We start from the raw sequence: 57378 nt of genomic DNA on the forward strand, positions 1-57378 counted from the left end.
CTATAGTGGACTGACGTACACCCTTACTAAGTTAAAAAGCAAGGCATTATCGGCCTTGCTTTTTAACTGTCGTAGCTGTTTTGACAGCCTCAACTTTTCAATCTCATCTGCTGCAAAGTCCTTTAAGACCTTTAAATTTTTTATTATAACATGCCCCATTGACTTTTTGAAAGCGTTTTGCTAAACTGATTTTATAATATCATTGGAGGTATGGTGCATTGAAAAACTAAAATTCTTCATATTGGATATACTTTATCTAGAAGAATTTTTTGTGTGCACCAAGATCCAAAAAATTGCAACCAATACTCAAATAAAATCAAAATGATGCTAGGTGACAAGCTGCAGCCGGTACTAAAAGTGACATCACCGACCTACGACCTACCATTTTTATTTTCAAAAAGTATAGACTGCTGCTGTTTTTGATAGCATAAAAAATGCCCTACTAGATAAAGTAGCGGCTTTTATTGTTTGAAAAAGAAAGGAGGACAGTCTATGCTGCAACTCCAGCATCTAACGATTACCCACCAGAAAGATTTGCAAACACTTATTCGAGATCTTAATCTTGTGGTCAACCCTGGCGACAAGCTGGCTCTTATCGGTGAAGAGGGAACTGGTAAGTCTACCCTGCTTAAAGCCCTTCTCAATCCTCGCTTGATTGCTGGCTATACCATCATGGAAGGAACAATCACCAACCGCTTTAGCCGTACAGGGTACCTCCCTCAGAATATAGCGCCAGTAGATTTAGACCGCAGCTTAAGCAACTATCTCTACCATGATATAGACTATGACAGCTTTGATTTTAATCTTTTTTATCAAATGGCAGAGCTCTTTCAATTTGATACTAATCGCTTTGATGACCATGAACAACTGGTCAGAAACCTCTCAGGCGGGGAAAAATTGAAATTGCAGCTGCTGAAAATCTTAGCCAGTGGCCCTGATCTCTTGCTCTTTGATGAACCTTCCAGTGATTTGGATCTAGAAAGTCTGCAATGGCTGGAAAAATTTGTCAAAAGGACAGATAAGACTGTTATCTTTATCTCACATGATGAAGAACTCTTAACAAACACTGCTACTGCTATACTTCATCTTGAATTATTGAAAAAACGTCAAGAAGCTCGCGCCAGCTATTTTCATGGAGACTACCGAAGCTATCGTCAGCAAAGACGTGAACGGTTTGAACGCCAACTGCAGCTGGCCAATAAGGAGCGCGAAGAACACGCTAAAAAATCTCAGAAATACCAGCGCATTCAGCAACGCATAGAACATGAACTGCGCAAGACTAAAAATGATGTTACAGGACGGCTTCTAGCCAAAAAAATGCATGCCCACCAAGCTCAAAAAGGCCGCCTAAACAAAGAGGCGGAGCAATTCACTGAAATTCCTCAGGATATGGATACGATTGACCTTTTCTTTTCAGATATTCAGGCTCTGCCTGCTAGCAAGGTCATTCTTAAATGGGAAGCAAGAGAATTAGTAAGCGGACAAAAAGTCGATTGGCAAATCCGTGGGCAGGACAAGCTGGTCATTACAGGGCAAAATGGCATTGGCAAAACACTTCTGCTCAAGCAGGTTTTGGAAGAATTGAGAACAAGAACAGACCTTTCCTTGGGCTACATGCCCCAAAATGACGAGGAGATTTTAGATGCCCACCAAACTGCTCTGAGCTTTCTATCGGATGTCGCAAGTCCAGAGAAGGCAAGAACTTTCCTTGCCAGCCTGCAATTCACACGCCAAGAAGTCGGGCACACCGTTCTTGACCTCTCCGGTGGGCAAAAAGCCAAGCTCTTTCTGGCTAAAATGGTCCTGGAAGGAAATAATGTTCTCATTCTAGATGAACCAACACGCCACTTCTCGCCAACCAGCCAGCCGCTGATCCGGCAACTTCTTAAGGATTACCCCGGCTGCATCATCAGTGTTTCCCATGACCGTAGTTTTATAAAAGAGATTGGTAACACTATCTATCAGCTCGACCAAAAGTACCTCCGAAAGATTCAATAACTAAAAGAGAGTGGAGAAAAATCGGTAAATCGTCATGAAATAGCGATTTCGATTTTGTTGTCCCACTCTCTTTTCATTCTTAGTTAAGCTCATTTTTAAAATTCTTTGGTTTTCATAATACCAATACTGATTTTTAAGGAAATCGCCAAAATCAGAAGGGCTGCAAGAATTAATAAAGCGACGAGTGCTTCTGCGCTGAGAACAGGCAGGTGATTGAGTAAATTTGCCAAATCAATGTCAAAAAACATGTTAGCAGTTTTAAGAAGAACAATACCTAGAACAACCAGTCCGGCAATGCTTGCAATTATTGCGATACGGCCTTTTTCTGCTCCAAACTTCAGCTGAATCGGGAGCATGATAGCCTGCATTATCACAACCAAAGGGAAAATAAAGCTGGCTGTCATCAAAATGTCTTTGACTGACATTCCCCTCAAACTTGCAGCTACTATTGCCAAAAGGAGAGCAGCTATCCAAGAGCTGAAACTCAGCAGAACAGCCAAAATATATTTCTCAAGAGCATAGTTACTGCGGGTGATAGGAAGGGTGAACAAAAAGGCACTTCCGTTGTCAAGTTCATCATAGCTGGTAGTTGTTAAAGCAAATAAGGAAACGGTAAACGTCATAAAATATAAGGGAAAAGCAATGTCATCTGAAAAGCCAACCAATCCAATCACAACAGCCAGCAGCAAATAAAAGAAGTTTTTTTGCTGCCCAATCAATTTAAAATCTTTTATCAAAAGCCCTTTCATAGTTTATCCCCCCTTATCATCAAGGCTGTCACCGTGTCAATAGTCCCCTTTTCAAGAGCAATCGCGGGATAGTTTTCCAAGTAAAATTGCTTTTGATTGGTCAGACAGCTATAGCCAAATCTTCCTTTTTTAAAGCGAAGAATAAACGATTTATCCAATTCAGCAAACTGTTCTTCTGTAGCTTTCAAGACAGCATAATCACTCAGTAAAACATCTGTTTCCTCGTGCAGAATAATCCGGCCTTCATCTATCATGTAGAGATCATCGCACAAACTTTCTAAGTCGCTTGAAATATGGGAGCTAATCAGAATAGAACGTCTGTCGTCCTGCTCCATATAATCTCTCAATAAGTCCAGCAATTCATCTCTGGTCATAACGTCCAGACCTGCTGTCGGCTCATCCAGTATGAGCAGTTCTGCCTGATGAGAAATAGCAACCAGGACTTTTAACTTGGCTTTCATACCTGTTGAGAAATCTTTTAAAAATTTTTCTTTGGGCAGCTGAAATCTATCCAGCTGTTTAAGAAAGAATGCCTTGTCAAAAGCCGGATACATAGCTTCTAAAATCGAAAGAATATCGATTATCCGTAAATAGCCGCTGAATCCAGAATCAGAAAGCACCACGCCCAGTTTTTCTTTGTCCTTAGCTGTCAAACGCTGACTGTCTTTTCCAAAAAGACTAATCTGCCCGCCGTCTGTTGAAATCAAACCTAAGATAGACTTAAACAGTGTCGTTTTGCCGGATCCATTTTGTCCAATCAAACCGGTAATCACCCCCTCTTTGATGTCTAACGAAGCCTTCAGAGAAAAGCGATCATATTGTTTCCTTAAATCGTTGATTTTTAACATGGCTTAATCCTCCAAAATCAAATCAAATAGACTCCTGATCTCCTTGTCAGAAAGGCCGTAACGCCTTCCTTTTTGAACGGCGCGCTCAAAATCAGTCTCTACTTCTTTTTTCTGCTCTTCCAATAAGAGTGCCGGGTTTACAGCGGCAACATAGCTGCCCTTGCCATGGACAGTGACTGTAAAACCATCGCTTTCTAAAACATCATAGGCCTTTTTTACGGTCAGTGCACTGATTTTTAAATCCTTGGATAAAGAACGAACGGACGGCAAGAGGTCATTTTCTTTTAACTGGCCTGTTCGGATGCCTTTCTTTACTTGCTCCACAATCTGCTCATAAATTGGAACCATAGAAGAGTTATTAATTATTATTTGCATCATCTGATTTCTTCCTTCTTGTTATAAACAGTATATAACAGTATACAACTCTTGTCAAGTGTTATATACTGTTTATAGAAAAATTTTTAAAAAAATACCAGCCGATATTCACATCAGACTGGTATTTTGCGTTATTCTGCTTTTTCTTTAGCAATTTTTTCGCGTTCCAAACGCAGCTTGCGATTGGGATTGAGCTTATTAAAAAGTTTTTCTAATTTCTCAGCATTCCAAACATCGGCTGCTGACACAAAATTGCCATCTTTATCTTTAAATGATATTGGCTTATCACCCATAATAAAACCTCCATCTTGATTAGGTTTAATATTTAGTTACTCGTAAAGGCCGGCTGAGCTTAACTAATTCTATAGTGGCTAGAATTCCTTTTGCCAGCCAAAAGCCTGGTGTTACGACAGGCAGGCCGCCAGCAGTTTCTCCTTTATTCATGAAAAAGTCACGACGTGAGAAAAACGATTCGAGACTAATCGTTTTTCGAGCTAGTAAGTCGCTTAGCCAAATATCCTAGCGATTCTCACTTTTCCACCGGATACCTTTGCCAGCTAAAAGCCTGGTGTTACGACAGGCAGACCGCCATAGCGGCTGCCGTTGTATATCTAAGTACTTTAGTACTTAGATATACTTCCAACATTAATCCACAAACTCAAATTCAAACTTACCAATACGGACAGTATCGCCATCCCTAGCACCGCGCTCACGCAGAGCCTCATCCACTCCCATGGCACGCAATTGCCGCGAGAATTTCATGATGGCTTCATCACGCTCAAGATTAGTCATGACAAAGAGTTTTTCAAGTTTTTCACCGGAGAGTACCCAGGCAGCATCATCAGCCCGGGAAATCTCAAAGGCTTTTTCTTCCTCATCAAAACCATAGTAAGCTTCTTCCTGCATTTCTGAAGCATCATAAAGAAGAAAGTCATCGGTCTTGTCTAATAGCTGTGCCGTTGCATCCAGCAAAGCATCGAGTCCTTGATGAGTAATTCCTGAAATTGGAAAAATCTGCGGCTGCTCATCAAACTCATCATAATTGGCTGCCAGCTTTTCTTTGAAGACCTTTAGGTTTTCTGAAGCTTCCGGCATATCCATTTTATTGGCAACAATAATCTGCGGCCGCTCCATCAAGCGGAGATTATAGGTTTCAAGCTCCTTATTGATCGCTAAATAGTCCTCATAAGGATCCCGGCCTTCCGCTGCTGACATATCAATCACATGTAAAATAACACGCGTACGCTCAATATGCCGCAGAAACTGTGTTCCCAAACCGACACCCTGACTGGCTCCTTCGATCAGCCCGGGTAAATCAGCTACAGCAAAGGAGTCGCCGGACTTGGTCCGAACCATGCCTAAATTAGGAACGATGGTGGTAAAATGATAGGCACCGATCTTTGGTTTAGCTGCCGTAATAACGCTGAGCAAGGTTGATTTCCCTACTGAAGGAAAACCGACTAAACCGACATCTGCCAAAATTTTCAGCTCCAAGGCTAATTCACGCTCTTCTCCCGGTTCCCCATTTTCAGAAATCTCAGGCGCCGGATTTCGAGGTGTTGCGAAACGAATATTCCCACGGCCGCCGCGGCCGCCGTGAGCAGCAATAAACTCCTGACCATTGGTCACTAAATCTGCCAGAACCTTACCCGTCTCCGCATCTCGAACTGTTGTTCCTTGCGGTACCCGCACATAGAGGTCCTCTGCGCCGCGGCCGTGCATTCCCTTGGTCATCCCGTTCTCACCGGCCTTGGCTTTAAAATTGCGGTTGTAGCGGAAATCCATCAGCGTACGGAGCCCTTCGTCAACCACAAAAATAACATTGCCCCCGCGGCCGCCGTCGCCTCCCCAAGGACCGCCGTTGGCAACATATTTTTCACGGCGGAAAGCAACCATCCCATCACCGCCGCGGCCAGCTTTGACTGAGACCTTAGCAGTATCTAAAAACATACTCATATCTTTTCTACCTTGTCTTGATTCGCTTAAAAAAACGCCCGTAAGCGTTTCTTTTTAAATAATGGCACTGAGTGCGCTGAGAACTACCGCTCCGACAGTGACCAAAACCATAATGATAACGACAATTAACGTCAGTTTTTCAAACGGTGTTTTCTTACGTGGTCCGTTTTCTCCAAAAGCCAATTTTTCTACCTCTTTCACTGCATTTTATCTCATTTATCTTACCACGAATCAAAGGAATAAGCAAATACCAAGCTAAAGAAAAATTCCTTAGGTAATTAGTTGTGATTTGCTTTTAAATATGCTAGAGTTAATTTGAAAAATGGCAGTAACTGCAGCTGCTTGAACAGCTCAAAATTTAATCGATCTTCGCTAACAAATCTGTCATACCAGCAAAAGGAGGCCGCTTATGTCCATTTACAGTAAATCTTACACCACTGCGCCCAAGCATTCAGCTATGCATTTGGGTTCCGGCTGCTTAAATGTATTATCAACTCCCAGCATGACTGCTTTTATTGAAAATACAGCCTTCCTCTACTGTGAAGAAAAGCTGGATGTTTCAGAAACGACTGTCGGAGCGCAGATTACGGTTCAGCACTTAACCCCGACCAAAATCGGCCAGGCCGTTGATGTCAGAATATTGGAAGCTGACAAAGACGGTCGGCGCTTCCATTTTAAGTTTGAAGTTTACGAAGGCGATAAGCTCATTGGTAAGGGAGAGCACACCCGTGTCACCGTCAATATCCAAAAATTTCTTGATAAATTAGATTAAAAAAATGAAAAAAGCGGAAAAATCTGTTTAGGCAAACACATGATTTCTCCGCTTTTGCTACTTCACGCTGCCTGACAGGCAGCTTTTTTTGTCAGGGAAAATTAGTTTGATTCAAATTGTTTCCAGTCCAATTGGCTAACTGTTTGGTACAAATCCCCAATCACTCCTTTGTAGCCAATGTCCTGCCCCTTATAAGTCAGCGACACAACTCGGTAATAATCCGGCAGGGTGAGACAGCCGCTCAGTGCCAGCATCAATTCTTCAATAGTGTTAAAGTGGTTTTCTTTTTTAGCTTGGTAAGCGTCTAAATAAGTTAATACAATCATAAATTTTTTCCTTTATTAATTAGCTGTTCATTTCAGTTCAGCTTTTGCCTAAGTAATTGTTCCAACGAAGCAGCCGGGCGTCCAAGGACACGCTCAATATCAGAAGAAACCCCTGCTTGTTCGCCCTCTTTAATAGCTGTGTAGGTGCTGACCCAGGCATCGTATTCCCATGCTTCCGCCGGCCAGGCCTTGCGCGATTGGTAGGCCTCTTCAATCGTTTCATCAATATAACAAACAGGCTTTTTACTTGCCTCAGCAACCGCCGTCACAATATCATCCATTGATAAATCTGCCGGTCCGGTCATATCTAAGATTTGATTTTTCCATTTATCGGGATTGACCAAAATGGCTGCTGCCACTTCAGATACATCCTGTCTGGCTACGGCAGATACTTTCCCCTTGCCAGCCGGTCCGCGAATCTCACCATTTTCTAAACAGAGATCCAAAAAGAAATCCAAATAAAAATTGTCCCGCAAAAAAGTGTAGTCAAATCCCTTTTCCTTGATATAATTTTCAGTCTTAGCATGATCACGCGCCAAAGTGAAGACAGCATCATCTGCAGCATGGTAAAAAGATGTGTAGATGATATGCTTGACACCCGCCTTGTCAGCTGCATCAATAAAATCAAAATGCTGCTGCAAACGATTAGGACTTTCTGAAGCAGACACCATCAGCAAGGTGTCAATGCCCTTTAAAGCTTCGATCGTTGCCGAAGAATTTTCAAAAGCAGCTTTAAGCACCTCAGCATTGTCATAATCAGCTGCCTTTTGCGGATTTCGAGCCAAGTGTCTGGCTGAAATACCCTTTTTTGCAATGAGTTCAGCAGTCACACCGCCCAGCTTGCCGGTTACACCTGTAATAGCAATTGTCATCACAACCTCCTTCAAAGTTTATAAACTTATTATACCATTAGGAGGTTAAAAAAGAATGAATTTAGTTTGCTGGGAAGTTACTTATCAGGACTGACTGAGTTCTGCTAATTTGCTGTAGAAATCAGGGTATTCTTTTTTAATATTGACAAAGCTGCCGCTTTGAGATAAGAAACTGTGTTCTGACTGAGCCCGACAGACCGTTTCCCCCTTTTGATTAGTCATTTCATAATGAAAGATCAATCGTGCGGCTTTAACGTTTTCTACAGTAATGACAATGGCAATCTCATCAGCAAAAGTTGATGTTGTCAGGTACTGACAGTTAACCGAAACGACCGGCGATATGATGCCTTCTTCTTCCAGGGTATCATAGGGCCAGCCGATTTCTGTCAAAAAATGAACACGCGCCTCTTCCATCCAGCGGATATAATTGGAATGATGGGTAATGCCCATGCGGTCCGTTTCATAATATTGAACCAAGTGATGATAAGTCGTCATGGTAACCTCATTTCTTCAAGAGTGTATCTTCTGTTACTTTCGTTCGCAGCAATCGTTCTGCTATTTCTGCCCAAGCCATTTTTAATCATGTCCGTAGCTGTAAAGCCGCCAAGGGCCGCCTTTTTTTCGGACTAAAATCCAATTCCAATGGCTGTAATGACTATTAGCACTAAAACCTGCATCAGGACAGCCGTCAGTGCTGAAGCTTGATTGGTAAACAATGCACTCATCATAGGTCTTAGAAGCGTCTTTTTTATCATACTTCTCCTTGTACCTGTCAGCATCCATATGTTTTTTTGATACTAACATTTCCTGAGACCTTTTATCTGAAGTATAGTCCAATGTTTCCAGGCGGCAGCCATTAAAGGCAATGAAATTTCTCCTTATCAGATTAGCAGCTGCTTTTCGATCCTTCAGGGTGTAGATTTTAGAGTGTCCGTAGCTGATTTTGGTATGCAGGACATTTCCCGGCATTCCCCACCCCACAATATAGATACCTCCAGCTAGAACAATGACAAGAAAAATAGCTGAAATCCAGATAATTATTTTTTTCATCAGATTATTCTCCCATTGGCATGCACTTTAGTGATTGCAAACTAAATGCTCATTCGTTTGCGCGCTCTCCTGTCACAAACATAGTAAAAGTAGCTTTGGCTACTTCCTGATCTAATTGATTGGTAACTGTAACGTCAACAACCTTAGTTGTCCGTCCATCGTGAACACAGCGGCCGTCAATCAATAAGGTATCTCCCAGCTTTCCGGATTTTAAGTAATTGATACTGGACTGAAGTGTCACCGCATCAAACCCGGTTGAAATAGAGACCAAGCCGCTGATTTGATCACACAAGGTAAAGATATAGCCGCCGTGCGCAAAACCATAATAATTTAAAGACTTGTCTACGACTTCTGTGGTTACGACTACATGGCCTTTCTCAAAAGAAACCATATCAAAATTTTCAAACACACGAATTTCGTGTAAATGATCTTTTTCCATTTTCTCTCCCCTAACAATTAGCAGTTCTTTGTTCATTATACCACTTTTGACACAGCTGAGAACAAAGAAAAGCCCTTATCATAGCTAAAACGATTTTAAAAAAACTTACGCAAGGGTAAGTTTTCATTCGCAAGGCTTCTTTTAAAATCCTTAATGCCATTTTTTTATTCCAATATTTAACCTAAATCGACAATATTTTTGACGTCTTCCAGCTGAACCTCCTCAATTGGAACAGTTAATTCGTACTCCGACTTCCCGACCGTTGAAAAGCTGAGCTCATCAGCTACCTCACCATCTATTGTATACAGTAAAATGGATTTCCGTTTATCTTTTTGACGTCTATTTACTGGGAATGTATGTCCCTTGTAGTGACAATAGGTGCGGATATTGTATACTTCTCCGAGTTCTTTTGGTTCAGCATAGCGGATATAAAATCTGCCGTATTTTTTAAAACCAGCATGAGGACCACTCAAAAAATAGTTCCCCTTCTTGTCGAGATAAACATCGCATTCTTTTTCCTCAAAAATAGTTCTTCCAATATATCTCGCCTGATACATGGGATGGTTTTCATCGATCTTTCCCGCATTTCTAGAAAGTATAGTTGCTAAGTCTATCCCTGAAACGCCGGTACTAAATACTGTACCCAGCAAAAAAAGCAATGTCAGTGGAATGAGGATAATAAGTCCGATAATTTGTGTTGCTGTCAAGTGCCCAAAGTCTCGAAGATTGTACCAAATCGTGTATAGGCCAACACTGGTCACTCCAAAATACAGACAAAATATAATTACTTTTTTATATTTTGATTCCAAAACTTTAAGCATCAATACATTCACTAGAAATCTTATAATTAATCGCATCTGTTACCCCTGCTTTAACTGCTGCTCACTAAATGAAGAATCTTCGCTTGTCTGTACAAGCTGAAGTTTATTTTGCTATGAAGTTCAAATATCCGTTCACTGTATGAATCATAAAAAACAGAGAAGCAGAGCCAACCAGCAGAACATTGCTCGTCCACAATCCGAAGAATAAATAATACAGCGGAACGGCTGCAAATTGAGTGATAACAATCAGCCATCCGTACTGATGTCCCAGATCATAAAATATCCAACCAACAAAATTGATCAGAATCATGAACATGGTCACAGCAAAGAACACCTTTTCTCTTATCGTTGCAATCGAAAAGGCCTTTGCATCGTCACGAACGATCAGCAGCAGCAAAATCACCGACAGCAGGCTCAATATGCCTTGTGTAATCTCAATCCATTTGATTTCCTTCTGCATATTCATAATTGGGTTCGACTTAAGATGAATGAACGGTATGATCATGTACGGAAGTTCCTGTATGATAAATGCTGCCAATCCAATCAGAGAAAATCCTAAATAGTAATGCTTAAACAAGTGCACAATCTTTATAATGATAATCACCTCCGCAAATTCCCATTTGCTTTTCTAACATCTGACCCAAACATTCAACTTTGCCGCTTTTCGAGCCAAACCAGCTTTGGATAAGTTAGCGCAGAGTGTTTTATCAGTCTTGATGCCAAATTTGTCTGATTGCTTGAAAGGCAGGCAAGCGATTTTTACGGCTCATTTAATGCTCTAATGCTTTTCTTTTCGTAAGCCATATCGTTATTCCTAAGATTTTTTAAGTATATTATACCATGAAACCACACAAAAACTGCAGCCTTTCGGTCACAGTTCCTTCAAAAAACTCCCTTCCCTAATCCTAATTACTTATTAAATAATTTTGCCCAGTTTTGCTTTGAATTCATGATACGAGAAATATAGACATTATAGTCCAGCTTTTGAGGATTGCGGCCGTGAAGAATGACTTCGTGTCCTTCTGTGGCCAGCCTTGTCGCCAGATGCTTACCGATACCATCAGTCGCACCTGTAATAAGAATAGTTTTAGCCATTCTATACTCCCAGGAAAGCTTCTAAATCTTTAGCGAATTGGTCAGCGTACTGAAAAAGTGAGCCATGACCAGCATTTGGATAGATGATGAGCTGGCTGTTATCAATCTTATCGTGCATGATGTAAGAATTTTCCGTCGGCACCATCATGTCCTTGTCACCATTGACAATCAAGGTCGGTTGGCTGATAAAGCTCAGGTCGTCCTCTGCTGACTTGCCCCAGCGTTTGATTGCTTTCAGTTGACGTAAGAAAGACGGCACAGCCATTGCCTTATCAGCATAAGCCTTTTTGCGACTGTCTAAACGACCGAGAACCTTATCAGCTTCTATTTTTCCCTCATCATCATGCCCGTAAAAAATGTAGCGTTTAGGGTCCACACGGTGGAAACCAGCACGCGCCATGTAACGAAAGGTCGTTGATGTTACCTTATCAATACCGACTCCGCCTCGGTGTCCCGTCCCTACTAAGATCAAACGATTCACTAAGTTTGGCGCAAGCCGAACGACTTCTTGAGCGACCATGCCGCCCATGGAAAGTCCCAGTAGATTGACGCTGGTATAACCCATGGCCTTGATAATGGCGATCACCTGCTCAGCCATGCCCGGAATAGTTGGAGCAACCTTGCCTCCGCTTGCCCCAACTCCCGGTAAGTCAAGCAGGATAACATGTTGTTTTTGGGTCAAAAGATCGATCAGCTTGGGATCCCAGTTATCCATGGTTGCTGCTAAATGGATCAGCAAGACCAAGGGCCGTTCTGACTTACCTTTACCGATTTCACGGTAGGCGATTTTGTAGTCATTAACAGTAATATATTGGTTTTTAGTTGTTAAATAGGCCATGTTTTACCCTTTCATGCTGAGAACAGTTTTACCACGTGAGCGACCGTTTGCTACCTTGTCCAGAGCCTTGTTGATATCTGAAAAGGCAAAGACCGTATCTAGGGACGGTTTAATATGGCGGTCTGTAAAGATATCTGCCACTTCCTGCAACTGTTTGCCATTACTTTCAACGAAGATAAAGTCATAATGAACCCCATATTTATCAGCCATTTTATCGAATTTACGGCCAGCTTGAGCAAAGAGAAGTTGTTTAGGTTTTGACAGGTTCATGCGTTTGGCAAAGCTGCCGTTTGGCATGGCACGAAGCGACACCAAGTGACCAGAAGGTTTTAAGATGGTCATCTGTTTCTCGGTTTCAGCACCGCCTAGTGTGTCTAAAACCAAATCTATATCTGACAAGAGCTCGGTATAATCTTCCGTTTTGTAATCAAGAAATTGATCCGCACCAAGCTCAAGGACACGCTCACGACTATCAGCTCCGCCATTAGTGATAACGGTCAATCCCTTAGCTTTAGCAAGAGGGATAGCCATAGCACCGACACCGCCGGTTCCACCAGAGATAAAAAGTGTCTGCCCCGCTTTGGCATCCATCAACGCTAAGGCCTGCATAATAGTTAGGGCAGTCAGTGGCACACCAGCGGCTTCTTCATCTGTCAAATAATCCGGAACGATCGCAAGAGCATCCGCATCCACCGCTATATATTCGGCAAAAGCACCAATACTATCTAGCGGCAGGCGACCAAAGACACGGTCACCAAGGTTAAAATCGCTCACCTTACTGCCGACCTCCTCGACAATACCGACCACTTCATTACCGGCGATGAGGGGTGTTTTGTAAGGGACAATCATCTTAACCTCACCACGAGTAATCATGTTGTCCAGCGGATTAACTCCAGCAGTCAAGACCTTGATGAGGACTTGATTGACCGCTGCGGTTGGTTTTGGGACATCAACTAAATCAAGGTTGAGGTTGGTTTTGCTATATGCGTTTAATTGTGCTGCTTTCATGGTTTTCTTCTTTCTATTTTTGGAAAATGGCAGAGCTGGGTCTGCTAGTGATTGATGTGAATGTTGGTTTTCTTGTTCTTATTTTCAATACAGATACAAGATGGTTTTAATAATTAGCCAAGCTTATCACTTGACTAAACTCACTTGTTTGTAGAGATTTGCAATGACATCTGCCAGACTTTGACCAGCCAGTTCCTGAGCCAGTTGATTCTCCGCCTGTTGGAAGACTGGGCTGATCGCCCCTTCGATATGCTTGCCAACAGGGCACTCCAGATTAGCATGTTGGTGAACTTGGAAAAGCTTGACCTGAGTCACTTCTTGTGTCGCATAGTAGATATCAAGCAGACTGATGTCCGACGGTTCCTTGGTTAGCTCATAGCCGACCTTGCCCTGATGCGATGTGATGAGATCTGCATTTTTCAGCAAGGCAATAACCTTTCTGATATAACTGGCATTGGTTCCGACACTTGTTGCCAAGGCCTGAGAAGAGAGGCTTTCTTTGCTCTCGCTAATCATTGTTAAGATATGCAAAGCAACTGAAAATTTTGTGTCCATGGTACTCCCTTTCTACAACAAAGAATATTCTTTTGGCAAAATCTTTGTTGTTCTTGTTTGTGATACAAGTATATGATGCCTTTTAAAAAAGGTCAAGCCCCACGCTTAACTTTTTTCAAAATTTTTATTTTAACTAATCACGCTTGAATTGTTGTCTTACCTGCTCCGCTTTGGCCACCTAATAAGATAGCTTGAGGATTTGCTGAAGAAGTTTTTCCTCGTGTCAGAGAACGAATACTCCGTTTCAAAGCTAGGTCAAAATCTGTCTGACTAAATGCTTCTAGTTCCATTCAGCCACCACCTGATGTTTAGCAAGATCTAACATGCGCTCAATACCATCCAAATAACCATTGTAACGTTCGATCTCATCAAAGGTATTAACAAGATAAATTTTAGTATTGATTAGATCCGACAAGTCAGCACTCATCAAAATCCAAGGATTGGTATCATCATCAAAAGCGATCTTTTGACTATCTTGATAACGATACAGTTGGGATAAAATAGCTGCGCCACGTTCTTTGATAACTTCAATTTTCAGAGTCAATTGATAGTCTTCTACTGGTGTTAGCATCTTTTCTTTTCCTACAATATCAACGTACGAAACATTAAATTTCTGACAAATACGGTCTATGAGTTCTGTCGAAACGGAACTCGTCCCATTTTCATAACGGCTAAGACTATTGCGTGAAATCCCAATCATTTCCGCAAATTCCGGTTGCGTCAAATCACAGTTTTTTCTCATTAAGACTTTCTCACAGAAAGCCTCTATTTTCAAGCCTTCCCGGCTATGACATCTAACCTGAACAGCCGACCCTATCACATTTCAGCCGCAAATCGTTTTCAGAAAGCTTTGGATAAATTACCACGAAGCGGTCATCCACTCGACCATCCTGAGACGGTCGAAACCCGGAAAGTGCCTTGTTTCAAGGGCTTTTGCACACCTTGCGACATCAAGACTACTGTCTCGATGTGATGCGTATGCGAGAGTGAAAGATCCACTAGACCTTTTTAGTAACTCACTCTGAGATAAGAAAGCATGCTGGACTCTTAATCTGCGGCTCTTTCTAATAATCCGACTGCCTCACAATGTGGTGATAGGAATTACCTATACTATAAAACGAAACGAAGTGGTTAAATTTAGGATTACACTTTTAAACGAAAGTATTTGATGTATGCATACTTCATTCTTGTATTGGAATGTAAAGTTAGTATAAAACTCAACATGCTAAAATAGAAGTATCCCAGATGGCTGGAAACAGATCGCCTACGATCATATTGCAGTTTATCAATCAGATCTTGACATTCCTGAAAACAAAGATATATAGAAAAAACTAGGTCCAAATGGAACCTATCCCTATATTAGATATTATTGTCTAACTTTAGGAGTGGTCCAAATTGGAACCTAGTTTTCTTTTTCTTTGACGAACTCAATGTACTTTTGTCCAAAGATATTGATTTGATCAAGGACGCTGGTAAATTCTTTCCCAAGGTCACTCAGGTTATACTCGACCTTAGGTGGGACTTGTGGATAGACTTTGCGCGTGATCAGTCCGTCTTCCTCTAATTGACGCAGTTGCTTGGTTAAGGTTGCTTGTGAAATGCCCTCAATCTGACGGTGGAGTTCGTTGAAGCGCACGTCGCCATCTTCCAATAAATGTAAGATAATAATAGACCACTTGCCTGAAAGAACTTTCTGAGTGGTCACATAAGGACAATCGGGAATAGTATGTTTTGTAAATGTTGCCATGATTCACCTTTCTATTGTAGTCTAGTATAGCAGATGTACTATCAAAATGTAAAGTATGCCTAAGAAATAGAGTACCGCAAAAAAATATCATTTTATTTTAGCCCGTAACTATACAATTCTATCTAAAAAAATAGTATCTATTCGAAAAAAACCTACTTTTCAAAAATATTGTATCCTGTATAATAAGAGCATAAACAAGAGAGGAGGACGACTATGAAACTTTATTATATCTGGGATGCCTACTGTGGTTGGTGCTACGGTTTTAACAGTATCTTTACGGATTTCCATGCCCAGCATCCTGAGCTTGAGCTAGAGACGATTTTCGGTGGACTATTTCTTGGTGACAATAGCAGAGCTATTGGAGAGTATGGCTTTTTTGAGTCAGGAAATGCCAAGATTGAAAGCCTGTATCCTGTGACCTTTGGCGAGGGCTATCAGCTTGCTCTTTCTGAAGGCAGCATGGCGCTGGATTCAACTGGTCCAGCAGCAGCTTTTGCCCTCTTGCGTGAGCACGTGCCAGTCTCTCGTCAGTCAGAGCTAGCTTTCGCTATGCAAAAAGCCTTTTTTGAAAATGGCAAGAGCTTAAGTGAGGTTGCTACCTATCTTCCCATTTTAAAGGCTTTCGACTTAGATGAAAAACTAGAAGAGCAACTCACCCTTGCATTAGAGAACGGTCAGCCTGCCCAGTTAGATTTTCAAAAGGCGAGAGCCATGGGCATCCAAAGCTATCCGACGGTCATCGCTCAAATCGGTGACAAATACTATGATTTCAGAGGGCAAGCCATGACAGCTAGTGACCTTGAGCAACAATACCAAACCTTATTAGATATGGAGAACTAAAATGAAACAAATCAATACTGCAAATTACACCATCACAACTTTCACAACCAATGACCAAAGCTTCTTAGTGACTGCAAGTTTGCTTGAGAAAGATGGGCATGCCTTTTTAATCAATACAGCCTTCACAAAGACTAGTGCCCTAGAAATCGTGGCTTATTTGAAAGCCAATCAGTTGGAACTTGATGAGGTCTTTCTCATTCACGGTGACCCAGATTATTACTTTGGAGCAGAGGTGATTAAGGCAGCCTTTCCTGAGGCGATTATCCGAGCGACCAAGGAAACTCAAGAACACATCGTTCAGAAAGTCTTAGGTAAATTGGCCGTTTGGTCAGGTCAGCTTGGGGCGGATGCTCCTGTCAATGTGGTCTTACCACAGGCTATTGAGGGAAATGTCATCAACTGGCAGGGTGTAACTCTTGAAATGGTTGGTGATAGTCACCGTATCAACCTTTATGACAAAGACCAGAAAGTGATGATTGGTGGGATTGACACCTTTGATCAAGCTCATGTCTTTTTAGCTGATAGCAAGACAGTTGAGGAAATGCAGACTTGGGCAGCTCGTCTGGAGGATTTGGAGCAAATGGATATTGCCCACCTCATTCCAAGCCATAGTAATCCAGAAAGCAAGTTTGACAAGACTGCCTTAAGCTTTACCAAAGCCTACCTCGAAAAAACTATCCAGGTAGAGTCAGAAAGTGCAGATTCTGCAGCCTTTATGGCAGCCATGAACCAAGCCTTTCCAAATTTACCAAACCAAGGCGTACTGGGACTGAGTGCCAAGGTTGTGATGCAAGAAATGCCATGGGGGTAAGAAAATGACAGAACACGATTATCAAGTTATTTTAGCCAAAACCTACGAACTGACTGGACAGGGGAAACTAGAGGAATTTGCCACCTATCTAGCAGATGATGTCTCTTGGACAGAAGCTGCCGGATTTCCCTATGCCGGGACCTATGTAGGCAAAGAAGCAGTGCTCAACAATGTTCATAAACGTTTGGGCACCGAGTGGATTGGCTATACCGCTGAGCCTCTTCACTATGCCTTTAATGGTCAGCAGGTCATGGTATACGGTCGCTACAGTGGCACTTATAAAAAATCTCAGAAATCCTTCCAAGCAGACTTTGTCCATCTTTATACCTTTAATGCAGACAATAAAGTCAGCCAATTCATCCAAGTTGTAGACAGCTATCCGGTTGTAAAGGCTATGGAAGGGTAGGAAAAGAGTCTGGGATAAGATTTTTCCGACTGAAGAAAATCAAACGGCTACACAAAGTGAAAGCAGGAATCGTAAAGACTCCTGCTTTTTATCTATCCATTTTCTGTTTTTAAAACCATTCCATCTACACTACTTAAAGCAACTGACTTGATTATTTTAGGAGTAATTAAAGTTTGATATTGTACTTTTTATTTTTTGATAAAATTAATGTCACACAAGCACCAACCACAAGTGAGATTGATATTCCAATCATATAGTTTAAAATATCAGTCGATTTGATTGATACAAATCCTAAAATACCTGCAGCACCAGGTGATACATTCAAAACATTAGTTAGAGTAACATATGCGGCACCGATAGCAGAACCAATCATTGCACCATAAAATGGATATTTTAATTTTAAATTTACTCCGAACATTGCTGGTTCTGTAATTCCAAGTAGTGCTGAAATTCCTGATGATGTAGCTACAGTTTTAATATTCGAATCTTTATTTAATAATGAAGCCATTAAGGCTGCTCCCCCTTGAGCAACATTATTACACGCTGCAATTGCAAATAGGAAACTTCCGCCATTAGCGATCAATTGTATATCTACCGGTAACAAGCTATGATGCATACCAGTTAAAGTTATCGGAGCATAGAAAAAGCCAAATAATGCACCACCAAAGATTCCTAAAGTATCTCTTGCCCAAAGGATTCCTTGTGTAACAAAATCACCAGCAGTTCTCATAATACCTCCAACAATCAAAAATGTGATAAATGCAGTCAACAAAATAGATAGCATCGGAGTTACTAAGGTATCCAAAGCTTCTGGGACTTTCTTATGAAGCCAAGATTCCAATTTAGCTAATATATAACTAGATACTAAAATTGGTAAAACAGTTCCTTGATAACCAACTTTTTCTATGCTTAATCCAAAAATATTCCATGTAGGAACTTCATTATTTAAGATAGCATTACCATAGCCATAGGCATTTAATAAGTCCCCAGATACCATAATCATGCCCAATGCGGCTCCAAGATAAGGGTTACCACCAAATATTTTAGTAGCTGAGAAACCAACCAAAACTGGTAAAAATGCATATGCTGCACTTGCAAATGTATTAATCATACTCGTAAAATCTGAGATAGCAGGCCAAGCTTCTACAAGAGATTGTTTTTCAAAAAATAAACCTTGAGCAGTAAGAATATTGTTGATTCCCATCAAAAGTCCAGAAGCTACAAGAGTAGGTATAATTGGTACAAAGACATCAGATAGTGTCTTCACAGCTCTTTGAATGGGATTTAATTTTTTATCAGCTTCAAGTTTTAATTCTGCTTTTGAAACTTCATCCACGTCAACTAACTTTACAAATTCTTTAAAAACTTCATTAACGGTTCCACTTCCAATTATAATTTGAAATTGACCTGCATTGCTGAAGTCACCTTTTACAACATCAATTGAATTAAGTTTTTCATGATCTACTACATTTTCATTTATTAAAACCAATCTAAGACGTGTAGCACAGTGTGCTGTAGAGATGACGTTTTCTTTCCCCCCGACTGCCAATAAAATTGACTCGGCACTTTTTTTGTAATTAATAGGCATAATATTTACTCCTTTTTATCTGTTAGAATAATTGCTTCATATGGTCTAAGCCCTATTTTATTAGAAAGTTGAATATCTTGATAATTACTATATAAAACTTTTAGATTACTAGTATCTAGACTAAAATCTGTCTCAACTTGGTGAAAATTACATATAATGTATAAGGTTTCATTATGGCTCGTCCTTCGGTATGCAAAAACGTGTGGATGATCAAATTCTAATAACTCGAACTTACCCAAACGTAACGTACCATTTGTTTTTCTTAAATTAACCAAAAATTGATAGGTATAAAAAATAGAATCATTATCCTTCAAAGCTTGCTTAACTGTTATACTTTCAAAGTTTGGACTTAATTGCGTCCACGGCTCTGTATCAGAGAAACCTGCAAATTTCGTATCATCCCATTGCATTGGTGTACGTCCACTGTCTCTTGCTTTAAGTTGTATAGCTCTTAATAGTTTTTTAGGATCATCACCTTTAGCCAATCTTTCTTCAATAATATTTTTTGTCTCAATATCACTATAATATTCTAAACTAGGAAAATTTGGATTCGTCATACCAATTTCTTCCCCTTGATAGATGTAGGGAGTTCCTTTCATCCCATGTAGTAATATAGCTAACATCTTAGCACTTAGTGTACGATAATATCCGTTATCATTCCCCCATCTCGAAACTATTCTAGGTAAGTCGTGATTATTCCAAAATAAACTATTCCATCCATTATTCTCTAAACCAAGTTGCCATTTAGAAAAAACTTGCTTTAAATCCTGTAAATCAAGTTCTTTTAAATCCCACCGTTGCCCTCCCGGAATTTTATCTAAGTTTATTTGTTCAAATTGAAATATCATTGAGAGCTCATTACGATCTGGACGGCTATATAGCGGTGCGTTTTCAATAGTAGCCCCCCACGTTTCTCCAACTGTCATTAAATTTTTTCCCTTAAAGCAATGAGTATACATTTCTTGGAGATAATTGTGTAATTGTGGCCCATTCTCTTTTATACCTTCAAATGGCTTTTTCCCTATTAAATCTATTACATCTAATCTAAAACCTGCTACTCCTTTTGAAATCCAAAAATTTATCATTTTATAAATTTCATTTCTAAGGTTTGGATTTTCCCAATTTAAATCTGGTTGCTCCTTCGAGTAAAAATGAAGATAGAATTGCTCTAAATGTGGAACATATTCCCAAGCCGATCCAGTGAAATTTGATTGTAAATTAGTTGATTCGTCACTCCAAATATAGTAATCATGGTAAGGATTATCTCTAGATTTCGATGCTTCTTGAAACCACCGATGCAAATCACTAGTATGATTTAAAACTAAATCCATGATTATCTTTATTCCTAATTCACTGGATTTTTGAATAAGTTCTTCAAAATCTGTCATTGTACCATATTTAGGATTAATAGAATAATAATCACTTATATCATAGCCACCATCAATTTCAGGAGATTGATATATTGGTGTTAACCAAATTACATCAATCCCCAAATATTTTAGATAAGGTAATTTACTAATTATACCTTGTATATCACCAATTCCATCAGAATTACTGTCATTAAAACTTTTGGGATAAATTTGATACACTACACTAGAATGCCACCATTTTTGAATATCACCCATAATTTCTCCTTGTCATTTATCTTTGATATAATTATAATGGATAAGAACAAAAAATTTTATAACTTTTTTGGCAAAAAATATAACAAAATTATCATTTTTGAGGACAATATGACTTATCAAGATTTGAAAGAGCAAAGAGAGCATGGTAAACCAGATTTCCGATTTCAGGTAATAAAACATGTAGATATGATTGGCAACTATTCTGTTCCTGTACACTGGCATACTGATTTTGAAATAGTATATGTAGAATCTGGTAGTATGATTATCTCAAATAATAATGAGGAATTGACAATGTCAGGAGGGGAATTTTGTTTCATCAATAGCAATGCATTACATTCCGTAATTAGTTTGACTCCATCAGTTCATCATGCGATTATTTTTCATCCTTCATTATTAGACTTTAGGCAGTATGACTTGGCTCAATCCAACTTTATTCAACCACTGACCAGTGGAAATTCTAAAGTTATTACTACAATTTTACATAACGATAATTTCAAAAATAAAATACACGATCTTGCATATACTGAAGAGACTGAATATTTGCGCATTAAATTATTATTGTATCAATTGATACTTGATTTTTACGAATACGAACTAATCAATATTAAAAATCAAGAAGATCGAATGTCTAAAATCAAACACATTATCACTTATTTGCAGTTACACTACAAGACTAATGTGAATTTGAAAAATCTAAGTAAATATATGGGTTATTCAGAAAATTATTTATGCAAGTATTTCAAGGAAAGAACAGGTCAAACTATCTTTCAGTATTTAAACCAATATAGAATACACAAATCTATATATTTATTAGAGCAAACAAATAAATCAATGATTGAAATTGCACTAGATTGCGGATATGAAAGTGATTCATACTATATCAAGCAATTTAAAAAACAGATGAATCAAACTCCAAAACAATATCGTAAATTATTTCAAAAAATTAAATGAGTATCTTTTTAAATTTTAACACGATAAGAATTATGCCATTAACCATATTTTCGTGCAATTCTCATTATTACAATTTCAATATTTCTTATTTTATTCTGCCTAAAAAAACTGTTCTCAACCTCATTTTTAGACTCTTATTAAATCTTATTTATTTACCTTTTTAAATATTTTTAACCAGCTATAGAAATCTGTACGCACTCTTTCAAAACTTATACCTGAAAACATCAATTCGTCACCTCCAAATACTTCACCAGATTCGATATTCTCATAAAATGACTCACTATCCAATCCAGCGAGTTTAATAATTGGAACTCGATATGAGTTCGGAGAAAGTTTTTGAATTACTACTACTGCAATCAATTCAGCATTTTTGGATATAATTTGCCACGCATTATAATTACTATTTGACGAATATAGCTTGGAAAATTTTCCAAACTGAAATAGACTTCTGTAGCTTTTGTAAAAATCAATTTGAGATTTTATGATAAATTTTTCTTTATCATCTAGACAGGTCAAATCAAGCTCATAACCAAGTATGCCTAGCAATGCCACATTAAATCTTGTTTGAATAGGTGTGATTCTTCCAACTTGATGATTTGGAATATCAGAAACATGGTTACCTAAAATTGAGGGAGGGAATAATATACTAGTGCCTTCTTGGATATTTATACGTCCAATTGCATCAGTATTATCACTAACCCAAGCTTGTGGCATATATCTCAACATTCCAGGATCTAGCCTCCCTCCACCACTCGAACAGTTTTCAAAGAGTACATCCGGAAAACATAAATTTAACTTTTCTAACAGTGAATATAGTCCTAAAGTATATCGGAAGCTTAGTTCACCTTGTTGAGAATTTGATAAACCTGCGGAAAATAAATCCGTCAAATGTCGATTCATATCCCACTTTATGTATGTCACCTTGCTTTCAATAATGATAGTTGATATCTTTTCAAATAAGTAATTTTGTACATCTTTAATACCCAAATTCAGCACAAATTGATTTCTAGAATTTATTGGTTCATACCTATGACTACATATAACCCAGTCTGGATGTTGTTTAAACAAATTACTATCCTTTGAGACCATTTCCGGCTCAAACCATAATCCAAATTCTAATCCCATTTCACGAATTTGCTTCGAAAGTGCAGCGAGACCAGAGGGGAATTTCTCTCCATCTACAACCCAATCACCTAAGCCAGAAGCATCTGAATTTCTATTTTTAAACCACCCATCATCAATTACTAATAATTCAAACCCTAAATCCTTTGAAACCTTTGCCAACTCTAATACTTTAGTTTCGTCTATAGCATTATAAAAGGATTCCCAAGTGTTAATTAAAATTGGTCTCTCTCTTTCTCTAAATTGCGGTCTAATAACTCTACTTTCAAATAATTTATGAAACTCATTCGACAACCCATTTGTACCTTCATCTGAAAATGCAATAATCGCCTCTGGAACATCTAATGATTCTGAAGGATTGGAAACCCAAGAAAAACCATCCGAATTGATACCAATCTGTGTACGAATACTACCAAATTGTGCTTTTTGAACAGTAGCCTCGAAACTTCCGCTATACATTATAGTAATCCCAACACAATCCCCAACAAATTCATTAGACTGAGGCTTTAACAAACCAATGAACGGGGTTGCTTGTGGACTGCTGGTTCCTCGAGAACTTTCAATCCTTATTTGATCTGATAATATTGCTCTTCTATTTTGACGTTTTTCATCTAAGTGAGAGCCAGTCAAGGTTAACACTTCCCAATCTTCATCCAAAAAATCAATATTCATGCTTAATAATTTTTCCACACAAATTGTTTCAGTACTATCATTGATAAATTTTACGCTTCTTGTGACAACTGCAACATCCTCATATATGTTATAAAATAATATTATCTTTAAATTTCGAATATCATCTAATAAATAAATTTCTAATGTAAGTGTATCATTTTCATTTCCATCAACTTGAGGTAATCCAGACAAATCCTGCTTACCACGATAAATCTTATGTCCTGCGAATTTAAATCTTGTTACTGCATCTCCATCCTCAGACCTGATTCGATAGGCAGCTGTTCTAAAATCGCCCTGAAAAGTGTCAGGAAACTCTCTTAAAATTACATCTAAAGAAAATTGTTTGTCTGCATTATCTGGGTTTGATAAAAACCCCCTATCATATTGCCAATGTCTACGGCTCATATTAAATGAACGAATTCTCTTTCCAAAATATTGAGTTACTAGAAATTGATTCTTTTCAACTGAAATCACGTAACTTAATTTTGAATTGTACAAATGAAAGGTATTATTTTGTGAATTATAATCTATATTCATTTTTTCTACTCCTTCTATATATTCCAATTATAAAATTTAGAATTCAAAATTAAAATAGTAATCTTAACCCTACTATGGTAAAATATTGCTATAAATATGAAAGGAGTTAATTTAATGTCAAACTTTACTTCTATTGGATATCACTTTGAAGAATATTTACCATATCCTATGATAATTGGACTAGGTGAACAATCAATCACAAATCATTCATACTATTGGGATAACAACAACAGGCCCGACAATCATTGTCTAATTCAATATACACTTCGAGGACAAGGAAAATTAATTTATCAAGGAGCATCATATATACAGAGGCCTGGAGATATTTTTTTAATAAATATCCCCAGTAGAAGTAAGTATTTTCTGCCCGCTGATTCCAGTTTGTGGGAGTTTATCTACATAGAATTTTCTATAGAAAGTATTTTACTATTTAGCCAGATAATAAATTTCTCTGGTCCAACACTAACTATAGGAGAAAATATTAAAATAATTGAACAGATAAAAGAAGCCTATCATATGGCATTAAATAACAAAATCTCTACCATCTACAATAACAGTAAAGTAGCCTACAATTTACTTATGGATTTACTAGAAGCTTCAAAAAATATTGGCTCAGAAATTCCAAACCATACAGAATTAGCAAAAAAATATATTGATTCAAATTATTCCTTACCAACCATTAACCTAGATGGTGTCGCTGAAGAAATAGGGGTTTCAAAATTTCACCTTGCAAGAGAATTTCATAAAAAATTTGGTATTACAGTAAACAACTATTTAACAACAATAAGAATTGAACAAGCCTGTAGATTATTAAAACAAAAAAATTTTTATTCAATTAAAAAAATTTCGGAATTAACTGGTTTTTCAAATGATAGTTATTTCGGAAAAGTATTTAAAAAAGTCAAAGGACAAACACCCCTAGAGCATAAGAAACAAAACAATAATTATGATATAGTTTGAATTATTTTTAATAATCCTCATAAAAATAATCTTGAAAAATAAAATGCCCAAAAAACAAATTACAATGTTTTCCCAAAATCATACTTTCTTAAACCTCATTAATAGGTGGGGACGTTTCTATTCCCACAAACTCCTTGTCAATGGAAACAAACACGTACCCACAGGGTAAATGGAAATAAAATCTGATAATCTCTAGCTATCACTTCTACCCACTCCAAAAATTTTCTCACTCTGATACTCCCCAAAAAACGACAAAAAGCCTTGATTTCAAGGCTTTTCAATATCCCTTTCGTTCCAAGGTTTCTAGGCTTTTACAAGCAGAGCAACACACTCCACGTGATGCGTCTGTGGAAACAAATCTACTGGCTGCACTTTTTTCAGTTTATAGCCCAGCTCTGCATAAAGCTTGATGTCACGCGCCATGGTGGCTGGATTGCAGGAGATGTAGGTGATTTTCTTGGGCTGCATGGCGCTGCTGGCTTTGATGAAGTTTTCAGTCAGGCCCTTGCGCGGCGGGTCTACCAGAATGACATCTGGCTGGATGCTTTCTTTACTCCACTTAGCCATGGCGTTTTCAGCGGAATCCGCCACATAATGGGCATTGGTAATGCCGTTTAGCGCAGCATTTTGCTCAGCGTCCCGGACAGCACTATCCACGACTTCCACACCGTAAACGGCCTTGACCTGCTTGGCAAAGGACTGGCCAATGGTGCCGATACCTGAGAAGGCGTCAATGATAACATCGTCAGCCGTCAATTCAGAAAAATCAATGGCTGTCTGATAAAGCTTCTCAGCCATGACCGTATTAACCTGATAGAAGGACTGGGCGGAAATAGCAAAACGATTGCCCAGCATGGTGTCCTCAATGGTGTCTGATCCGTACAGCGTGCGGAATTCTGAGCCAAAAATGGCATTGGTATTCTTATCGTTGATGTTTTGGATAATTGATTTGACATTAGGAAATGCTTCAATGATTTTTTCGATCATCTGCTCAATGAGAAAGATTTTAGGCCGTGTGGTCACTAAAACCAGCATCATCTGACCCGTATAATGACCGCGGCGAACAACCAGATGACGAATAAGGCCGGTCTGCTCTGTTTCATCATAAGGTTTAATGTCAAAACGGCGCAGCAAGTCACGCATGAAATTGATGAGCTTATCAATTTCCTTATCCTGAATATAGAAATCATCAATAGGCATGAGGTCATGCGAATTCTTGCGGAAGAAACCGGTCTGAAGCTCCCCATTGACACGGCGGACAGGGATTTGCGCCTTATTGCGGTAGGCGACAGGATTTTCCATGCCGAGCGTCTCAGCAACTTCTATATCTGCAATCCCTGCTGTTTTGTAGAGATTATCTGCTACTTGCTTGCGTTTAAACCTCAGCTGCTCACTGTAAGCCAAATGTCCTAAATCGGCAATGCCGCTTCTCAAATAAGCGGTATCTAAGTCTTCGTTTCGGTAGGGTGACTTGGTGAGATACTTCTCCACTTTCCCATACCCGATATTCTTTTTGACTTTAAGCACGCGCATCAGGATCTTTTCACCCGGCAAAGCATTGTCTACAAAGAAAACTAAGCCGTCAATCTTGGCAACACCTGCACCCTCATGGCTCAAATCGACAATTTCAGTTTCTGCAATATCATTCTTTTTTAACATTTTTTCTCCAATACAAAAGGCGGTCTCGTCTGTACCGCCTTTTATTATACCATAATTAACGAACGCCTAATTTTGACAGTTTCTTTTTATATTTTTTAAAGTTAATGGACAGAGCCTGACCGCCATACATATCATAATCGTCAATCCAGTCACCATTCTCAGGAATCGTCACTTGCTCAATCTCCTTGCCGTTAGTCATGACCGATAAACCATGGCTGAGCAAAAAGCCATAAGACACATTGGTAGAGGTCAGGGCATAGATTTTACCTAAGGCTGCCGACCCGGTAAAGAGTTTGGTCGGATTCTTGATTTGCGACATGACAGCCGACATGACCTGCTGCTGACGTTTGGTTCGGCCGAAATCACCCTCGTCGTCCTTACGAAAACGTGCATAGTTGAGGAGGGTCCGGCCGTCCATTTTCTGCTTGCCGACAGAAATGGTCTGGTTAGGAACGACACCGTTTTTCATGTTCAGATCATCCGGCACTTCAACAGAGTCCACCGCATTGCCGTCAACAGTAGCAAATTTGGCATTAATCTCTACTCCGTTAGGGAAAAGCGTATCTATAGCTTCTGCAAAAGTTTGAAAATCGACCATAACATAATATTTAATGTCAATGTCAAAATTGCGCTTAAGGGTCTGACGCATCAGCTCAGCTCCCTGATTATTGTCCTGTTCACCGACATTAAAGGCTGTATTGAGCTTGTTGTCATAAGAATAACTATCAGCACTGACCCCTTTAATATTGACAAGGGTATCACGCATGAAGCTGACCATCTTAACCTTTTTATCTTTATTGCCGATATTTAAGACCATGATGGTATCTGTCCGCGCTTCTGACGATCCTTGTGTGATGCGCTGGTCACTTCCCAAAACTAAAATGTTGGTTCCGTCTTTGGCATCTTGACCGTTAAATTCTTCGACAACAGCTGGTTTATAGTCATCATTTTTTCCGGAGGAGATGTCATGCATTCCCTTGATAAACATAATGATCATACCGACAAACACTGCCAAGAGCAGAAAGCCGATAATTTTTAAAAACCGTTTAAAGCCCGGTTTATTTTTCTTTGGCTGAGCCTTAGTCAGTGCCTGAACGGCCTTTTTCTCCTTGCGGCTCTGGCGGGAGCGGCTTGATGTCTGCCCCGGATAAACAGGCAGTCCCTGATCGGTGTACGGACTGCTTGAAGGAGTATCATCCCATGAATCGGCATCTTGATAATCATCGTCATTATAGCCATCATAAGACTGGCCATAATCCTGATAATAATCTTCCTCAGGCTCATCATAATAATAAGAGGCTTCTTCAGCGCTGTTAGCTTCAACCTTCTTTCTAAGATAGTCAAACTCAGCCTGTTCACGCTCGCTCAGATAGGCTATGTTTCTTAAGAGGTACTCGTAGCGCAGCTGCTCATGGCGGCTTACTTTCCCCTTGTCGTTTCTGCTCATTTTTTAATGTCTCTAACTTAATTTTTTTCTATACTTATCGATTCTTTTAAAGCCTGTAAACGGCATACATACCCAAAATTTTATACTGAATTCCGATACTTGTCAACTCTTCCAAGGCAAAAGAAACTAATTTTTTATTGTGATTTTCAAAATCGATAATAAAAAAGTACTCGCCTAGAACAGTTTTCAACGGACGGCTTTCAATTTTAGTCAAGTCAATCCCTCGCCAAGCAAAGGTAGACAGCGCCTTGTAAAGAGCACCGGGGAGATTGTCAGGCAGTGTCAGAGCAAGTGACACTTTGTTATCAATCTTTTCCAGAGGAATATCAGGCACTTCGTGACCCAAGACCCAAAAGCGCGTAAAATTCTCTTCAATTTCCTGAATGTCCCGGGCAATAATAGACAGACCGTATTCATCAGCAGCAGCCTTGGGAGCGATAGCCGCAAAATTTTCCTGAGGATGCTCAGCTACCAGTCTGGCCGCATAGGCGGTGCTTGCGGTCATTTCAATTTTGGCATTGGGATAATGACGCTTGATATATTTTTTCCCTTGCGCAATGGCCTGAGGATGAGAGAAAATCTTCTCAATTTTTTTATCTGTTCCGGTAGCCATCAGCTGCTGCTTAATGGGCTGAATAATTTCAGCCACAGCTTGAATTTCTGCCTGATGAAACAGATAGTCAGTGGTTTCATGGACACTGCCCTCAATCGAATTTTCGATAGGGACAATGGCAAAATCAACCTTTTGATCCTCGTAAGCCTTGATAACTTCTGTAATATTAGCAAAAGAAAGCAAATTAGCTTCCGGAAAAGCATGCATGGCAGCATTATGCGTAAAAGACCCGTTGGGGCCCAGATAAGCAATTTTCATTTATTTTATTTCCTCAATGATTGGTTAGGCTGTTTTATCAGCAGCATTACTAGTTTTATTTGTCTTTTCATATCCCGCCTGTCTTGACTCAAAAAGCTCTGAAATAAATGATTTTATCATTTCGAACAAGGGTATGGCGGCAATTCACGTAAACTGTCAGTCTTTAATAATGCTTTCTAAATCACTGAAAAAACTAGGGTAGCTGGTATTGATCGCTTCAGCACGCTCTAACTCAACATCACCATCATTAACCAGCAAAGCTGCAATAGCTGTCATCATTCCGATGCGGTGATCGCCAAAGGTATTGACCTTAGCGCCATGAAGACTTGTTCTCCCTTCAATAACCATGCCATCTTCTGTCGGTGTGATATTGGCACCCATAGCCGTTAAAGCATCGGCGACTACCTGAATACGGTCAGTCTCTTTGACCTTAAGTTCCTCAGCATCCCGAATAATCGTTTTGCCTTCGGCCTGTGTTGCCAAAAGAGCGATAACCGGCAGCTCGTCGATTAAGCGCGGGATAATATCCCCGCCAATCTCTGTTCCTTTAAGATCAGACGTTTCAACTGTAATCGTTGCTGATTTAGCAGTTTCATCTTTATCAGTCAGCCTGATCTTGCCGCCCATAGCCTCAATGACTTCTAAAATACCCGTCCGTGTTTCATTGATGCCGACATTTTCAAGAGTCAGTTTAGCATTGGGAACAATGAGCCCTGCAACCAGCCAAAAGGCTGCGCTGGAAATATCACCGGGAACAGTGACTGTCTGTCCAGTCAGCTGCTGACCGCCGGATATCCGAATTTCTTTGCCATCTACGTCCAAATAGCCGCCGAACTGCCTGAGCATATCCTCCGTATGATTGCGGGTTATCTCCTTTTCAAGAATAACACTTTCACCGTCAGCCTGAAGCGCTGCAAAAATAAGGGCTGATTTTACTTGGGCAGAGGCCACCGGAAGCTGATAATGGATAGGTTTAAGCGCTTTGGAGCCCTTCATTTTTAAAGGCGGCAGATCACGCTCAGTTCGGCCGGACACCCTGACACCCATCTGCCGAAGCGGTATCGTTATCCGATCCATGGGCCGCTTAGAGAGGCTGTCATCTCCAAACATCTCAACTTCAAAATCCTGTCCCGCCAGAACACCAGAAATCAAGCGGATAGATGTCCCGGAATTCCCCATATTCAGAGCATTCTGAGGTGCCTTAAGCCCGTCAAATCCCCGGCCGTGAATTTCGACAGCATCTCCCTCGTCTTTAATCTCAACACCCAAATCGCGAAAAACCTGCATGGTAGAAAGCACATCTTCACCGCGTAAAATACCATAAACAGTTGTCACTCCTTGAGCTAAACTGCCAAATATGACAGAGCGGTGGCTGATTGATTTATCTCCCGGAATTTTCAGGTAACCTTTTAACTGTTTTGCATTTGTCCGTAGTTTCATTCATTGCTCCAAAAATTATTTTCCTTTATTTTACCATAATTTCACAAACAAAAAAACCACCGCAAGGGTGGAATCCTACCGTCTGGCATGCAAGAAATGCCTTACATGCATTCAATAATTTTGGCCACTTCTTTTGGAGTGCGGTGATCGGTATTGATAATCAAATCCGATAAGCCTTCATAGAGTTTCATACGGCGGTCATAAATCCCATGAAAGTCCTCTTTGGAGTTATTTAAAAACAGCGGACGTTGGAACACTTTATCATGTTCAATACGGTCATACAGCACTTCAAAAGACGCTGCTAACAGCACGTTATTCTTGCGATTAGCCCTCAGCAATTCGCGATTGTGCTCTGAAATAACGACACCGCCGCCTGTGGAGATGATGATATTGCCATCCAGTGCCAACAATTCTTCTAAGACCTGAGACTCAATCTTACGGAAGTTAGCTTCTCCTTCACGCGCAAAATATTCTGAAATAGACATACCGATACGCTCTTCAATGATAAGATCCATATCTAAAAATTGATCAAAGCTTTCTTGCAGTTCCCCTGCAACGGTCGTCTTGCCGGCACCCATAAATCCAAGTAACACTTTTGCCATAATAAATTCCTTTAATTTTTAACTTAGTTAAACTAGATCTGAATTCTATATTCCTTCTCAAAGAAGTTATATCTATATTATCATATTTATCACGATTTTGCTAAATTTTCAGATTAAAGAAAAAGGCTTTTTTGAGGCTCTTCTTTCCACCTCAAACAGTCTTCCAGACCATTTGAGCAACTGGTAGCAATGAGGAAACTTTCGTTTCCTTATGATCAGCTTTATGACAATTTCAGCCTAGGGAATTCCATACCTAAGTGCAAGATACGAAGGGCGTCTGCGGATTCTTTTTGCTTATTAAGGTAGGCAAATGAAGGTTTGTCTACAGTATGAAGATGACTTCCTAGACGGAAATCCTCTCATGTTGTAGACAAACTTTCAAAATTAAATTCTCTCTAAAATTTCATCATAGAATCGTATCACTTTTTTATTTTGTAAAATAATATAGAAACTATCAAAACCTAACCCGATACTTTCCGATGTAGCAAAAGAGGCAGAAACATTGAGTTTCTGCCTCTCGGAGATTTTGAGACCTAGGCTCAAAATCTAGATATGGAATTCCGAAGGAAGTCGCTATGACGATTGCCGTTAGAAATCGATACTATTTCTAACGGCAATCTAATGCAAAACCTAGTCAAGAGCTATAGCCTTGGCGTTTGGTTTTGCCGTCCGTGCTACCTAAGGAAGGTATCATAATAAAATATTACTTTTTGAGAAAATAGACTTTTTCTTCAGTCTGAGATGACTTCTTAAACGGAAATCATCTTTTTTATATTTTGCAGTTGAAAACTGATATACAGTTTTCTCATTTAAAATCTCAGCGTGCAAGTTTCTTTTTAATTTCTTCAGCAGCCAGCTTGCCGGATGTCAGAGCCCAAGCATTATTTGCTCCGGACGGTGAGTCTGTTCCCATAACACCGCCCACAACTTCGCCTGCTGCGTAAAGGCCGTTAATAACCTTGTCATTTTTATTGATGACTTCCAGTTTTGAATCAACAACAAGACCTCCCATGGTAGTTGCAAACCGCGGTTTTTGCTCTATCAGATAGTAAGGTCCGTCGCCAATAGGCTTTTGCAAAAACTTGGACGGTCTTCCAAAATCTTCATCCTTGCCTTGTTTGACAAATTGATTGTAGCGTTCAACTGTGTTAACCAAGGCATTTTTGTCCATACCAGCATGAACAGCCAAATCCTCTAAGCGATCTGCACGGAAGAAATAAGGCGTCGTTGAACCATTGTTTTCAACCCAGGTGTCAATATCACTGGCAGAAATGCCGCCTTCAGCTACTTCTTCTCGGAAAATTGAGAAATGTTCCTGATCTAAGAGTAAATAAAGCATTTTGGATTCCTGCTGCATGAGAACATCAAGAATATCATGGTTGCTTGCACGCTCATTAATCACCCGGCGCCCGTTGGTGCTGACCAAAAGGCCATTTTCTTTAAGCACTGCAATATTGCCGCCTATAGTTGATTTCGCAGATCCCGGAGCAACTTCAATCCCATTTGGATAAATCTTCCCTTGATCCAGCATCCGCGTAGCTGCATCTACGCCCGGTGCCTGTGCCATTTGCAGTCCTTCACCCATGGAAGAGCTTGTACCGTAGAAAAGAACATTTTTTAGTCTCTCAGGAAGAAGATATTTGTTATTTCCATAACCGCCAGTCGTTAAAATAATGGCGCCGGCAGAAATCCGGTGAGTTTTCCCATTATCCTCAACGGCTTCGATGCCTGTTACATTGCCCTTATCATCTGTAAATAAGTGCTGCGCCTTTGTCTGGAGAAGAAGCTTAATAGCTGAATGCGCCATTTTTTTACGAACGGTTGCCGCAAAACCATGACCGCCATCTTCATAAGCCAGTTCCCTATCCTTACGATATTCGGCCAGAACATGCAGGCCTTCTTTCATATCGTACTGAACACCAATATAATCATGCACCCAGTCTGTTGCTGAGCCGACATTTTCAGCTAAAAGAGTCAGTAATTCAGGAACATTGGCATTGTTGCCGTTTTTCATGAAATCTTCATACATTAAAGCTGTGGTATCATCTGTAACGCCTGCTTCTTTTTGCAAACGGGAACCCATGACAACCTGATTTCCGCCTGATACCGAAATAGCACCGCCAATAAAGCTCAATTTTTCAATTAAGGTAACAGATAAGCCTAACTCATCAGCTCTAAAAGCTGCTGCCAGTCCGGCTGCACCGCCGCCTACAACAACCACATCAGTCTGTTCTTCACTGATTTCTGTTGATTTTTTAACAGTTGGTTTATGGCGATTTTTAAGAACATCCACCGCATCTTGACCGCTTGCCATCAAAGCTGCATCAGCGACGCCATCAATAACGCCTTGACTGGTAGCAGAAGCTCCTGATACAGCATCAACATTTAAGGTTTGAAACTCAATGATCTGCTGAGGCAATTTTTCAAAGACCAAGTCTGAAAGTCCTTGCGATTCTCCGGAAGAATCAATTTTAATATCGGTAATTTTAGAATCGCTAAACGTTACAACCATCGGTAAGCTGCTATTGTGACCCTTAGCGATGACATTATAGTCACCCGGCTTAAATTCAAGCGATTTTCCCATTAATTTAATAAGCCGCTTTTGCTTTTTCATTTCTGCATCGGAGTCTTTGACCAAATGGAACGTTTCATCCATAAAATGCCAAAGAGGTGTCGGGATAACAAGATTCTCTCTATCATGGATATCTGCAAAACTTTTAACTTTTTTGCCCTCTTTGATAGCTCGGGCCCAATTGGGCTCTACCAGAAAGCCTTTTGCAACAGCTATCAGGTCGTAGCCAACTTCCAAAGCATTTTCAGCATCTTCTTTTTGAAGGATGGAACCAACTCCGATAATCGGAATTTCTGCCAGCCTGTCGGAACGCTGTGCTAAATACTTAGTGATCAGCATCTCCGGATCATCTGATTGAACAATGGAATTGCGGGTGTAAGATCCCATAGAAAAATGGAAATAGTCTAAACCATATTCTGCCAAGGTATTCAGAAGATACATGGTATCGTCAAAACGAATTCCCGGTTCTTCCAGTTCTTCGGGTGAGAATCGATAGCCTAAAATAAACTTGTCAGCACCTTCTTCTTTGATCACTGCCTGGGCGGCCTTAACCACTTCAATTGGAAATTTAGCTCTTTTTTCAATCGTTCCGCCCCAAGCATCTTCACGACGGTTGGAGTGAGGAGAGAAAAATTGTTGAATGAGATACGTATTAGCTCCGTGTAATTCAACCCCGTCAAATCCGGCCTTAATTGCCCGGCGTACACCCTCCGCAAAATTGTCAATCATATCTAAAATATCGCGATGGGACATTTCTGTCGGTACCGGCGCATTAGGTCTTAGGGCTGCTACTGCTGAAGCAGAAATAGGATTAGCACCTTCGTTCATTTCCGGAAAGCCCATTCGACCGGCATGATAAATCTGAATGATGGCTTTTGACCCCTTCTCATGAATCGCCCGCGCGAGCCGAGACAGGCCTTCTATTTTGTCATCCTTATCAATTCCCAGAGCTCCAAAAAATCCGCGGCCCTTATTTTCAACAAAGGCTGATTCAACGATAACCGCACTGACCTCACCAGAGCGATTGGCATAGTAACGAATCAAGCCTTGAGTGATGCTGCCATCGAAATATGCTGATTGAGTTGTCATCGGCGCCACTAAAATTCTATTTTTCAGCCTTGCTCCCGAAGGCAGAACAACTTCTTCAAAAATCTTTTTTGTCATCCGTATAACCTCCAATAGATTTCAAAACATTATAAATACCTTATCTTTTATAAAATTTTTCTATCTATTTCTTTTGGAAAAAGTCCAAAGTAAATTTTTTGGACTTTATTAATGCCTTAGTTCAATTTTAACGTTTCTAACATGCCGCGCAAAACAGCAACCGGCACTTGCCCGGGTGCAGAAGCTTTGGCTGCTGCTCCAAAGGTGGCAGCCGAACCAAACAGCTCTCCGCTGACCCGGCTGACCATCCCAAGAGCTCCCATAGACATGGTAATAAGAGGGCGCGTTGCCTTAGCTTTCATTTCTGAAGTTGCTTCCAGTAAGGTCAGCACATCAGAATTAGAATGAGGCATGACTGCTATTTTGCAAATATCGGCACGGCGCTCTTCCATCAAGCTTAAGCGTCTGACAATCTCTTGTTGACTTGGTGTCCCATCAAAATCATGGTTGCACATAATAACCTTAACATTTTGTCTGTGGGCCAAGTCAATGGTTTCTTGAACGTGAGTCTCAGGCATAAAGAGTTCAACATCTAACAAGTCTGCAGCACCACTTAGCAGGACTTCTTTATAAATGTCAAAATACAAGTCATCAGAAATTTCCAGCTCACCGCCTTCTTTTTTACTTCTAAAAGTAACCAAAAGAGGCTTTTGGACAGCTGCTTTGACCTTATGCGATAAGCTGGCAACGTCTGCAGGAGACTGAGCCTGATCGTAAAAATCAACCCGCCATTCAATAATGTCACAGTCCAAATCTCTAAATTGTTCTGCAGTTGTGAGAATTTCAGATTCTGTTTTACCTACGATAGGAACAAGGATTTTTGGACGTCCTTCACCTAATGTAACATTTCCTACTGTAACTGTCTTTGTCATAGTTGTCACCTCTTATTTTGACTTATCAACTGTTTGATTATAGCGGATAAAGACGATAACCGCGATAATAAATCCAATGACAGCAAATACCGTATCCAATAGCATGATATTTCGAACACTGTTTGCTTCAATTGCAGCAGCCCAAATCGGTACTACGAAGGAAGCAATAGAGCCAAAGGTATAGAAAATACCTGTAATCGTGCCTTTTCCTGAAGGGAACATTTCTCCCATGACTGTCAGGCCCAGCTGCATAACACCGCCCGCTGCAAAGAAACCAACAGCCGCAGCACCGATTTGAACAACAATCGGTTCAGGGAAGATCCACATTGTTCCAATCGAAATCATAGACATAAACGTATAAAACAGCATCAGATTAACTGAACGCAGACGCAGACCAACAATTGCTGTAAAGGCCACACAAAGCAGTGAACCGGTCGAATAACTGGACAGGAGCAGTTTAGCAGCGGCTGCTGACATTCCGGCAACTTTTTCACCATAAACGGAAATGAATTGTGAAATCAGATAGAAAGTTGCTTGGGAAATGAAACCATAGATAATGAAAGCAACACCTTCCAACCAAATTTTAGGTTTTGATTTAAAGGTTACTGCTGAAACAAAAGCTTCTTCTGCTTCGCCTTTTTCGGCAGCTTCTTTAGCATCAGCATCAGGAAACGGCAATTTCAAAACCAAAAAGATATTCACGAAAAGAACTGCAGCTGCGATAAAGAAGGTCAGTCTCCAAAAGCCCATGCTAGAGGCAAGAATCAAAAGAAAAGGAAGAATAAACTGACCAATTTGAACTGCTGCCTTAATCAAAACATTAGCTGTACCCGCATGCTCTGGAAAAGATTCCATCAAGGCCGGATAAGTTCCTGAGTCCAAAAAAGAATTAGCGATACCGGCTAAAACAGTCAAAAACATGGCAATACCGATATTAGGACTGAAAATCAAACCGAGGAAGTACAAAATATAAGTTGCAGCCCCTAAGATAACAAAGGGCTTGCGTCCGAACATATCGGATAATTTACCTGAAATCAAAATCGCAATTAAACGGCCGATACCAAGCATGGCAACAACACTCATGACCTCCTGAGCATTGGCTCCCCATTGCAGGGCAAGCTCATCTCTGTGCTGCGAAATAATGATAACACCAATACCATGAATAACATAGTTTAGATATAACGATAAGGCGGTTGGCAAATAACGATTTTTCATAAAAATCTAAAACTCCTTCTTCATTACTATTTCTTTGTTTTAAGCTAAAAAACAGGTTTAAAACAAAATGGATTTAATATAATCAACCGGCATGTCTTCCCCAGTGATTAGTTTGAATGCTTCTGCACCTTGATAGAGCATCATTCCAAGACCGTTATAAACTTTAGCAGCCCCATTTTCTTTAGCAAATTTCATGAGTTTTGTTTCCCTAGGTGCATACACCACATCAAAAATAACAAGGTCGGGACGGATAAGAGATGGATCATCAATCAGGCTGACATCTTCCTGCGGATGCATACCTGCGCTTGTGGCATCAATGTAGATATCACTTTCCGAGATAGATTTTTTAAATGCTGTTTGATCTTCTAAAGGTGTAACGGTTGCGACTGTGTCGGTGTTTTCATTGATTTTTTTAGCATTTTCAACTGCTGTTGCATAGTGATCGTCATCACGGTTAAAGATTCTAATTTCTTTAGCACCGTCTAAAGCCGCCTGAATAGCAATCGCCGTTCCGGCACCGCCGGCACCGGCCAGTGTCACTACCTTATCTTTAATATCAAACCCTTCATCCTGTAAAGCACGCATACAGCCTGTACCATCAGTCACATGACCTACCAAATGGCCGTTTTGATTCACAACTGTATTGACAGCACCAACTAATCTGGCAGCAGGCGAAAGTTCGTCTAATAAAGGAATAATTTTTTGCTTATTAGGCATTGAAACATTAGAGCCTTTAATATCAAGTGCTCGAATACCTTTTACGGCATCTTCAAGCTGTTCATTGCCAACTTCAAAAGCTAGATAAGCATAATCCATCCCTTTTTTGGCAAATGATTCATTCCACATGGTTGGTGACATAGAGTGACGAATGGGTGTAGCAATTAAACTAACTAAAAGCGTATGACCTGTTAAACGTTCAGACATAATAAAATTCCTTTCTTTAATAAAGCAAACGTTTTTGAAACGTTATAGTGACAGATACCTTTATTTTCCTAACGTTTAAAAAGCTGCTGGTAACGCCTTTTAACAATAAACATTGCCAGAAAACCGATAACTGCTAAGATAAAATTATAAATAAAGGCTAAATAAACAGACTGCTCAACCATCAACCCTGTGATATAAGGTGTTGACATAACAGATAGAGCCGTTGAAAGTGAGTAAAAACTGGTAACAATTCCCTTATTCATGGGGAAGAATTCCAACAGCAAGGCCAGCCCCAGCTGCCAAATACCTCCTGCCGCAAATAACCCAACGAAGGAACTGGCAAGAATGATAGAAAACAAGGAGGGCAGCCAAATCATATACAATATTGAAAGACTCGTCAGACCTAGGCAAACTAAGATTAGGTTTGATATATTGACCTTCTTCTTGACAATAACGGAGGTAGCAAAGACAGATACAAATGAACAGATGCTGTAAATACTGACAAAGAGTAAGCTGTCTGCTTTATTGATGCTTAAGACCCTCTCTGCAAATGTTGGTATCCAAAAGACAAAAATATTAAATAATGAAACGGATACAAATGAGAAAATCATCAGGGCAAGACCTTCAATGTGCAGCTTAGCTTTTTTAGGACGAACCGCTGTTTTCTCGCTTAAAGTCTTTTTACTTTTAGGACGACTATTCTGCTTTTCAGGATAAGATAGCTGCATGAGCAAAATTAAATTTAAGAGCAGACCTATGTCGCAGATAAAAAATACCCAGCCGAAGTAAATCTTATTGCGAAGTGTCCAGCGAACAACAATCGGCAGGACGAACTGTCCTGTTGAAATAAAGGCTTTATTCAAAACACTCAGGGAACCATTGTCACTTTCCGAAGGAAAGGACTCAACAACAATCGGATAGGTGCTCGTATCCAAGAAAGCGTTACCAACTCCGGCCAGCAAAGCAACTATAAAGGCAATAAAATAGTTATTGGTAAAAACCATGCCGACAAAGAAAAGCATATCTGCAGCAACACCGACCAGCACGGTTAGTTTTCGGCTGAAATAATCAGAAAACCATCCGGCTAAATTGAGCGTCAAAATCCTGCCAAGACCAATGGCACTGATAACCAGAGTCACTTGGCTGAGACTGGCACCCCACTGATTTTGAAAAATGGTTAAATTTTGCGAAATAACAATCGAAGCAATCCCTTGAAAAAAGTAGTTTAAATACAGACTTACAATTAAAAAGATATAATTCTTCTTTTCCAGTTCAGCACCCCCATTTCATCAATGTGAACCAATTCACAATAAAAAACGCTTTCATCTATTAAAAGTATACTGCTTTTTGATAAATTAATCCAATCTATTTTTTAAATAGAATTTATCAACTTTATTTATCAAATAAAAAAGAGTATAATAGATAAAAAAATAGTAAAGAGCAAAAAATGAATATCCAGCAATTAAACTATTTTATCGCTTTAGCTGAAAACGAGCACATGACCAAAACGGCCCAAGACCTGAACATCTCCCAGCCCAGCTTAAGCTATACGATTTCGGAGCTTGAAAAAGAACTTGGCGTTCCCTTATTTAAAAAAACGGGCAGAAATATCCGCTTGACCAAGTATGGGAACTACTATTATCAATATGTCAGGCAAGCCCTAAAGCTGCTTTCCCAAGCGAAAAAAACTATTAGCGATGATATCCATCCGTCCGTCGGAAAAATTGATTTTGGTTTTATATATACCATGGGAGCGGTCAATGCGCCTCAGGTTACCAAAACTTTTTTAGAAACCAATCCAGACGTCCGCTTTTCTTTTAAGCAAAATAATTCGAATAATCTCCTCCAAGATCTGCGTGATGAAATTCTTGACGTCATCTTTGTATCTCATGTTGAAGGCTATGAGGATATCCATTTTGAACCACTGTTAACTGAAAAAATTATCGTCGCTGCACCGCTGCAGCATCCCATCAGTCAAAAAGACCTTATTTCTCTCGAAGAACTTGCTGAACATAACTTGGTCTATTACAATCATTCCAGCGGGTTAAGGTCCTATCTTGATCAGCTATTTCAGGAAGCGCACTTAACCATTTCCAGCAACATCGAAGTGGAAGACGACCAGACTGTATTGGGATTTGTATCCAGAGGCTTCGGACTTGCGATTATGCCGGATATTCCTACGATTAAAGCCTTCCCTGTTAAAACTCTCAAAATCAGCAATCCCATAAGCCCCAGAATTATTTATTTAGCAACCAGAAAGAATGCCTATCTTTCTCCCACGCTAAAAAAATTCAAAGCATTTTGTCTGTCTTACTTTAATTCAGATAAGGCCAAAAAAACCTCGAAACACTAATGTTTCTGACAGCTATAGAGAAGCTTATCTGCCATTACAAATGTAAAACAGCATAAAAATTTTGGGAACTATATACCATTTTACACCAGCTACAACATAGCGTAGGTTAGATAAGGAGGAACAAGAGATGAACACTCTAAAAACAGAGGAAAGACAGGTTAGAAAGTGGGGTAATGGATTAGGGCTTCATATCCCTAAAACAATCGCTGATAAGTTAGACCTGTCTATCGGTGATAATGTAGTATTTGACATAACAGACCATGATAGCATTATGATTAAAGTAAAAAGACCTGAAAACGAGGTATTTATTCCTAAGTACAATTTCAGCGATTTATTAAGCAGCAAAGACCAACAAGTCACTGAATTAGATTGGGGAACCCCTCAAGGGGAAGAAAGGATTTAACAACCTATGCCATTTAAAAATTTTGGGAACTATATATTGTGGTTGCGTAGACTGGTATATAGTTCCCAAAATTTTATTAACCAAAAGGAGTGGGTATTATTGTAATTTCCCACTCCTTTTATGTTGCAAACGATTTTGGTAGATATTTTTATTACTCAAAATCGTTTTTTAAAGCTTTATCAAGGTTGTCTCTGATAATCTTGGCAGACTCAGCAAGAGAATGTTCTTCACTTGAATTTAATTGAAGCTGACACTCTTCAATAATACCGGAACGCCCGACAACAGCAGGATAACCCAGGTAGAGGTCTTCTGCTTCAAAATAATGAGATACCGGCATCAGCTCATGAGAATCGTTTAAAACGGCTAAAACCAGACGAATCGCCGCCGTGGCAATCCCATAACTTGTATATTTTTTACCTCTAAAAACAGTATGGCCGCCTTTCATCGACTCATACCTAACCTGATTGCGTTCTTCCGAGTTCAAGAAAGCTTGAATAGCCTGACCCTTAACTCTTACCTGACTCCAGGCAACAAATTGAGAATTGCCGTGCTCTCCTAAATTATAACCCTCAATACTTCTTGGATCAACGCTCAGTCTGTCGCCAAGTGCCCTTTTCATTCTGGCAGTATCCAGAAGGGTTCCTGTTCCGATAACTTTTTCACGAGGCAGACCCGTGTATTTTTGATAAAGCTGACTGATGACATCCACCGGATTCGTAATAACGATTAAGATCCCCTTAAAGCCAGATTTTTTAATCTCCTGACCGACGCCGATAACTTCCTTGCTGGTAAAAGGCAATTCTGCAAAACGGTTATCATCTTTATTATCCTGTAAAATAATATTTCCCAATGCTGAAACAATAATATCAGCATCAGCTAAAGCACTGTAATCATTGACAATAAAATTAGCATGATATTGAGAATTGGCCAAAGAATCCTGAAAATCAAGGGTATCAGCGACTACTTTTGCTTCATTGCTATCAATGAGAACATAATCATCAAAAATTCCCTGAGCTATCAAACCATGTGCAACGGTGGAACCAACATGCCCCATTCCAATAATACCGATTTTCCGTGTCATTATCATCACTCCTAACTAATTCTATTATAAAACTTTCTTGAAAAAAGAAAACCAAAAAAGAGTGAAAGTACCCAAAATATTTACAATCAGGTTTCATTTCACTCTCTTGCTTTTCAATAATAGCTTAAAAATCTGCTGAAATGCTGGAGCACCGCTGTGCTAAAACAATTTCCTAGCAGCGAATGACAGTTAGCTGATGCTCCTAAGCAACTCGTCTAAAAGACAGCGGATTTTTTATCCTGCTTTTTACATGAGATCTTTCATCGGCTGGAAAATAATGCGTTCAATGTCTGTCATATACACTGAAAGAGCCTGCTGAGCATCAAAATAGGGTTTTAAAACAGCGTTTGCTTCAATACGTTGGCTAAGTTCCTGCATTTCCTCCTGATGAGCTTTCGTTGGCAATTGACCAGCTTGAGCCATACTTTGCAGTTTAGTTTGAAAATCAACAAATTCTTTTAAGAGCGCTGAAGCTTGCGGATCAGCATCCACCTTCACTTTGGCATCAGCTACACTTTGATACTCAGGAAGCGACCGGATACCGCGCTCTAATTCATTAGCTAAATCATATACGTTTACTGACATTTTTTCTCCTTTAATCTAAATAAACATTGTAGGTTGTATTTTGACTGATTAATTTTTGAGCCCTGATAAGATCTGCTTCCGTTTTGAAAGAGATATGCAAAACACCGTTGATATCATCTCGGTTTTCTTCATTGATATGAATATTGACCAGAGAAGTTCCGCGCAGCAATTCCAGAATTTCCAAGATGACATTTTCTCTATCCGGAACATCCACATAGATATCGTAAAAGCTGTCAACGCCGCCTCTTTTATGAATTTCCATCTCTTTTCGCTTTTGCCTGCCATTATCAAAAAAATGCCAAATAGCTTCTGCATCTCCTTGATCAATGAATTCAGCTATTTCATCAAGACGTCCTTTAAAATCAGAAATTCTTTCCAAAACCGCCTCGGCATTTGACAAAAGAATACTTGTCCACATGCCGGGTTCGCTCTCAGCAATACGTGTCATATCCCGAAAACCGCCCGCAGCAAATCGATTCGTTAGCTGATGATTAACCGCATAATCACCCGCTTGCTCCATTAACCCTGAGGCCAGAATATGAGGAAAGTGGCTTATCTGACTGGTCACCTTATCATGCTCTTGGGCATCAACTTCAATAAAGCGCGCATTAAGCCCCGACAGCATTTCCTGCATTTCAAGAATGGTAGATGATTTTGTTAAACTGCTGGGGCAGAAAATATAGTAGGCATTTTCAAAAAGATTGACATTTGCCGCAATAGCACCCGACTTGTGACTGCCGGCCATAGGATGGCTTCCTACAAACTGTACCGGTTTATGCTTAAGATATTTCTCAGCAGCTTTGACGATTTCAAACTTAGTGGAGCCTGCATCGGTAATAATGACGTTTTCTTTCAATTCCAAATTTGCCAGAATTTTGATGAAATCAATTGTCTGTTTGATGGGAACAGCTAAAATGATGACGTCAGCCAGAGGCGCAAATTCTTTGAAATCCGCTGTTGCTTCTTCAACAATTCCGCGTTCCAAAGCAATGTTACGCGACTTGTCAGAGCGATTATAGCCGATAATTTTATAGTGAGGATGACCTCGTTTAATACCGAGAGCAAGTGAGCCGCCAATCAAGCCCAGTCCTGCAATATAAATTATTTTTTCTTCCATCTTTTCTCCACTGTCATTCCGCTTGGCCGCATTTTCCATCAGCTTTTTGCTCCCCATAGAATTCCTGAGAATTTTTTAAAATTCTTTGACAAATTTCCGATGACGCTCTACAGCTTCTTGTAATTCTTCCATATTGTCAGATGAGAATTTGTCCAACACTTCTGTGGCAAGCACTGTTGCCACAACGCTTTCCATGACTACTCCTGCCGCCGGAACAGCCGTAGGATCCGAACGTTCAACGCTGGCTTTATAGGGTTCATGCGTTTCAATATCAACACTCATTAAAGGTTTATAAAGCGTTGGGATAGGTTTCATGACACCGCGAACAACAATGGGCTGACCATTAGTCATACCGCCTTCAAAACCGCCCAGATTATTTGACTTGCGGGTGTAACCATCTTCCTTGGACCAGACAATCTCGTCCATAACGTCGCTTCCTTTGAGGTAGCCGTCTTTAAAGCCCAATCCAAACTCGACACCTTTAAAGGCATTGATCGAAACAACTCCTTGAGCAATCTTAGCATCGAGCTTACGATCCCATTGTACATAAGAACCCAGACCTGCCGGCACGCCGCCGACAACAGTCTCAATGACACCGCCAATGGTGTTGCCTTCTTTTTTGATACGATCAATATAATCCTTGATTTCCTGCTCACGCTCTTGATTGACAATTGACACTTCAGATTGGCGGGCACGTTTTTTAATCTCAGCAACTGTTAAATGATCCGGTACATCAATCTCAATCCCGCCAAAGACGACTACATGGCTGGCAATGTCCATATCAAGTTCTTCCAAAAGCCGCTTAGCTACAGCACCAACCGCAACACGCATGGTTGTCTCACGCGCACTGGATCTCTCTAAGCTGTTGCGCAAATCAGAAAAGCGATATTTCATCCCGCCTACCAAGTCAGCATGACCCGGACGCGGCTTGGTGAGCTTACGAATGGATTTTTTCTTTTCCTCAATATCAGCAGCACTCATGACTTCGGTCCAATTCTTAAAATCACGATTTGTGACATTGAGTGTAATCGGACTTCCCATGGTCAAACCGTGGCGCACACCGGAAGTGATTTCTACCTGATCAGATTCAATCTTCATGCGGCCGCCGCGGCCATACCCGCCTTGACGGCGCTTAAGCTCAGCATTAATGTATTCAGCTGTCAGGGGAAGACCCGCCGGCACCCCTTCAATAATAGCTGTCAGTCGAGGGCCGTGTGACTCTCCGGCTGTAAAATATCTCATCTCACTTCTCCAAATACTCTTTCATTTCTTGCAGACTGATCTGGTTGATAGCAGCCTGTCCTAATTGAGGAACAATCACTGTCTTAATCATCTGACCGCGGGCTTTTTTGTCGTGTTTCAACGCTTGGTACATCTTTTCGACATCCCATGGTTCATAGGCCGTCGGCAGACCGAATTTAGCACACATGGCTGCAATCTTTTCGGTTATACCCTCCGGCATCAATCCCTTTTTCTCGGCAACCCGAGACATCTGAACCATTCCGATTGCCACCGCTTCACCGTGCATCACTTTGCCATAACCAGCTGTTGCTTCAATGGCATGGCCGATAGTATGGCCAAAGTTCAAATAAAGACGAATGCCATTGTCCAGTTCGTCTTCAACGACAACCTTGCGTTTAACCTCGCAAGAACGGTAAATAATCATTTCAGAGTTATCCAAAATAGAAGCTGCAGAACCATCCAGAGCGTCCAGCTTATCCCAGAGCTCGGTATCCGCAATTAAACCGTATTTAATAACCTCGCCCATTCCTTCAATCAGTTCACGCTGTCCAAGCGTCTTAAGCGTGTCCGGATCGATCAAAACGCCATCAGGCTGAGTAAAAGTTCCCACCATATTTTTAGCAAAAGGGGTGTTAACACCGGTTTTGCCGCCGATTGAAGAATCCACCTGTGCCGTCAGGCTGGTTGGAATCTGCAGGAAATGAATACCCCGCATGTATGTTGATGCAACAAAACCCGCCAGATCTCCGACAACACCGCCTCCCAGCGCAATGATCCCATCACTTCTGGTCATGCCTTGCTTAACCAAAAATTCATAGGCCTTGTTAACAGTTGTCAAATTTTTACTGGCTTCACCTTCTAAGAAATCAAAAACGACTGTTTCAAAACCAGCATCTTCAAGGCTGAGTTTAACTTTTTCAGCATAAAGGCTGCCCACACGGTTATCAGTAATAATAGCTATTTTTTGCTGCTGCCAGAGCCCTTTTACCCACTGGCCTGCCTTAGCCAGACTGCCTTTTTCAATGATAATGTCATAAGGATTTTGAGGGAGATTAACGTTTAATTTCATTGAGACACCTATTTTGTATTGTATTTTTCTTCCAGTGCCTGCCAGATTTCCTGACTCGGCATTTCCTTACCCGTCCAAAGTTCAAAGGCTTCAGCCGCCTGAAAAAGAAGCATGCCTAAACCGTTAATAGCTTTTAAACCGCGGCTGCGAACCAAATGTAAAAACGGCGTTTCAAAAGGCTGATAAATAACATCTGCCACCATCAGATCTTTAGGAAATTCAAAATCATCATTAATAATCATTGATTTGCCATCCATACCTACGCTTGTGGCATTGACAAACAAATCAGATGCTAAAACCTTCTCTTGAATCAGCTGCAAATCTTCAACAGGGAAAATTTCCAGAGGAACACCTGTTTTAGCTGACAGCTCCTTGGCTTTCTCTTTGGTTTCCTGCAAAAATTCTGTTTGGTTGAAAATGTTAATTTTTGCAGCACCATTAATAGCAGCCTGTGCAATAATTGCTGTAGCAGCTCCGCCGCCGCCGAGAATCGTCATCGTTTTATCTTTAACGTCAAAATCAGCAAACACAGCTAAGCTTCTGAAAAAACCCAGACCGTCTGTATTGTAGCCCAACAGTCTGCCCTTTCGGTTGACAACAGTATTGACTGCACCGATTAAATCGGCTGCTTGAGTCACTTCATCAAGATAGGGAATAACAGCCTGTTTGTAAGGCATGGAAATGTTAATGCCAAACATATCATAACGTCTGACATTTTCTACAGTAGCCTCAAGATCAGACTCCGGAATATCCCAAGCGACGTAAACGCCATTGACACCAGTTTTGTCAAAGGCATAGTTCTGAATAAAAGGTGAAATCGAATGTTTAATCGGTCTTGCAACAACTGCTGCTAAACGTGTATGACCATCAATCTGCATCTAAAACCTCCTTAATCTTGCGCATATCCGTCAGTGCTATTTGTCCCGGAGCGCTTTCTTGCTCGAGACTGGCAAAAGTCCAGGAACTGCCTGTCAAATCAGCTGCTAAACGCGATATCTGTCCCAATTTAGACATGGACATGGTGACATATTCCTGCTCAGGATTCAGGGTCTTGAACCCCCTTGTATAATTCATCAAATCAAGAACATCCTGCTCATTTTGAGGCATAACAGCTATCTTGACCACACGCGGTGCCAGTGCCGTTAACTCCGAAAATACTTCCATCAGATTTTCAGGGGTTTCCTCAAAATTATGGTAGGATAAGACCAGATTAGAAAAATCATACATGTCTTTTAAGATTTCACGATAAGAAAAATACTCAAAGTCAATATAATCCGGCTGATAGAGTGTTGCAATATCGCGAATAATCGCAAGATATTCTTCACTGGTCAGCGAAATATGACCGCCTTCTTTTTCTGTACGCAGGGTGAAGATCACTTCATGCCCCGCAAATTTCTCAAAAATAGCCGGAGCTACTGTCAAAATATCGTTCTTAGCCAAATAATCAGCCCGCCATTCGATAAGATCGGCGCTGCCAATTTTTGCTAAATCAAGCTGGTTAACCTCTTCAATGTTTCGAGGCATAACAGAAACTACTATTTTCATGAATAATTAAACCTTTATTGTAAATACTTTTAAATAATTGCTGCTTTCATCTTTGTCATTGACAGCAAAATCACTGGGTAACTGCTGCAAGTCAAGATAAGTATGCGGTCGTTTCCCAAAACCTTTTTCAAGCTGTTTTTTAAACTGAGCTGCGGTCATATTAGAAGCATTGGTTGAAGCAATTATCAAACCATCCTCAGCCAAAATCTCAAGTCCCTGACTAATTAACTTATGGTAGTCTTTCGAAACAGAGAACGTCTCTTTTTTATTTCTCGCAAAACTCGGCGGATCAATAATCAAAACATCAAAGGTCAGCTGATGGCGCTTAGCATATTTTAAATAAGCAAAAACATCCATAACAACCAGCTGATGCTGATCCATTTCCAAATGATTGACCTTAAAATGAGCTATAGAAAGCTCCTTAGAACGTTTGGCAAGATCCACTGATGTCGTCGCAACAGCGCCGCCCATGGCAGCTGCAACAGAAAAAGCAGCTGTATAAGAAAATAAATTTAAGACCCTTTTCCCGGCAGCCAGACCGTTTACCAAACCGTTACGTACCTGATGCTGATCCAAAAAGATACCTGTCATTAAGCCATCGTTTAAGAAAACACTGTAAGATACGCCGTTTTCTAAAACTGTAAAGCTCTTGGGTGCTTCTTGACCGTACAAATGAGCTGATTCATAATCAGGCCCCTTGAAGCGAATTTTTTCATAGGCTCCTAAAAATTCCGGATAAACCTGACGAAAAGCAGCAGCAATCTGATCTCTCAGCTGGTAAACAAAGGCATTGTACCAAGAAAAAAGAGCAAACTGACCATAGCAATCGACAGTTAAGCCGCCAAAACAATCGCCGTCCTGATTGAAAAGACGATAGGCTGTTGTTAAATCAGAGTTTGCCAAAGACTGTCGCTTTTTCTTAGCCTTTTGAAACAGCTCAGCAAAATAAGCCTGGTTGAGTGTCACTTTTTTGGATGACACCAACCAGCCAACTCCCTTATTTTGCTTGGACAGATAAGCTGTTCCCAAAAAATCGCCTGCCTGAGAATACAGATAAACCGTCTGGTCACTCAAACGTATATTCGGAAAATCGTTACTGTTTAATAACTGAACTCCCCGTTTAAGCTTTTTTTCTGCCGAAGAACCCACCATAAGTCTATTCATAACAACCATTATAACAAAAAATTAAGAAATTTTCTCCCTTAAAAAAACATTTCTTCTATATGCCAAAAATAAATTTATGTTATAATCAAATAATAAGATTTTATCTTTAAAATGATAAGGAATCGGTATAATGAAAAAAATAGTTAAATTTCTCCTAAGCGTTGTCAAGACGCGTTTAGGATTTATTTTGACACTTGTGCTCATTTATTGGCTCAAAACGCTATGGGCTTATAATATTGATTTTAGTTTAGATATAGGAAATTCCTATCAGTTTCTTTTAACATTGATTAATCCTATTCCGGTATCTCTGCTGCTTCTGGGACTGAGCCTTTACATAAAAAATACACGCGCTTTTTACATTGTGACAGCTGTTATTTACACTGTCCTCAATGTTTTATTATTTGCAAATTCGATTTATTTCAGGGAATTTTCAGATTTCATTACGGTCAGTGCAGCTCTCGCCAGCAGTAAAACTTCTGCCGGCTTAGGAGCCTCAGCCCTTAATTTATTAAGGCCTTGGGATGCTATCTATATTTTAGATTACATCGTCTTCATCACGCTTTTTTCGCTTAAAAAAATCTCTTTTGATTCCAGACCTTTTAATAAGAGAGCCAGCTTTGCTATTTCAGCACTGTCAGGACTTTTCTTTTCGGTCAATCTCTTCATGGCCGAAATTGACCGACCGGAATTGCTGACACGCGGCTTTTCGAATATCTACATTGTTCGTGCCTTGGGTCTTCCGGCTTTCAGCGCCTACAGTGCCAATCAGACCTATCAAACGCAAAAGGTACGCTCTGAGGCGACTGCCGATGAACTCGGTACTGTCAAGGAATACATCAAGGAGCATTACGCCGCTCCAAATCCTAAATATTATGGCATTGCCAAGGGTAAAAATGTTATCGTCCTTCACTTGGAGAGTTTCCAGCAGTTCCTGCTTGATTATAAACTCAATGTTGATGGCAAAGAGTATGTTGTCACACCTTTCCTCAACTCCCTTTACCATTCCAAAGAAACATTTGCTTTTTCGAACTTCTTCCATCAGGTTAAGGCCGGTAAGACATCCGATGCTGAGACCCTCATGGAAACATCGCTTTTTGGTCTCAATCAAGGCTCTTTCTTTGTTCAATACGGCGGTGATAATACCCAACAGGCTGCACCTCATATCCTCAATGATACCAATAACTACAGCAGCGCTGTCTTTCACGGTAATATCGGTACCTTCTGGAATCGCAATAATGCCTATAAACAGTTAGGCTATCAGCATTTCTTTGACCAGTCCTACATGTCTAAAATGACCAAGGATAATTCCTTCCAGTACGGTCTTAATGATAAAGTTATGTTCTCAGACTCCATCAAGTATCTGGAGCATCTGCAGCAGCCTTTTTATACCAAGTTTATTACGGTATCCAACCACTATCCTTACCAAAGCTTGGCCGGCGATGACACCGGTTTTCCTCTTGCTAAGACAGATGATGAAACCATCAATGGTTACTTTGCAACTGCTAACTATCTAGATTCTGCCATCAAAAGTTTCTTTGATTATTTGAAAGCCTCCGGCTTGTACAAAAATTCGATTATTGTCCTATACGGTGACCATTACGGTATCGCTAATTCAAGAAATACCGATCTCGCGCCGCTTCTGGGCAAGGATCCGCAGACATGGACAGAATACAACAATGCTATGCTGCAACGCGTTCCTTACATGATTCATGTTCCCGGAACAGACAAGGGCTTCATCAGCAATACCTACGGCGGTGAAGTTGATGCCCTGCCGACCTTGCTTCATCTGCTTGGAATTGACAGCAAGAACTATGTTGAATTAGGTCAGGACCTACTGTCGCCTGCTAATAAGCAACTGGTTGCTTTCCGTTCTGAAGGCAACTACATCACTCCTAACTATACCAACTACAGCGGACGTGTCTACGATACTAAAACAGGTGTTGAAATCACCAACCCTGATGAGATAACAACCGCAAAACTCAAAGAACTCCGTGAAGCGGCTGATAAACAGCTTGATATGAGCGACGAGATTCAAACCGGAGACCTGCTGCGCTTTGATAAGGACAGCGGTCTAAAACCGATTAACATCAGTTCTATCTCATATAAGAACGATTCCCTTGCTTCTCTGAAAAAGATTGAAAAGAAATTAGGTCAGAATTCGACCAGCCTTTACAGCAAAAACGGCAATAAATCAACACAAGATTTGTATAAAGCACCGAGCTATAAGGAATTACATCCGGAAGCAGCCAAGGAATCCTCATCAACAAACACAGATTCGAAAAAATAGCCCTGAAAAAAAAGGATTGGGACAAAGCACAATGCTCTCTCCCAGTCCTTTTTAAGTATGGACATTTTATTGACGAGACCGGACGCCCAACTGGACAAGCAATTTAAATCAAATGGATTTTATTTGCTGGCTCTAGCTGCGTCTGGCAGATGTCTTATAATTGACAGACACATTCTTCATACTGTCGTTGCTGAATACTAAAAAAGCGGGACACTGTCATCCCACTTTTTGTTTCTTATTTGCCCAGCTTTTCTTTAGCTGCATCTGCAAGAGCTGTGAAAGCTGCTGCATCATTAACTGCTAAGTCAGCAAGCATCTTGCGGTTAACTTCAATTTCAGCAAGTTTCAAACCATGCATCAATTGTGAGTATGAAAGTCCGTTCATACGAGCTGCCGCATTGATACGAGTGATCCATAATTTACGGAAATCACGTTTCTTTTGACGGCGGTCACGGTAGGCATAGTAATATGAATTCATTACTTGTTCTTTTGCTGTACGGAACAAGATATGCTTTGCACCATAGTAACCTTTAGCTAATTTTAAAATACGTTTACGACGTTTGCGTGAAACAACGCCACCTTTAACACGAGCCATTTATTGATCCTCCAATAGTTCTTTCTAATTTTCTAAACTGCCAGCTGCGCTTATTTCAAGCGAGTAAGCATTGATTTGATACGTTTGAAATCTCCTGAATGCACCATTGATGCCTTACGGAGATGACGACGCTGCTTCTTAGTTTTACCATGGAAACGGTGTGATGTATAAGCGCGGAAGCGTTTCAATCCACCTGAACCTGTACGTTTAAAACGTTTAGCTGATGCGCGGTGTGTTTTTTGTTTTGGCATTTTAATATTCTCCTACTTTACTATTTTTATCGACTTATTTTTTGTCTGGAATTGGTGCAAGCTGCATAAACATTTGACGGCCATCCATTTTAGCTCTTTGCTCAATAATCGCAATATCCTGCGTTGCTTCAGCAAAATCAGCTAACACCTTTGCTCCGATTTCCTTATGAGTGATCATACGTCCTCTGAAACGAATAGAAACTTTGACCTTATTTCCTTTTTCAAGGAATTTGCGACCATTGCGGAGTTTAGTCTCAAAATCACCTTTGTCAATAACAGGACTGAGACGGACTTCCTTAACAGTCACAACGCTTTGTTTTTTGCGCTGCTCCTTTTGTTTCTTCTGATACTCAAATTTGAACTTACCATAGTCCATGATACGAGCAACAGGCGGTGTAGCCTGCGGCTGAATTAAAACTAAGTCAACATTGGCATTATCAGCCATAGACTGTGCTTCTGCCAGTGGCTTAATTCCTAGTTGTTCACCATCAAGGCCAATAAGACGAACTTCGCGAACACGAATTTCATCATTAATGAACAAATCTTTTTTAGCTATGTTCTTCACCCCTTTAAATTTTTTCGAGAAAAACGAAAGCGGACTTGACATTTCAAGCCCGCACACATACATAATTTTCCTTATATAACAGGAATTTTGACATGTTGGGCCAGACAACCTTAGTCGCAAGGCGAGAAGTTCTCACTTCTGCTTTTCTCACTGTTAACCAGTATAACATGCCAATTAATGACTGTCAATCATTTTCTTTGCTTTTTCTTCAATAAACTGTACAACACCATCAATTGTCACACCTGTTGTGTCAAAAGTAATGGCATCCTCAGCTGCCTTGAGCGGAGAAACCTTTCGGTGGCTGTCCTTGTAGTCGCGCGATGAAATTTCTCTCTTGAGCTTAGCTAAATCAGTTTCAATTCCTTTTTCAAGATTTTCCTTATAGCGGCGTTCAGCCCTTTCGTCAACAGAAGCAACCAGAAAAATCTTCAACTCGGCATCCGGTAAAACAACTGTTCCGATATCACGGCCATCCATGACAATACCGCCCTGATCAGCAATCTGACGCTGAAGTTCCACCAAGGTTTCACGCACTAGAGGTAAGGCTGATACTGTAGACACATTATTGGTCACATCATTTTCCCGAATAGGAAGGCTGACATCAACATCTCCGACAAAGACTAGCTGCTGCCCATCCTCGCGGCGGCCAAAACTAATGGGATATTCTTGTAACAGTTTAACAATAGCGTCTTCATCCGTCAAAGCAACATCATGCTGAAGGGCCAGATAAGTCGCGGAACGGTACATAGATCCTGTATCCAAATAAGTATAACCCAGATCCTTCGCAATAATTTTAGCAACCGTACTCTTCCCGCTTGAAGCAGGTCCGTCAATAGCAATTTTAATTCCTGTCATACAATCCCCTTACTTAATTTTGATATTATCACCGGGATTGGCATACCAATATCCCTTTGTCATGTGATCCGGATTTAACTCGTAAAGTTTCTCAACAGAAATACCTGCACGCGAAGCAATAGCTGCCGCACCTTCACCGCCTTGAACAGTAAGGGTATCTTCTCCATCTGAAGAAGTCGTTGTCTCTGCTTGAGTAGTCTCAGCCTCAGTTGTTTCTGTCACTGTTTGTTCTTCCGACTCAGAAGACTGGCTGGCTTCCTTTTTAGATTTTTTAACGGTCTTGGAAGAACCATAAAATCCTGAAGTCGCCGCTTTCTCATCGCTGCCGCCATTAGAAGTATAAAGTACAAAAAATAAAATACCAATAATAATTAAGAAAAAAAGACTCAGTAAAATCGTTAAAACCGGTGTACTGACAGCACGGTCATCTTTCGAATTTCTTGTTAATTCTTTATTTTCAGTATCTGTTTCTGTTACTTTTTCTTCCCACGGTTTGTTGGACATGATTTCCCCCTTGTTAAATATCAATAATAGTATTACAATGTTACTATGAAAGTAGCTATTATCCCAGAAAAATGTATTGCCTGCGGGCTTTGTCAGACTTATTCAGCTGTCTTTGATTACGATGATGACGGCATTGTCAAATTTGCAGGCAGCAGCGAAAATGTTAAAACCTTTATCGAAGATCCCGCTATTCTTACTGCAGTCAAATCTTGTCCAACAAAAGCACTTACTTTACCGTAAGGGCTTTTTTTCGTCCTTGTAAGCTTCAAAATAATCCAGATTCACAAAATTATCAATCAGCTCAACTTCACCTTTAAAATCCGGATGAACAGCCAAATCATCTAAGAAATATTTTTTCGGCCACTTCCGCATGTAAAAGAGACTTTTCTTTTTATCTTTGACAAACAGCGTTACTGTTGATTTTGTGACTTCTACTTTTTCAATATCAGCAATAATAATCTTAGAAGGTCTGAATATATTTAAGGATACAACTCTTAAAATACCCTTATCTTCAATAATGAAGTAGCGGTGAAACCCAATGCCGACCAAAACAACAAAGGCAATAAACAAAATAAAGAAATACTGCGGAATGCTGGTTTGCTCATACAAAAGTGATAAGGCAATGAAAATCGGCATAATGGCAATGGACCAATAGATGATCAGCCAGGACAGTTCGGGCTGCCAATGATATCTCACTTTCCCAAATATTTTAATCACTTATACTTCCTCCATATTACATTATTTTATCATAGTTAAGTGATTTTTTCCAAAATTTAATGCCTGAACCTAGCTATGCCTATAATGACTTCAACTGCTTTCTGCATAGTCTCTAAGCTGACAAACTCAAAGCGGCCGTGCATGTTTTCACCACCTGCAAAAAGATTAGGTGTCGGCAGTCCCATAAAAGATATTTTAGAGCCGTCTGTCCCACCTCGAATAGGCTCAATAACAGGTTTTATCGCTAAATCTTCCATCACCTTCTTAGCGATAGTAACACAGGTCATATCTTTCTCGATTACTTTTCGCATATTGTAATATTGGTCATGAAGTTCAAGCTGTACCCGTTTTGTTCCTAGCTGTGCGTTCATTTTTTCAGCAATTTGCTGCATCAAGGCTTTACGATCAGCAAAGCTCTTATCCTCAAAATCGCGGATAATGTATGAACTGCATGCCTCTTCTACTGTTCCGTTAAGACTAAGCAAATGATAAAAGCCTTGATAGCCGTCTGTCTTCTCAGGACGATCATCAGCAGGCAATTGCTCATGAAAATCAATAGCCAGCTGCAGTGCATTGACCATCTGATTTTTAGCAGTTCCCGGATGAACATTGCGTCCCAAAAAATTAATTTCTGCCGCTGCCGCACTGAACGTTTCATACTGCAGCTCTCCAAGCGGTCCTCCGTCCACAGTATAGGCAAAATCAACATCAAAATCAGCCACATCAAATTTATCAGCACCGATGCCGATTTCTTCATCCGGCCCAAAGCCAACACGAATTTCGCTGTGCTCAATTTCAGGATGACTGGCCAGATATTCCACTGCTGTCATAATTTCAGCAATTCCAGACTTATCATCGCTTCCTAATAAGGTTGTTCCGTCTGTCGTAATCAGAGTCTGTCCGATATAGTTTTTAAGATTAGGAAAGTCTGCCGGATCAAGAGTAAAATCGGTCTGACCAAGCTGAATAGAGCTGCCATCATAGTGTTCAATAACTTGCGGATTCACACCTTCAGCATTAAAATCAGCCGTATCCATATGGGCAATAAAGCCAATTTTATAAGGAAAATCACCATTGGCAGGTAAGGTTCCTACTAAGTAACCGTTAGGCAAATAGTGGACATTTTTGAGACCGATGCTTTCCATTTCCGGTTTTAAAATAGTCAATGCAAAGTCAACTTGACCTTGCGTTGTCGGAGTTTTCGTACTGTTTGCATCGCTTCTTGTATTGATTTTAACATAAGTTAAAAAGCGTTTTAACAAATTATCGTAAGTCATTTTCTACCTCTTATCCTCTTAATTATAACAGAAAAAACCACAGATATCTGTGGTTTTTGAAATATTATTCAGAATTTTTTCAGTCTTATTAATGCTGCGATACATGATAATAAGCGTCATCTGCCAGCTTATTACTGCTCAAACTCTCAGAAGAAATGATGCGATCTTTTGATTTATCAGTTGTATCTGTTCGCCCGTTTGAAAAGTACTGCTGCGGCAATGCATGGTTTGCAGGGACCATATAGAGGGTCACATTTGTTTTGTTCCCTGTTTCTACATTCAGCAAGAGAATACCATCCTGATCAATATCCAGCAGACTGACTGTCATTCCAGAAGTTGTCAAGCCTTGCGCATTAAAGCTGAGAATCTGACCTTGCCCATTCTTCCAGGTTCCTGCTGCAGTGCTGTAATCAGCTTTTAAGATAGCACCTGTATCAATAGGAGCAAGATTTTCTGCCTCATGGCTCTCTTCACTAGAAGAACTGGATGACTGACTGCTTTCCGGAGCAGTCTCTGTTGTTTTCTCTTGTTCAGATGAGCTATGCTTATCGCTCTTCTGTGACTTCGTCTGCAGACTTGTTTTAGGTGAAGCTGATTTTTCTCCGCCATGATCCTTTTTCTGAGCTGAACAGCCAACAAGAAGAACAACTGACAACAGTATAATCGCAAGGCTTCTGAAAATAGGTTTCATTTTCATAAATCAAACTCCTTATTTACGACTGCCGGGTAAAGCGACCGGTATAGTCGATATTTTCATCTAAAGGATGAGATAATTTTGGAGAAACACTTGTGTATTGCCAAGCAGCTGCATTTGCATAGTAATTAAAGGATTTGGCTTCCTCTTGGTTCATGTAAGTGTAGCCTTTGGCATAATGTGCAATCCAAAAGTTATTAAGACCGAATTGCCCTGTATTGACACTTCCGCCGCGAATATCCAACCAGCTTGCCATGGTATAGTGAACCAAGTTGCTGTATCCTTGACGCCTCATCTCAGCCTGCCAGGCTTGAACATTAGCATTAATATTGTTCAGCATTGAAGACTCTTCCATGTCATTTACCATAACAGTTGAAGAAGACAGACCATGTGCCTTAGCAGCGTTGACAAAATAACGCGCTTCCTCCTGTGCTCCTGCTGCCGATGTATAGTGAGAATAGTGATAGGCAGAAACTTTGACACCTGCCGCTTTGGCATTAGCAATTTGTGATTTTGCATAAGGATTAATATAGCTGGTACCTTCTGTTAACTTAACAACAACTCCCTGAATCCCTTGCTGCTTTAAGCTCTTAAACTCCGCAACAGAAATACTGCCGTTATGGCTGCTGATATCAATAAAGTAAGATGGCAGAGCAATCGCCGGCTTTTCAGCTTCCAATCGATAAGTTCCTGTATCAAAACCAACTTCTTGGCCATCTTGATAGGTCACATAAGCATGAACATGGTAGCTGCCTTTGATATAGCCATGATTTTTTTCGTTAACCGTAATGCTGATTTTGCCGTCCTTGACAGCGCTGTTGGTATACCAGTAGAGATTGCCTTGTTTATTTTCTGACCATGCAGCAACCTTAACAGATTTTAGTTTTTTAGAATTACTGTTTTCTGTAACGACAACATCCAAAGTGCCTTTTTTAGCCTGATGATTGGTTACGGTAACCTTGGCATTAGCGATTTTAGCCGCAGTAACTGTAAACTCTTTTCCGCCCATACCGATTAGTTTATTATTTTCCAGTCTGCTTTTGCCATAGACATGCGCATTGTAGCGCCCTGTTTCAAACTGATGATTTTTAAGGAGAATTTTCGCCTCATAAGTTTTATCTGCTACCTTACGGGCTCCATACCACTTAATATCATCTTGATTGTTCTTGCTGGTCCACACAGGAACCTGTACGGAGGAGATATAATAAGGCACATTTTTTAGAGTAACCGTGTATTCATTGTCACTCGTTTTAGCAATGTTCGCTGTCACAGCCGGCTTAGGGACTGTCAGAGTCGCTGTCCCAAGTCCCGACAGTCGGCCATTTTGATTGTGATAGACATGAATAT

At 40.2% G+C, this 57378-nt stretch carries 60 protein-coding genes, 2 pseudogenes and 1 other annotated feature (1 of these 63 running past the window's edge); of the genes and pseudogenes, 11 read left to right on the top strand and 51 right to left on the bottom strand.

Going from position 1 to position 57378, the window contains the following annotated elements:
• Positions 1–492: 492 nt before the first annotated feature.
• The gene (locus G573_RS0108255) at positions 493–1998 is read left to right on the top strand and encodes an ATP-binding cassette domain-containing protein (protein WP_027976286.1); all 1506 of its coding nucleotides are present in this window, start codon (positions 493–495) and stop codon (positions 1996–1998) included.
• Between the two features lie 95 nt (positions 1999–2093).
• On the opposite strand, the gene G573_RS0108260 is transcribed toward G573_RS0108255, so the two are convergent.
• The 7 genes from G573_RS0108260 to G573_RS11335 form a co-directional block, all read right to left on the bottom strand.
• Positions 2094–2747: an ABC-2 transporter permease gene (locus tag G573_RS0108260; protein WP_027976287.1), complete on the bottom strand. Its 654-nt coding sequence runs from the start codon at positions 2745–2747 to the stop codon at positions 2094–2096.
• Entirely contained in the window at positions 2744–3595 is an 852-nt protein-coding gene (locus tag G573_RS0108265; RefSeq protein WP_027976288.1) for an ATP-binding cassette domain-containing protein, read from the bottom strand. Before G573_RS0108265 ends, G573_RS0108260 begins: the two co-directional genes overlap by 4 nt.
• A gap of 3 nt (positions 3596–3598) precedes the next feature.
• On the bottom strand, positions 3599–3970 hold the full coding sequence (locus G573_RS0108270; RefSeq protein WP_027976289.1) for a GntR family transcriptional regulator: 372 nt from the start codon (positions 3968–3970) through the stop codon (positions 3599–3601).
• Between the two features lie 131 nt (positions 3971–4101).
• Positions 4102–4263: a hypothetical protein gene (locus G573_RS11435; RefSeq protein ID WP_027976290.1), complete on the bottom strand. Its 162-nt coding sequence runs from the start codon at positions 4261–4263 to the stop codon at positions 4102–4104.
• A gap of 25 nt (positions 4264–4288) precedes the next feature.
• On the bottom strand, positions 4289–4414 hold the full coding sequence (locus tag G573_RS11715; protein ID WP_281168699.1) for a hypothetical protein: 126 nt from the start codon (positions 4412–4414) through the stop codon (positions 4289–4291).
• Between the two features lie 201 nt (positions 4415–4615).
• A complete protein-coding gene (gene obgE, locus G573_RS0108280) occupies positions 4616–5926 on the bottom strand; it encodes a GTPase ObgE (protein ID WP_027976291.1) in 1311 nt (436 codons plus the stop codon).
• 54 nt (positions 5927–5980) lie between these two features.
• Entirely contained in the window at positions 5981–6109 is a 129-nt protein-coding gene (locus G573_RS11335) for a DUF4044 domain-containing protein (RefSeq protein WP_084522394.1), read from the bottom strand.
• 226 nt (positions 6110–6335) lie between these two features.
• Here G573_RS11335 and G573_RS0108290 point away from each other — a divergent pair, with 226 nt between their 5' ends.
• Positions 6336–6698 carry a thioesterase family protein gene (locus tag G573_RS0108290; protein ID WP_027976292.1) on the top strand — a complete coding sequence of 121 codons (363 nt, stop codon included), beginning with the start codon at positions 6336–6338 and terminating at the stop codon, positions 6696–6698.
• A 101-nt stretch (positions 6699–6799) separates the two neighbouring features.
• Here G573_RS0108290 and G573_RS0108295 read toward each other — a convergent pair whose 3' ends face one another.
• The 14 genes and pseudogenes from G573_RS0108295 to G573_RS0108360 form a co-directional block, all read right to left on the bottom strand.
• Positions 6800–7024 carry a DUF4649 family protein gene (locus G573_RS0108295; protein WP_027976293.1) on the bottom strand — a complete coding sequence of 75 codons (225 nt, stop codon included), beginning with the start codon at positions 7022–7024 and terminating at the stop codon, positions 6800–6802.
• 32 nt (positions 7025–7056) lie between these two features.
• The gene (locus G573_RS0108300) at positions 7057–7896 is read right to left on the bottom strand and encodes an SDR family oxidoreductase (protein WP_027976294.1); all 840 of its coding nucleotides are present in this window, start codon (positions 7894–7896) and stop codon (positions 7057–7059) included.
• Positions 7897–7980: 84 nt separating this feature from the next.
• Positions 7981–8391 (bottom strand): acyl-CoA thioesterase, encoded by a 411-nt coding sequence (locus tag G573_RS0108305; protein WP_027976295.1) that lies wholly within the window; start codon positions 8389–8391, stop codon positions 7981–7983.
• 81 nt (positions 8392–8472) lie between these two features.
• Positions 8473–8946 carry a hypothetical protein gene (locus tag G573_RS0108310; protein ID WP_027976296.1) on the bottom strand — a complete coding sequence of 158 codons (474 nt, stop codon included), beginning with the start codon at positions 8944–8946 and terminating at the stop codon, positions 8473–8475.
• Positions 8947–8995: 49 nt separating this feature from the next.
• Complete coding sequence (locus G573_RS0108315) at positions 8996–9385, bottom strand: PaaI family thioesterase (protein ID WP_027976297.1); 390 nt, start codon at positions 9383–9385, stop codon at positions 8996–8998.
• Between the two features lie 176 nt (positions 9386–9561).
• On the bottom strand, positions 9562–10218 hold the full coding sequence (locus G573_RS0108320; RefSeq protein WP_169364445.1) for a hypothetical protein: 657 nt from the start codon (positions 10216–10218) through the stop codon (positions 9562–9564).
• 91 nt (positions 10219–10309) lie between these two features.
• A complete protein-coding gene (locus G573_RS0108325) occupies positions 10310–10672 on the bottom strand; it encodes a hypothetical protein (RefSeq protein WP_211218569.1) in 363 nt (120 codons plus the stop codon).
• 512 nt (positions 10673–11184) lie between these two features.
• A pseudogene (locus G573_RS11590) lies at positions 11185–11301 on the bottom strand (SDR family NAD(P)-dependent oxidoreductase); the annotation flags it as partial.
• A 1-nt stretch (position 11302) separates the two neighbouring features.
• A complete protein-coding gene (locus G573_RS0108335) occupies positions 11303–12139 on the bottom strand; it encodes an alpha/beta fold hydrolase (protein WP_027976300.1) in 837 nt (278 codons plus the stop codon).
• A 3-nt stretch (positions 12140–12142) separates the two neighbouring features.
• Complete coding sequence (locus G573_RS0108340) at positions 12143–13147, bottom strand: NADP-dependent oxidoreductase (protein ID WP_027976301.1); 1005 nt, start codon at positions 13145–13147, stop codon at positions 12143–12145.
• Between the two features lie 126 nt (positions 13148–13273).
• Positions 13274–13702, bottom strand: coding sequence for an Rrf2 family transcriptional regulator (locus G573_RS0108345; protein ID WP_027976302.1), 429 nt, complete (start codon positions 13700–13702; stop codon positions 13274–13276).
• Between the two features lie 146 nt (positions 13703–13848).
• Positions 13849–13992: pseudogene (locus G573_RS11340) on the bottom strand (zeta toxin family protein); the annotation flags it as partial.
• A complete protein-coding gene (gene pezA, locus G573_RS0108355) occupies positions 13983–14444 on the bottom strand; it encodes a type II toxin-antitoxin system antitoxin PezA (RefSeq protein WP_037586860.1) in 462 nt (153 codons plus the stop codon). The gene pezA and the pseudogene G573_RS11340, both read right to left, overlap by 10 nt.
• Positions 14445–15104: 660 nt before the next feature.
• Positions 15105–15449 carry a winged helix-turn-helix transcriptional regulator gene (locus G573_RS0108360; RefSeq protein WP_027976304.1) on the bottom strand — a complete coding sequence of 115 codons (345 nt, stop codon included), beginning with the start codon at positions 15447–15449 and terminating at the stop codon, positions 15105–15107.
• A gap of 213 nt (positions 15450–15662) precedes the next feature.
• Here G573_RS0108360 and G573_RS0108365 point away from each other — a divergent pair, with 213 nt between their 5' ends.
• The 3 genes from G573_RS0108365 to G573_RS0108375 are packed head-to-tail and all read left to right on the top strand — an operon-like array spanning position 15663 to position 17506.
• Positions 15663–16289, top strand: coding sequence for a DsbA family protein (locus G573_RS0108365; RefSeq protein WP_027976305.1), 627 nt, complete (start codon positions 15663–15665; stop codon positions 16287–16289).
• A gap of 1 nt (position 16290) precedes the next feature.
• On the top strand, positions 16291–17100 hold the full coding sequence (locus G573_RS0108370) for an MBL fold metallo-hydrolase (protein ID WP_027976306.1): 810 nt from the start codon (positions 16291–16293) through the stop codon (positions 17098–17100).
• 4 nt (positions 17101–17104) lie between these two features.
• Complete coding sequence (locus G573_RS0108375; RefSeq protein ID WP_027976307.1) at positions 17105–17506, top strand: nuclear transport factor 2 family protein; 402 nt, start codon at positions 17105–17107, stop codon at positions 17504–17506.
• A 166-nt stretch (positions 17507–17672) separates the two neighbouring features.
• Here the strand turns inward: G573_RS0108375 and G573_RS0108380 are convergent, their stop codons facing one another.
• The gene (locus tag G573_RS0108380; protein WP_037586861.1) at positions 17673–19094 is read right to left on the bottom strand and encodes a sucrose-specific PTS transporter subunit IIBC; all 1422 of its coding nucleotides are present in this window, start codon (positions 19092–19094) and stop codon (positions 17673–17675) included.
• Between the two features lie 5 nt (positions 19095–19099).
• Positions 19100–20719, bottom strand: a complete 1620-nt coding sequence (locus tag G573_RS0108385) for an alpha,alpha-phosphotrehalase (protein WP_027976309.1) — start codon at positions 20717–20719, stop codon at positions 19100–19102.
• Between the two features lie 108 nt (positions 20720–20827).
• Here G573_RS0108385 and G573_RS0108390 point away from each other — a divergent pair, with 108 nt between their 5' ends.
• Entirely contained in the window at positions 20828–21670 is an 843-nt protein-coding gene (locus G573_RS0108390; RefSeq protein ID WP_169364447.1) for a helix-turn-helix domain-containing protein, read from the top strand.
• 144 nt (positions 21671–21814) lie between these two features.
• Here G573_RS0108390 and G573_RS0108395 read toward each other — a convergent pair whose 3' ends face one another.
• A complete protein-coding gene (locus tag G573_RS0108395) occupies positions 21815–24001 on the bottom strand; it encodes an alpha-galactosidase (protein WP_027976311.1) in 2187 nt (728 codons plus the stop codon).
• 114 nt (positions 24002–24115) lie between these two features.
• Between G573_RS0108395 and G573_RS0108400 the strand changes: the two genes are divergently transcribed.
• Complete coding sequence (locus tag G573_RS0108400; protein ID WP_027976312.1) at positions 24116–24961, top strand: AraC family transcriptional regulator; 846 nt, start codon at positions 24116–24118, stop codon at positions 24959–24961.
• 303 nt (positions 24962–25264) lie between these two features.
• On the opposite strand, the gene rlmD is transcribed toward G573_RS0108400, so the two are convergent.
• The 10 genes from rlmD to G573_RS0108450 all read right to left on the bottom strand — a co-directional run bounded on the left by rlmD (position 25265) and on the right by G573_RS0108450 (position 38998).
• Entirely contained in the window at positions 25265–26620 is a 1356-nt protein-coding gene (rlmD, locus tag G573_RS0108405) for a 23S rRNA (uracil(1939)-C(5))-methyltransferase RlmD (protein ID WP_027976313.1), read from the bottom strand.
• A 55-nt stretch (positions 26621–26675) separates the two neighbouring features.
• The gene (locus tag G573_RS0108410; RefSeq protein ID WP_027976314.1) at positions 26676–28067 is read right to left on the bottom strand and encodes an LCP family protein; all 1392 of its coding nucleotides are present in this window, start codon (positions 28065–28067) and stop codon (positions 26676–26678) included.
• A gap of 46 nt (positions 28068–28113) precedes the next feature.
• On the bottom strand, positions 28114–28938 hold the full coding sequence (gene pheA / locus G573_RS0108415) for a prephenate dehydratase (RefSeq protein ID WP_027976315.1): 825 nt from the start codon (positions 28936–28938) through the stop codon (positions 28114–28116).
• Between the two features lie 156 nt (positions 28939–29094).
• Positions 29095–30378, bottom strand: a complete 1284-nt coding sequence (gene aroA / locus G573_RS0108420; protein WP_027976316.1) for a 3-phosphoshikimate 1-carboxyvinyltransferase — start codon at positions 30376–30378, stop codon at positions 29095–29097.
• 101 nt (positions 30379–30479) lie between these two features.
• The gene (locus tag G573_RS0108425) at positions 30480–30980 is read right to left on the bottom strand and encodes a shikimate kinase (protein WP_027976317.1); all 501 of its coding nucleotides are present in this window, start codon (positions 30978–30980) and stop codon (positions 30480–30482) included.
• Between the two features lie 817 nt (positions 30981–31797).
• Entirely contained in the window at positions 31798–34716 is a 2919-nt protein-coding gene (locus G573_RS0108430; RefSeq protein WP_027976318.1) for an FAD-dependent oxidoreductase, read from the bottom strand.
• Positions 34717–34832: 116 nt separating this feature from the next.
• Positions 34833–35588: a type I 3-dehydroquinate dehydratase gene (gene aroD, locus G573_RS0108435; protein WP_027976319.1), complete on the bottom strand. Its 756-nt coding sequence runs from the start codon at positions 35586–35588 to the stop codon at positions 34833–34835.
• Positions 35589–35600: 12 nt separating this feature from the next.
• Positions 35601–36803 (bottom strand): MFS transporter, encoded by a 1203-nt coding sequence (locus tag G573_RS0108440; protein ID WP_027976320.1) that lies wholly within the window; start codon positions 36801–36803, stop codon positions 35601–35603.
• Positions 36804–36860: 57 nt separating this feature from the next.
• The gene (locus G573_RS0108445; protein WP_027976321.1) at positions 36861–37727 is read right to left on the bottom strand and encodes a shikimate dehydrogenase; all 867 of its coding nucleotides are present in this window, start codon (positions 37725–37727) and stop codon (positions 36861–36863) included.
• 68 nt (positions 37728–37795) lie between these two features.
• Positions 37796–38998, bottom strand: a complete 1203-nt coding sequence (locus G573_RS0108450) for an MFS transporter (RefSeq protein WP_027976322.1) — start codon at positions 38996–38998, stop codon at positions 37796–37798.
• 176 nt (positions 38999–39174) lie between these two features.
• On the opposite strand from G573_RS0108450, the gene G573_RS11040 reads away from it, so the two are divergent.
• Together G573_RS11040 and G573_RS11045 are read left to right on the top strand one after the other, a co-directional pair.
• Positions 39175–40080, top strand: a complete 906-nt coding sequence (locus G573_RS11040) for a LysR family transcriptional regulator (protein WP_037586864.1) — start codon at positions 39175–39177, stop codon at positions 40078–40080.
• 127 nt (positions 40081–40207) lie between these two features.
• Positions 40208–40483 carry an AbrB/MazE/SpoVT family DNA-binding domain-containing protein gene (locus G573_RS11045; RefSeq protein ID WP_037586866.1) on the top strand — a complete coding sequence of 92 codons (276 nt, stop codon included), beginning with the start codon at positions 40208–40210 and terminating at the stop codon, positions 40481–40483.
• Positions 40484–40634: 151 nt separating this feature from the next.
• Here the strand turns inward: G573_RS11045 and G573_RS0108465 are convergent, their stop codons facing one another.
• The 8 genes from G573_RS0108465 to G573_RS0108500 all read right to left on the bottom strand — a co-directional run bounded on the left by G573_RS0108465 (position 40635) and on the right by G573_RS0108500 (position 48286).
• Positions 40635–41564 (bottom strand): L-lactate dehydrogenase, encoded by a 930-nt coding sequence (locus G573_RS0108465; RefSeq protein WP_027976323.1) that lies wholly within the window; start codon positions 41562–41564, stop codon positions 40635–40637.
• A gap of 246 nt (positions 41565–41810) precedes the next feature.
• Positions 41811–42149 carry a YlbF/YmcA family competence regulator gene (locus G573_RS0108470; RefSeq protein ID WP_027976324.1) on the bottom strand — a complete coding sequence of 113 codons (339 nt, stop codon included), beginning with the start codon at positions 42147–42149 and terminating at the stop codon, positions 41811–41813.
• A gap of 10 nt (positions 42150–42159) precedes the next feature.
• On the bottom strand, positions 42160–43266 hold the full coding sequence (locus G573_RS0108475; RefSeq protein WP_027976325.1) for a prephenate dehydrogenase: 1107 nt from the start codon (positions 43264–43266) through the stop codon (positions 42160–42162).
• A 75-nt stretch (positions 43267–43341) separates the two neighbouring features.
• Positions 43342–44508 (bottom strand): chorismate synthase, encoded by a 1167-nt coding sequence (aroC, locus tag G573_RS0108480; protein WP_027976326.1) that lies wholly within the window; start codon positions 44506–44508, stop codon positions 43342–43344.
• 1 nt (position 44509) lies between these two features.
• Entirely contained in the window at positions 44510–45577 is a 1068-nt protein-coding gene (gene aroB / locus G573_RS0108485) for a 3-dehydroquinate synthase (RefSeq protein ID WP_027976327.1), read from the bottom strand.
• A gap of 8 nt (positions 45578–45585) precedes the next feature.
• Entirely contained in the window at positions 45586–46455 is an 870-nt protein-coding gene (locus tag G573_RS0108490; RefSeq protein ID WP_027976328.1) for a shikimate dehydrogenase, read from the bottom strand.
• Positions 46445–47122: a type I 3-dehydroquinate dehydratase gene (gene aroD / locus G573_RS0108495; RefSeq protein ID WP_027976329.1), complete on the bottom strand. Its 678-nt coding sequence runs from the start codon at positions 47120–47122 to the stop codon at positions 46445–46447. Before aroD (G573_RS0108495) ends, G573_RS0108490 begins: the two co-directional genes overlap by 11 nt.
• 6 nt (positions 47123–47128) lie before the next feature.
• Positions 47129–48286, bottom strand: coding sequence for a class I SAM-dependent rRNA methyltransferase (locus G573_RS0108500; RefSeq protein WP_027976330.1), 1158 nt, complete (start codon positions 48284–48286; stop codon positions 47129–47131).
• A gap of 130 nt (positions 48287–48416) precedes the next feature.
• On the opposite strand from G573_RS0108500, the gene G573_RS0108505 reads away from it, so the two are divergent.
• On the top strand, positions 48417–50573 hold the full coding sequence (locus G573_RS0108505; RefSeq protein WP_027976331.1) for an LTA synthase family protein: 2157 nt from the start codon (positions 48417–48419) through the stop codon (positions 50571–50573).
• Positions 50574–50808: 235 nt separating this feature from the next.
• Here G573_RS0108505 and rplT read toward each other — a convergent pair whose 3' ends face one another.
• From rplT to G573_RS0108530, 5 genes are all read right to left on the bottom strand, one after another.
• Complete coding sequence (gene rplT, locus G573_RS0108510; RefSeq protein WP_027976332.1) at positions 50809–51168, bottom strand: 50S ribosomal protein L20; 360 nt, start codon at positions 51166–51168, stop codon at positions 50809–50811.
• Between the two features lie 50 nt (positions 51169–51218).
• Positions 51219–51419, bottom strand: a complete 201-nt coding sequence (gene rpmI, locus G573_RS0108515) for a 50S ribosomal protein L35 (protein WP_002263327.1) — start codon at positions 51417–51419, stop codon at positions 51219–51221.
• A gap of 34 nt (positions 51420–51453) precedes the next feature.
• The gene (gene infC / locus G573_RS0108520; RefSeq protein ID WP_027976333.1) at positions 51454–51984 is read right to left on the bottom strand and encodes a translation initiation factor IF-3; all 531 of its coding nucleotides are present in this window, start codon (positions 51982–51984) and stop codon (positions 51454–51456) included.
• 15 nt (positions 51985–51999) lie between these two features.
• Positions 52000–52134, bottom strand: a sequence feature (ribosomal protein L20 leader region).
• A 24-nt stretch (positions 52135–52158) separates the two neighbouring features.
• Entirely contained in the window at positions 52159–52839 is a 681-nt protein-coding gene (cmk, locus tag G573_RS0108525; RefSeq protein ID WP_027976334.1) for a (d)CMP kinase, read from the bottom strand.
• Positions 52840–52848: 9 nt separating this feature from the next.
• Positions 52849–53343, bottom strand: coding sequence for an SAG1386/EF1546 family surface-associated protein (locus G573_RS0108530; RefSeq protein WP_027976335.1), 495 nt, complete (start codon positions 53341–53343; stop codon positions 52849–52851).
• A 45-nt stretch (positions 53344–53388) separates the two neighbouring features.
• Here G573_RS0108530 and G573_RS0108535 point away from each other — a divergent pair, with 45 nt between their 5' ends.
• Positions 53389–53583, top strand: coding sequence for a ferredoxin (locus G573_RS0108535; RefSeq protein ID WP_027976336.1), 195 nt, complete (start codon positions 53389–53391; stop codon positions 53581–53583).
• Here G573_RS0108535 and G573_RS0108540 read toward each other — a convergent pair.
• From G573_RS0108540 to G573_RS0108555, 4 genes are all read right to left on the bottom strand, one after another.
• Positions 53575–54060 carry an EbsA family protein gene (locus G573_RS0108540; protein WP_027976337.1) on the bottom strand — a complete coding sequence of 162 codons (486 nt, stop codon included), beginning with the start codon at positions 54058–54060 and terminating at the stop codon, positions 53575–53577. The two genes, G573_RS0108535 and G573_RS0108540, sit on opposite strands and share 9 nt — an antisense overlap.
• Positions 54061–54116: 56 nt before the next feature.
• On the bottom strand, positions 54117–55337 hold the full coding sequence (pepT, locus tag G573_RS0108545) for a peptidase T (protein ID WP_027976338.1): 1221 nt from the start codon (positions 55335–55337) through the stop codon (positions 54117–54119).
• An 88-nt stretch (positions 55338–55425) separates the two neighbouring features.
• Entirely contained in the window at positions 55426–56034 is a 609-nt protein-coding gene (locus tag G573_RS0108550) for a DUF6287 domain-containing protein (protein ID WP_027976339.1), read from the bottom strand.
• A gap of 16 nt (positions 56035–56050) precedes the next feature.
• Positions 56051–57378 carry the 3' end of a GBS Bsp-like repeat-containing protein gene (locus tag G573_RS0108555; protein WP_027976340.1) on the bottom strand. The gene runs 1567 nt beyond the window's last position, so only the last 1328 of its 2895 coding nucleotides appear in the window; the start codon falls outside the window, past its right edge — the gene reads right to left on this strand; it ends in the stop codon at positions 56051–56053.

It is taken from the genome of Streptococcus devriesei DSM 19639, assembly GCF_000423725.1.
GTDB lineage: Bacteria > Bacillota > Bacilli > Lactobacillales > Streptococcaceae > Streptococcus > Streptococcus devriesei.

Excerpts from the sequence above, each read along its gene's own strand:
- G573_RS0108255 (WP_027976286.1), top strand. The coding sequence starts at position 493 with ATGCTGCAACTCCAGCATCTAACGATTACCCACCAGAAAGATTTGCAA.
- G573_RS0108260 (WP_027976287.1), bottom strand. The coding sequence starts at position 2,747 with ATGAAAGGGCTTTTGATAAAAGATTTTAAATTGATTGGGCAGCAAAAA.
- G573_RS0108265 (WP_027976288.1), bottom strand. The coding sequence starts at position 3,595 with ATGTTAAAAATCAACGATTTAAGGAAACAATATGATCGCTTTTCTCTG.
- G573_RS0108270 (WP_027976289.1), bottom strand. The coding sequence starts at position 3,970 with ATGCAAATAATAATTAATAACTCTTCTATGGTTCCAATTTATGAGCAG.
- G573_RS11435 (WP_027976290.1), bottom strand. The coding sequence starts at position 4,263 with ATGGGTGATAAGCCAATATCATTTAAAGATAAAGATGGCAATTTTGTG.
- G573_RS11715 (WP_281168699.1), bottom strand. The coding sequence starts at position 4,414 with ATGAATAAAGGAGAAACTGCTGGCGGCCTGCCTGTCGTAACACCAGGC.
- obgE (WP_027976291.1), bottom strand. The coding sequence starts at position 5,926 with ATGAGTATGTTTTTAGATACTGCTAAGGTCTCAGTCAAAGCTGGCCGC.
- G573_RS0108290 (WP_027976292.1), top strand. The coding sequence starts at position 6,336 with ATGTCCATTTACAGTAAATCTTACACCACTGCGCCCAAGCATTCAGCT.
- G573_RS0108295 (WP_027976293.1), bottom strand. The coding sequence starts at position 7,024 with ATGATTGTATTAACTTATTTAGACGCTTACCAAGCTAAAAAAGAAAAC.
- G573_RS0108300 (WP_027976294.1), bottom strand. The coding sequence starts at position 7,896 with ATGACAATTGCTATTACAGGTGTAACCGGCAAGCTGGGCGGTGTGACT.
- G573_RS0108305 (WP_027976295.1), bottom strand. The coding sequence starts at position 8,391 with ATGACGACTTATCATCACTTGGTTCAATATTATGAAACGGACCGCATG.
- G573_RS0108310 (WP_027976296.1), bottom strand. The coding sequence starts at position 8,946 with ATGAAAAAAATAATTATCTGGATTTCAGCTATTTTTCTTGTCATTGTT.
- G573_RS0108315 (WP_027976297.1), bottom strand. The coding sequence starts at position 9,385 with ATGGAAAAAGATCATTTACACGAAATTCGTGTGTTTGAAAATTTTGAT.
- G573_RS0108325 (WP_211218569.1), bottom strand. The coding sequence starts at position 10,672 with ATGAATATGCAGAAGGAAATCAAATGGATTGAGATTACACAAGGCATA.
- G573_RS0108335 (WP_027976300.1), bottom strand. The coding sequence starts at position 12,139 with ATGGCCTATTTAACAACTAAAAACCAATATATTACTGTTAATGACTAC.
- G573_RS0108340 (WP_027976301.1), bottom strand. The coding sequence starts at position 13,147 with ATGAAAGCAGCACAATTAAACGCATATAGCAAAACCAACCTCAACCTT.
- G573_RS0108345 (WP_027976302.1), bottom strand. The coding sequence starts at position 13,702 with ATGGACACAAAATTTTCAGTTGCTTTGCATATCTTAACAATGATTAGC.
- pezA (WP_037586860.1), bottom strand. The coding sequence starts at position 14,444 with ATGAGAAAAAACTGTGATTTGACGCAACCGGAATTTGCGGAAATGATT.
- G573_RS0108360 (WP_027976304.1), bottom strand. The coding sequence starts at position 15,449 with ATGGCAACATTTACAAAACATACTATTCCCGATTGTCCTTATGTGACC.
- G573_RS0108365 (WP_027976305.1), top strand. The coding sequence starts at position 15,663 with ATGAAACTTTATTATATCTGGGATGCCTACTGTGGTTGGTGCTACGGT.
- G573_RS0108370 (WP_027976306.1), top strand. The coding sequence starts at position 16,291 with ATGAAACAAATCAATACTGCAAATTACACCATCACAACTTTCACAACC.
- G573_RS0108375 (WP_027976307.1), top strand. The coding sequence starts at position 17,105 with ATGACAGAACACGATTATCAAGTTATTTTAGCCAAAACCTACGAACTG.
- G573_RS0108380 (WP_037586861.1), bottom strand. The coding sequence starts at position 19,094 with ATGCCTATTAATTACAAAAAAAGTGCCGAGTCAATTTTATTGGCAGTC.
- G573_RS0108385 (WP_027976309.1), bottom strand. The coding sequence starts at position 20,719 with ATGGGTGATATTCAAAAATGGTGGCATTCTAGTGTAGTGTATCAAATT.
- G573_RS0108390 (WP_169364447.1), top strand. The coding sequence starts at position 20,828 with ATGACTTATCAAGATTTGAAAGAGCAAAGAGAGCATGGTAAACCAGAT.
- G573_RS0108395 (WP_027976311.1), bottom strand. The coding sequence starts at position 24,001 with ATGAATATAGATTATAATTCACAAAATAATACCTTTCATTTGTACAAT.
- G573_RS0108400 (WP_027976312.1), top strand. The coding sequence starts at position 24,116 with ATGTCAAACTTTACTTCTATTGGATATCACTTTGAAGAATATTTACCA.
- rlmD (WP_027976313.1), bottom strand. The coding sequence starts at position 26,620 with ATGTTAAAAAAGAATGATATTGCAGAAACTGAAATTGTCGATTTGAGC.
- G573_RS0108410 (WP_027976314.1), bottom strand. The coding sequence starts at position 28,067 with ATGAGCAGAAACGACAAGGGGAAAGTAAGCCGCCATGAGCAGCTGCGC.
- pheA (WP_027976315.1), bottom strand. The coding sequence starts at position 28,938 with ATGAAAATTGCTTATCTGGGCCCCAACGGGTCTTTTACGCATAATGCT.
- aroA (WP_027976316.1), bottom strand. The coding sequence starts at position 30,378 with ATGAAACTACGGACAAATGCAAAACAGTTAAAAGGTTACCTGAAAATT.
- G573_RS0108425 (WP_027976317.1), bottom strand. The coding sequence starts at position 30,980 with ATGGCAAAAGTGTTACTTGGATTTATGGGTGCCGGCAAGACGACCGTT.
- G573_RS0108430 (WP_027976318.1), bottom strand. The coding sequence starts at position 34,716 with ATGACAAAAAAGATTTTTGAAGAAGTTGTTCTGCCTTCGGGAGCAAGG.
- aroD (WP_027976319.1), bottom strand. The coding sequence starts at position 35,588 with ATGACAAAGACAGTTACAGTAGGAAATGTTACATTAGGTGAAGGACGT.
- G573_RS0108440 (WP_027976320.1), bottom strand. The coding sequence starts at position 36,803 with ATGAAAAATCGTTATTTGCCAACCGCCTTATCGTTATATCTAAACTAT.
- G573_RS0108445 (WP_027976321.1), bottom strand. The coding sequence starts at position 37,727 with ATGTCTGAACGTTTAACAGGTCATACGCTTTTAGTTAGTTTAATTGCT.
- G573_RS11040 (WP_037586864.1), top strand. The coding sequence starts at position 39,175 with ATGAATATCCAGCAATTAAACTATTTTATCGCTTTAGCTGAAAACGAG.
- G573_RS11045 (WP_037586866.1), top strand. The coding sequence starts at position 40,208 with ATGAACACTCTAAAAACAGAGGAAAGACAGGTTAGAAAGTGGGGTAAT.
- G573_RS0108465 (WP_027976323.1), bottom strand. The coding sequence starts at position 41,564 with ATGACACGGAAAATCGGTATTATTGGAATGGGGCATGTTGGTTCCACC.
- G573_RS0108470 (WP_027976324.1), bottom strand. The coding sequence starts at position 42,149 with ATGTCAGTAAACGTATATGATTTAGCTAATGAATTAGAGCGCGGTATC.
- G573_RS0108475 (WP_027976325.1), bottom strand. The coding sequence starts at position 43,266 with ATGGAAGAAAAAATAATTTATATTGCAGGACTGGGCTTGATTGGCGGC.
- aroC (WP_027976326.1), bottom strand. The coding sequence starts at position 44,508 with ATGAGATATTTTACAGCCGGAGAGTCACACGGCCCTCGACTGACAGCT.
- aroB (WP_027976327.1), bottom strand. The coding sequence starts at position 45,577 with ATGAAATTAAACGTTAATCTCCCTCAAAATCCTTATGACATTATCATT.
- G573_RS0108490 (WP_027976328.1), bottom strand. The coding sequence starts at position 46,455 with ATGCAGATTGATGGTCATACACGTTTAGCAGCAGTTGTTGCAAGACCG.
- aroD (WP_027976329.1), bottom strand. The coding sequence starts at position 47,122 with ATGAAAATAGTAGTTTCTGTTATGCCTCGAAACATTGAAGAGGTTAAC.
- G573_RS0108500 (WP_027976330.1), bottom strand. The coding sequence starts at position 48,286 with ATGAATAGACTTATGGTGGGTTCTTCGGCAGAAAAAAAGCTTAAACGG.
- G573_RS0108505 (WP_027976331.1), top strand. The coding sequence starts at position 48,417 with ATGAAAAAAATAGTTAAATTTCTCCTAAGCGTTGTCAAGACGCGTTTA.
- rplT (WP_027976332.1), bottom strand. The coding sequence starts at position 51,168 with ATGGCTCGTGTTAAAGGTGGCGTTGTTTCACGCAAACGTCGTAAACGT.
- rpmI (WP_002263327.1), bottom strand. The coding sequence starts at position 51,419 with ATGCCAAAACAAAAAACACACCGCGCATCAGCTAAACGTTTTAAACGT.
- cmk (WP_027976334.1), bottom strand. The coding sequence starts at position 52,839 with ATGACAGGAATTAAAATTGCTATTGACGGACCTGCTTCAAGCGGGAAG.
- G573_RS0108530 (WP_027976335.1), bottom strand. The coding sequence starts at position 53,343 with ATGTCCAACAAACCGTGGGAAGAAAAAGTAACAGAAACAGATACTGAA.
- G573_RS0108535 (WP_027976336.1), top strand. The coding sequence starts at position 53,389 with ATGAAAGTAGCTATTATCCCAGAAAAATGTATTGCCTGCGGGCTTTGT.
- pepT (WP_027976338.1), bottom strand. The coding sequence starts at position 55,337 with ATGACTTACGATAATTTGTTAAAACGCTTTTTAACTTATGTTAAAATC.
- G573_RS0108550 (WP_027976339.1), bottom strand. The coding sequence starts at position 56,034 with ATGAAAATGAAACCTATTTTCAGAAGCCTTGCGATTATACTGTTGTCA.